At 60.4% G+C, this 56112-nt stretch carries 56 protein-coding genes and 2 rRNA genes (2 of these 58 only partly in view); 32 read left to right on the plus strand and 26 right to left on the minus strand.

Features of this window, described 5'->3' with window-relative positions:
• The 3 genes from LCH97_RS14565 to LCH97_RS14575 form a co-directional block, all read left to right on the plus strand.
• Positions 1-2186, plus strand: a 23S ribosomal RNA gene (locus LCH97_RS14565); it begins 705 nt to the left of the window's first position.
• A 105-nt stretch (positions 2187-2291) separates the two neighbouring features.
• Positions 2292-2404: ribosomal RNA gene (gene rrf / locus LCH97_RS14570) — 5S ribosomal RNA — on the plus strand.
• A gap of 270 nt (positions 2405-2674) precedes the next feature.
• Positions 2675-3001, plus strand: coding sequence for a hypothetical protein (locus tag LCH97_RS14575; RefSeq protein WP_227302318.1), 327 nt, complete (start codon positions 2675-2677; stop codon positions 2999-3001).
• Positions 3002-3007: 6 nt separating this feature from the next.
• Here the strand turns inward: LCH97_RS14575 and LCH97_RS14580 are convergent, their stop codons facing one another.
• Complete coding sequence (locus tag LCH97_RS14580; protein ID WP_227302319.1) at positions 3008-3622, minus strand: DUF4124 domain-containing protein; 615 nt, start codon at positions 3620-3622, stop codon at positions 3008-3010.
• A 2-nt stretch (positions 3623-3624) separates the two neighbouring features.
• Positions 3625-4269 (minus strand): orotate phosphoribosyltransferase, encoded by a 645-nt coding sequence (gene pyrE, locus LCH97_RS14585; RefSeq protein WP_227302320.1) that lies wholly within the window; start codon positions 4267-4269, stop codon positions 3625-3627.
• Between the two features lie 74 nt (positions 4270-4343).
• Between pyrE and LCH97_RS14590 the strand changes: the two genes are divergently transcribed.
• Both LCH97_RS14590 and LCH97_RS14595 read left to right on the plus strand, forming a co-directional pair.
• A complete protein-coding gene (locus LCH97_RS14590) occupies positions 4344-5117 on the plus strand; it encodes an exodeoxyribonuclease III (RefSeq protein WP_227302321.1) in 774 nt (257 codons plus the stop codon).
• Complete coding sequence (locus LCH97_RS14595) at positions 5117-5713, plus strand: alpha/beta hydrolase (RefSeq protein ID WP_227302322.1); 597 nt, start codon at positions 5117-5119, stop codon at positions 5711-5713. The genes LCH97_RS14590 and LCH97_RS14595 overlap by 1 nt, the downstream gene beginning before the upstream one ends.
• 71 nt (positions 5714-5784) lie before the next feature.
• Here LCH97_RS14595 and LCH97_RS14600 read toward each other — a convergent pair whose 3' ends face one another.
• From LCH97_RS14600 to hemF, 4 genes are all read right to left on the minus strand, one after another.
• Positions 5785-6624 carry a sulfurtransferase gene (locus LCH97_RS14600; RefSeq protein WP_227302323.1) on the minus strand — a complete coding sequence of 280 codons (840 nt, stop codon included), beginning with the start codon at positions 6622-6624 and terminating at the stop codon, positions 5785-5787.
• Positions 6625-6771: 147 nt separating this feature from the next.
• Positions 6772-7170 (minus strand): HIT family protein, encoded by a 399-nt coding sequence (locus LCH97_RS14605; protein ID WP_227302324.1) that lies wholly within the window; start codon positions 7168-7170, stop codon positions 6772-6774.
• 18 nt (positions 7171-7188) lie between these two features.
• Positions 7189-7779: a hypothetical protein gene (locus tag LCH97_RS14610; protein WP_227302325.1), complete on the minus strand. Its 591-nt coding sequence runs from the start codon at positions 7777-7779 to the stop codon at positions 7189-7191.
• Positions 7776-8684 (minus strand): oxygen-dependent coproporphyrinogen oxidase, encoded by a 909-nt coding sequence (gene hemF / locus LCH97_RS14615; protein ID WP_227302326.1) that lies wholly within the window; start codon positions 8682-8684, stop codon positions 7776-7778. Before hemF ends, LCH97_RS14610 begins: the two co-directional genes overlap by 4 nt.
• A gap of 356 nt (positions 8685-9040) precedes the next feature.
• Here hemF and LCH97_RS14620 point away from each other — a divergent pair, with 356 nt between their 5' ends.
• The 10 genes from LCH97_RS14620 to LCH97_RS14665 all read left to right on the plus strand — a co-directional run bounded on the left by LCH97_RS14620 (position 9041) and on the right by LCH97_RS14665 (position 19155).
• On the plus strand, positions 9041-10213 hold the full coding sequence (locus LCH97_RS14620) for a methyl-accepting chemotaxis protein (protein WP_227302327.1): 1173 nt from the start codon (positions 9041-9043) through the stop codon (positions 10211-10213).
• Positions 10214-10231: 18 nt separating this feature from the next.
• Positions 10232-10600 (plus strand): response regulator, encoded by a 369-nt coding sequence (locus tag LCH97_RS14625; protein WP_147688451.1) that lies wholly within the window; start codon positions 10232-10234, stop codon positions 10598-10600.
• Between the two features lie 51 nt (positions 10601-10651).
• Complete coding sequence (locus tag LCH97_RS14630; protein ID WP_227302328.1) at positions 10652-10948, plus strand: lipid asymmetry maintenance protein MlaB; 297 nt, start codon at positions 10652-10654, stop codon at positions 10946-10948.
• Positions 10938-13085, plus strand: coding sequence for a chemotaxis protein CheA (locus LCH97_RS14635; RefSeq protein WP_227302329.1), 2148 nt, complete (start codon positions 10938-10940; stop codon positions 13083-13085). Before LCH97_RS14630 ends, LCH97_RS14635 begins: the two co-directional genes overlap by 11 nt.
• Before the next feature lie 38 nt (positions 13086-13123).
• On the plus strand, positions 13124-14770 hold the full coding sequence (locus LCH97_RS14640; protein ID WP_227302330.1) for a methyl-accepting chemotaxis protein: 1647 nt from the start codon (positions 13124-13126) through the stop codon (positions 14768-14770).
• 14 nt (positions 14771-14784) lie between these two features.
• A complete protein-coding gene (locus LCH97_RS14645) occupies positions 14785-15342 on the plus strand; it encodes a chemotaxis protein CheW (RefSeq protein WP_227302331.1) in 558 nt (185 codons plus the stop codon).
• 84 nt (positions 15343-15426) lie between these two features.
• Entirely contained in the window at positions 15427-16227 is an 801-nt protein-coding gene (locus LCH97_RS14650; protein WP_026107901.1) for a protein-glutamate O-methyltransferase CheR, read from the plus strand.
• Entirely contained in the window at positions 16224-16763 is a 540-nt protein-coding gene (locus LCH97_RS14655) for a chemotaxis protein CheD (RefSeq protein WP_227302332.1), read from the plus strand. The genes LCH97_RS14650 and LCH97_RS14655 overlap by 4 nt, the downstream gene beginning before the upstream one ends.
• The gene (locus LCH97_RS14660) at positions 16760-17848 is read left to right on the plus strand and encodes a chemotaxis response regulator protein-glutamate methylesterase (RefSeq protein ID WP_227302333.1); all 1089 of its coding nucleotides are present in this window, start codon (positions 16760-16762) and stop codon (positions 17846-17848) included. Before LCH97_RS14655 ends, LCH97_RS14660 begins: the two co-directional genes overlap by 4 nt.
• Before the next feature lie 110 nt (positions 17849-17958).
• Complete coding sequence (locus tag LCH97_RS14665) at positions 17959-19155, plus strand: EAL domain-containing protein (RefSeq protein ID WP_227302334.1); 1197 nt, start codon at positions 17959-17961, stop codon at positions 19153-19155.
• Between the two features lie 165 nt (positions 19156-19320).
• On the opposite strand, the gene LCH97_RS14670 is transcribed toward LCH97_RS14665, so the two are convergent.
• The 7 genes from LCH97_RS14670 to LCH97_RS14700 all read right to left on the minus strand — a co-directional run bounded on the left by LCH97_RS14670 (position 19321) and on the right by LCH97_RS14700 (position 24900).
• The gene (locus LCH97_RS14670; protein ID WP_227302335.1) at positions 19321-19911 is read right to left on the minus strand and encodes a porin family protein; all 591 of its coding nucleotides are present in this window, start codon (positions 19909-19911) and stop codon (positions 19321-19323) included.
• 149 nt (positions 19912-20060) lie between these two features.
• Positions 20061-21389, minus strand: coding sequence for an ATP-binding protein (locus tag LCH97_RS14675; protein WP_227302336.1), 1329 nt, complete (start codon positions 21387-21389; stop codon positions 20061-20063).
• The gene (locus LCH97_RS14680) at positions 21386-22087 is read right to left on the minus strand and encodes a response regulator (RefSeq protein WP_227302337.1); all 702 of its coding nucleotides are present in this window, start codon (positions 22085-22087) and stop codon (positions 21386-21388) included. Before LCH97_RS14680 ends, LCH97_RS14675 begins: the two co-directional genes overlap by 4 nt.
• A gap of 84 nt (positions 22088-22171) precedes the next feature.
• Complete coding sequence (locus LCH97_RS14685; RefSeq protein WP_227302338.1) at positions 22172-22738, minus strand: outer membrane beta-barrel protein; 567 nt, start codon at positions 22736-22738, stop codon at positions 22172-22174.
• Positions 22739-22855: 117 nt separating this feature from the next.
• Positions 22856-23794, minus strand: coding sequence for a homoserine kinase (gene thrB / locus LCH97_RS14690; RefSeq protein ID WP_227302339.1), 939 nt, complete (start codon positions 23792-23794; stop codon positions 22856-22858).
• Between the two features lie 9 nt (positions 23795-23803).
• Positions 23804-24109, minus strand: coding sequence for a DUF2782 domain-containing protein (locus LCH97_RS14695; RefSeq protein WP_017508625.1), 306 nt, complete (start codon positions 24107-24109; stop codon positions 23804-23806).
• Positions 24110-24171: 62 nt separating this feature from the next.
• On the minus strand, positions 24172-24900 hold the full coding sequence (locus LCH97_RS14700) for a TIGR00730 family Rossman fold protein (RefSeq protein ID WP_227302340.1): 729 nt from the start codon (positions 24898-24900) through the stop codon (positions 24172-24174).
• A 19-nt stretch (positions 24901-24919) separates the two neighbouring features.
• Between LCH97_RS14700 and polA the strand changes: the two genes are divergently transcribed.
• The 3 genes from polA (at position 24920) to LCH97_RS14715 (ending at position 29612) form a co-directional block, all read left to right on the plus strand.
• Positions 24920-27724, plus strand: a complete 2805-nt coding sequence (polA, locus tag LCH97_RS14705; protein ID WP_227302341.1) for a DNA polymerase I — start codon at positions 24920-24922, stop codon at positions 27722-27724.
• Positions 27725-27882: 158 nt separating this feature from the next.
• Entirely contained in the window at positions 27883-28443 is a 561-nt protein-coding gene (locus LCH97_RS14710) for a GNAT family N-acetyltransferase (RefSeq protein ID WP_227302342.1), read from the plus strand.
• A 35-nt stretch (positions 28444-28478) separates the two neighbouring features.
• Positions 28479-29612, plus strand: a complete 1134-nt coding sequence (locus tag LCH97_RS14715; RefSeq protein WP_227302343.1) for a GGDEF domain-containing protein — start codon at positions 28479-28481, stop codon at positions 29610-29612.
• On the opposite strand, the gene LCH97_RS14720 is transcribed toward LCH97_RS14715, so the two are convergent.
• Positions 29609-31282 (minus strand): diguanylate cyclase, encoded by a 1674-nt coding sequence (locus LCH97_RS14720; protein WP_227302344.1) that lies wholly within the window; start codon positions 31280-31282, stop codon positions 29609-29611. The two genes, LCH97_RS14715 and LCH97_RS14720, sit on opposite strands and share 4 nt — an antisense overlap.
• A gap of 149 nt (positions 31283-31431) precedes the next feature.
• Between LCH97_RS14720 and cysG the strand changes: the two genes are divergently transcribed.
• From cysG to msbA, 10 genes are all read left to right on the plus strand, one after another.
• On the plus strand, positions 31432-32856 hold the full coding sequence (gene cysG / locus LCH97_RS14725; protein ID WP_255619232.1) for a siroheme synthase CysG: 1425 nt from the start codon (positions 31432-31434) through the stop codon (positions 32854-32856).
• Positions 32857-32934: 78 nt separating this feature from the next.
• Entirely contained in the window at positions 32935-33348 is a 414-nt protein-coding gene (locus tag LCH97_RS14730) for a PTS sugar transporter subunit IIA (protein WP_017508631.1), read from the plus strand.
• Positions 33329-33598, plus strand: coding sequence for an HPr family phosphocarrier protein (locus LCH97_RS14735; RefSeq protein WP_017508632.1), 270 nt, complete (start codon positions 33329-33331; stop codon positions 33596-33598). The genes LCH97_RS14730 and LCH97_RS14735 overlap by 20 nt, the downstream gene beginning before the upstream one ends.
• A gap of 34 nt (positions 33599-33632) precedes the next feature.
• Positions 33633-35372 (plus strand): phosphoenolpyruvate--protein phosphotransferase, encoded by a 1740-nt coding sequence (ptsP, locus tag LCH97_RS14740; protein ID WP_227302345.1) that lies wholly within the window; start codon positions 33633-33635, stop codon positions 35370-35372.
• Between the two features lie 18 nt (positions 35373-35390).
• Positions 35391-36473, plus strand: coding sequence for a putative lipopolysaccharide heptosyltransferase III (gene rfaQ / locus LCH97_RS14745; RefSeq protein WP_227302346.1), 1083 nt, complete (start codon positions 35391-35393; stop codon positions 36471-36473).
• Positions 36470-37615: a glycosyltransferase family 4 protein gene (locus LCH97_RS14750; protein ID WP_227302347.1), complete on the plus strand. Its 1146-nt coding sequence runs from the start codon at positions 36470-36472 to the stop codon at positions 37613-37615. Before rfaQ ends, LCH97_RS14750 begins: the two co-directional genes overlap by 4 nt.
• Positions 37612-38733, plus strand: coding sequence for a glycosyltransferase family 9 protein (locus LCH97_RS14755; protein WP_227302348.1), 1122 nt, complete (start codon positions 37612-37614; stop codon positions 38731-38733). The genes LCH97_RS14750 and LCH97_RS14755 overlap by 4 nt, the downstream gene beginning before the upstream one ends.
• Positions 38730-40034, plus strand: a complete 1305-nt coding sequence (locus LCH97_RS14760; RefSeq protein ID WP_227302349.1) for an O-antigen ligase — start codon at positions 38730-38732, stop codon at positions 40032-40034. The genes LCH97_RS14755 and LCH97_RS14760 overlap by 4 nt, the downstream gene beginning before the upstream one ends.
• A complete protein-coding gene (locus LCH97_RS14765; RefSeq protein WP_227302350.1) occupies positions 40027-41136 on the plus strand; it encodes a glycosyltransferase family 4 protein in 1110 nt (369 codons plus the stop codon). The genes LCH97_RS14760 and LCH97_RS14765 overlap by 8 nt, the downstream gene beginning before the upstream one ends.
• Positions 41133-42878 (plus strand): lipid A export permease/ATP-binding protein MsbA, encoded by a 1746-nt coding sequence (msbA, locus tag LCH97_RS14770; protein WP_227302351.1) that lies wholly within the window; start codon positions 41133-41135, stop codon positions 42876-42878. Before LCH97_RS14765 ends, msbA begins: the two co-directional genes overlap by 4 nt.
• Here the strand turns inward: msbA and LCH97_RS14775 are convergent.
• A complete protein-coding gene (locus LCH97_RS14775; protein ID WP_227302352.1) occupies positions 42868-43020 on the minus strand; it encodes a hypothetical protein in 153 nt (50 codons plus the stop codon). The genes msbA and LCH97_RS14775 overlap by 11 nt on opposite strands.
• Before the next feature lie 82 nt (positions 43021-43102).
• Here LCH97_RS14775 and LCH97_RS14780 point away from each other — a divergent pair, with 82 nt between their 5' ends.
• On the plus strand, positions 43103-43642 hold the full coding sequence (locus LCH97_RS14780) for a GspH/FimT family pseudopilin (RefSeq protein ID WP_227302353.1): 540 nt from the start codon (positions 43103-43105) through the stop codon (positions 43640-43642).
• Positions 43642-44058, plus strand: coding sequence for a type IV pilin protein (locus LCH97_RS14785; protein WP_227302354.1), 417 nt, complete (start codon positions 43642-43644; stop codon positions 44056-44058). The genes LCH97_RS14780 and LCH97_RS14785 overlap by 1 nt, the downstream gene beginning before the upstream one ends.
• 1 nt (position 44059) lies before the next feature.
• Here the strand turns inward: LCH97_RS14785 and LCH97_RS14790 are convergent, their stop codons facing one another.
• The 8 genes from LCH97_RS14790 to LCH97_RS14825 form a co-directional block, all read right to left on the minus strand.
• A complete protein-coding gene (locus LCH97_RS14790) occupies positions 44060-44440 on the minus strand; it encodes a FimV family protein (protein ID WP_227302355.1) in 381 nt (126 codons plus the stop codon).
• Between the two features lie 84 nt (positions 44441-44524).
• Positions 44525-45610: a 3-dehydroquinate synthase gene (gene aroB / locus LCH97_RS14795; protein WP_227302356.1), complete on the minus strand. Its 1086-nt coding sequence runs from the start codon at positions 45608-45610 to the stop codon at positions 44525-44527.
• Between the two features lie 6 nt (positions 45611-45616).
• The gene (aroK, locus tag LCH97_RS14800; protein ID WP_227305381.1) at positions 45617-46159 is read right to left on the minus strand and encodes a shikimate kinase AroK; all 543 of its coding nucleotides are present in this window, start codon (positions 46157-46159) and stop codon (positions 45617-45619) included.
• Positions 46160-46192: 33 nt separating this feature from the next.
• Positions 46193-48331 carry a type IV pilus secretin family protein gene (pilQ, locus tag LCH97_RS14805; protein WP_227302357.1) on the minus strand — a complete coding sequence of 713 codons (2139 nt, stop codon included), beginning with the start codon at positions 48329-48331 and terminating at the stop codon, positions 46193-46195.
• A complete protein-coding gene (locus tag LCH97_RS14810) occupies positions 48328-48843 on the minus strand; it encodes a pilus assembly protein PilP (protein ID WP_227302358.1) in 516 nt (171 codons plus the stop codon). Before LCH97_RS14810 ends, pilQ begins: the two co-directional genes overlap by 4 nt.
• 2 nt (positions 48844-48845) lie before the next feature.
• Positions 48846-49454, minus strand: a complete 609-nt coding sequence (locus LCH97_RS14815) for a type 4a pilus biogenesis protein PilO (RefSeq protein ID WP_227302359.1) — start codon at positions 49452-49454, stop codon at positions 48846-48848.
• On the minus strand, positions 49451-50020 hold the full coding sequence (locus tag LCH97_RS14820) for a PilN domain-containing protein (protein ID WP_227302360.1): 570 nt from the start codon (positions 50018-50020) through the stop codon (positions 49451-49453). The genes LCH97_RS14815 and LCH97_RS14820 overlap by 4 nt, the downstream gene beginning before the upstream one ends.
• Positions 50021-51061 (minus strand): pilus assembly protein PilM, encoded by a 1041-nt coding sequence (locus LCH97_RS14825; protein WP_017508649.1) that lies wholly within the window; start codon positions 51059-51061, stop codon positions 50021-50023.
• Positions 51062-51276: 215 nt separating this feature from the next.
• Between LCH97_RS14825 and LCH97_RS14830 the strand changes: the two genes are divergently transcribed.
• The gene (locus LCH97_RS14830) at positions 51277-53655 is read left to right on the plus strand and encodes a penicillin-binding protein 1A (protein WP_227302361.1); all 2379 of its coding nucleotides are present in this window, start codon (positions 51277-51279) and stop codon (positions 53653-53655) included.
• A gap of 162 nt (positions 53656-53817) precedes the next feature.
• Here LCH97_RS14830 and arsC read toward each other — a convergent pair whose 3' ends face one another.
• Positions 53818-54162, minus strand: coding sequence for an arsenate reductase (glutaredoxin) (gene arsC / locus LCH97_RS14835; protein WP_227302362.1), 345 nt, complete (start codon positions 54160-54162; stop codon positions 53818-53820).
• Between the two features lie 71 nt (positions 54163-54233).
• On the opposite strand from arsC, the gene LCH97_RS14840 reads away from it, so the two are divergent.
• Entirely contained in the window at positions 54234-55436 is a 1203-nt protein-coding gene (locus LCH97_RS14840; RefSeq protein WP_227302363.1) for a multidrug effflux MFS transporter, read from the plus strand.
• Here the strand turns inward: LCH97_RS14840 and ybaK are convergent, their stop codons facing one another.
• Positions 55437-55916 carry a Cys-tRNA(Pro) deacylase gene (gene ybaK, locus LCH97_RS14845; protein WP_227302364.1) on the minus strand — a complete coding sequence of 160 codons (480 nt, stop codon included), beginning with the start codon at positions 55914-55916 and terminating at the stop codon, positions 55437-55439.
• A 31-nt stretch (positions 55917-55947) separates the two neighbouring features.
• Positions 55948-56112, minus strand: the 3' portion of a protein-coding gene (locus LCH97_RS14850) for a sulfite oxidase heme-binding subunit YedZ (protein WP_227302365.1). Its footprint extends 462 nt past the window's final position; 165 of the gene's 627 nt are visible here — the last part of the coding sequence; its start codon lies beyond the right edge, outside the window; its stop codon occupies positions 55948-55950.

Below are 56112 nucleotides of genomic sequence, written 5' to 3' on the forward strand. Positions count from 1 at the left end.
CGGTAACACGCACTGGAGGTCCGAACCCACTAGTGTTGCAAAACTAGGGGATGAGCTGTGGATAGGGGTGAAAGGCTAAACAAACTCGGAGATAGCTGGTTCTCCCCGAAAACTATTTAGGTAGTGCCTCATGTATCACTTCCGGGGGTAAAGCACTGTTATGGCTAGGGGGTCATTGCGATTTACCAAACCATGGCAAACTCTGAATACCGGAAAGTGCAAGCATGGGAGACAGACGGTGGGTGCTAACGTCCATCGTCAAGAGGGAAACAACCCAGACCGCCAGCTAAGGTCCCAAATGATCAGTTAAGTGGTAAACGAGGTGGGAAGGCCTAGACAGCCAGGATGTTGGCTTAGAAGCAGCCATCATTTAAAGAAAGCGTAATAGCTCACTGGTCGAGTCGTCCTGCGCGGAAGATGTAACGGGGCTCAAACTGATAACCGAAGCTGCGGATGGGCACATTAATGTGTCCGTGGTAGGGGAGCGTTCTGTAGGTCTGTGAAGGTGGTGGTGTAAACCCTGCTGGAGATATCAGAAGTGCGAATGCTGACATGAGTAGCGATAAAGCGGGTGAAAAGCCCGCTCGCCGAAAGCCCAAGGTTTCCTACGCAACGTTCATCGGCGTAGGGTGAGTCGGCCCCTAAGGCGAGGCTGAAAAGCGTAGTCGATGGGAAACGGGTTAATATTCCCGTACTTTTATGCAGTGCGATGTGGGGACGGAGAAGGTTAGGTTAGCGGCCTGTTGGAATAGGTCGTTTAAGCCGGTAGGCTGGTGCGGTAGGCAAATCCGCTGCACCTTAAGGCCGAGAGGTGATGACGAGGATCTACGGATCTGAAGTAACTGATACCACGCTTCCAGGAAAAGCCACTAAGCTTCAGCTGCATAAGAACCGTACCGCAAACCGACACAGGTGGGCAGGATGAGAATTCTAAGGCGCTTGAGAGAACTCAGGAGAAGGAACTCGGCAAATTGACACCGTAACTTCGGGAGAAGGTGTGCCTCTGTTGGTGTAGGACTTCGCGTCCGAAGCTAGTAGAGGTCGCAGAGAATAGGTGGCTGCGACTGTTTAACAAAAACACAGCTCTGTGCCAACACGAAAGTGGACGTATACGGAGTGACGCCTGCCCGGTGCTGGAAGATTAAATGATGGGGTGCAAGCTCTTGATTGAAGTCCCAGTAAACGGCGGCCGTAACTATAACGGTCCTAAGGTAGCGAAATTCCTTGTCGGGTAAGTTCCGACCCGCACGAATGGCGTAACGATGGCCACACTGTCTCCTCCTGAGACTCAGCGAAGTTGAAATGTTTGTGAAGATGCAATCTACCCGCTGCTAGACGGAAAGACCCCGTGAACCTTTACTGTAGCTTTGCATTGGACTTTGAACAGACTTGTGTAGGATAGGTGGGAGGCTATGAAGCTGGAACGCTAGTTTCAGTGGAGCCGTCCTTGAAATACCACCCTGGTGTGTTTGAGGTTCTAACCTTGGTCCGTGATCCGGATCGGGGACAGTGCATGGTAGGCAGTTTGACTGGGGCGGTCTCCTCCCAAAGTGTAACGGAGGAGTTCGAAGGTTACCTAGGTACGGTCGGAAATCGTGCTGATAGTGCAATGGCAAAAGGTAGCTTAACTGCGAGACCGACAAGTCGAGCAGGTGCGAAAGCAGGACATAGTGATCCGGTGGTTCTGAATGGAAGGGCCATCGCTCAACGGATAAAAGGTACTCCGGGGATAACAGGCTGATTCCGCCCAAGAGTTCACATCGACGGCGGAGTTTGGCACCTCGATGTCGGCTCATCACATCCTGGGGCTGTAGCCGGTCCCAAGGGTATGGCTGTTCGCCATTTAAAGTGGTACGTGAGCTGGGTTCAAAACGTCGTGAGACAGTTTGGTCCCTATCTGCAGTGGGCGTTGGAAGTTTGACGGGGGCTGCTCCTAGTACGAGAGGACCGGAGTGGACGAACCTCTGGTGTACCGGTTGTGACGCCAGTCGCATCGCCGGGTAGCTAAGTTCGGAAGAGATAACCGCTGAAAGCATCTAAGCGGGAAACTTGCCTGAAGATGAGACTTCCCTGGAGGCTTGACCTCCCTGAAGAGTCGTTCGAGACCAGGACGTTGATAGGTCGGGTGTGGAAGCGCTGTGAGGCGTTAAGCTAACCGATACTAATTGCTCGTGAGGCTTGATCCTATCATTTGAGTTGCTTTGTTGATGATGAAGCGCTGGTTGATACAAGAAAATTCTACCGGCTGGAAGGTTTCCAGCCTGGCTTCTTCAAGTTTGTGACAGTTTATGTCTGGTGGCCATAGCGAGGTGGTCCCACGCCTTCCCATTCCGAACAGGACCGTGAAACGCCTCAGCGCCGATGATAGTGCAGATTCCTGTGTGAAAGTAGGACACCGCCAGACGCCCCATACAGACGCCCAGCTCACACGAGCTGGGCTTTGTGCTTTGGTGCGGCGAAAACACCGTACGCACCCCGCGGCCAACCTTGGCCGCAGCCTGCCCACACACCCAACAAAAAGCCCGCTTTCGCGGGCTTTATGCATTGATCTCGGCGTCGGCAGTGAGGTTTGTTCAAATCACATACTGAGCCATACCGCACTCCTTTGGCGTGAGGCTGGGCAGCCATGGGGCAGATACGTTAAGCTTGGTTTTTTATACAGTTGGGGGAAGTCATGAAACAGAAGGTGATGATTTTACTTTGCTGCCTGGCTAGCTTGCCTGTATGGGCGCAAACGGCCAATGTCGATGCCCTGTTGCTATCCGCACAGATGGCGTATCAGGACGCTGACAGCAAACAGGATCAGGCTCGCCGGCGTTTGCTGCAGGTGGAGGAGGAGTTGAAGCAGGCTCAAAAGCGCCTAGCGGATGCTCAGCAACTGCAGCAGCAAGCAGAAGCAGCGCAGCAGCAGGCTTTGGCCGATAAAGCCGCTGCGGATGCTCTGATGCAGCAGGCGACGCAGCGTTTACGGGATGCCTGGCAGCAGAAAGAAGGGCAGTAAGCGGTTTTAACGGGCCGGTACTGCTGGTGCCTTGTTCAACTCTTGAAAGCGCAGCATGTCTTGTGCAGCCTTGAGGCGCAGGCGCTCGATTTCGGCTCGACGCGACTGGATGAGTGCCAGTGTTTCATTCTGCAGGCGCTGTTTCTCTTCCAGCTGGCTGCTCAGGCCCTGGGAGATGCTTTTGCCGCTACTACGCAGTTTATTGGCTTCGTTGTTCAGGTCGGTGAGCTGGGCACTTGCCATGCGCAGCTGGCTTTCCAGCGTACGAAGGCCGGTCTGCAGCGCTTTTACCTGTTTGTCTCGCTCGGCAGCAATGTCTGCGCTAGAGCGGTAGCGCTCCTGCAGGGCGCGGTCGTAGCGGATTTGCTCGGCGCGCTGGGCTTGTTCCTGCTTTTGTCTGGCCAGCTCGGCTTCATGCGCGCGTTTGTCCGCTTCGCTTTCCCCTTTGCGCAGCAGAATGCCCTGCTTATTCAATTTGCTGACGCCACTTTTTTGCTCGGTAGGTGGCGGATAGTCGCTGTAGTGCACCACCCCGCGCTCGTCGGTCCACTTGTACAGACCTTCGGCCCCTGCTGCCGGCACAAGCAGGGTGATCAGCAGAGCGAGGTGGTGTGGGCGCATGATTAGTCGTTGACTCCGTATTGGGCGCGGTAGGCACGTACCGCTTCCAGATTGTCTGCCAGTTCCGGGCTATCTTCAAGGAAACCGAGCAAGTCTTTCAGGTTTGCGATGGCAATGACGGGCAAATTGTACTCGCGAGCCACTTCTTGCACTGCCGATAGCTCGCCTGTACCGCGTTCCATGCGATCCAGTGCGATGGCCACACCTGCAGGCTCTGCGCCGGCGGCACGAATCAGCTGAACCGATTCGCGTACCGACGTGCCGGCCGAAATCACGTCATCGATGATCAGTACCTTGCCCTGCAGCGGTGCACCGACCAGGGTGCCACCTTCGCCGTGGTCTTTGGCTTCCTTGCGATTATAGGCAAACGGTACGTTGCGGCCCTGCTCGGCCAGCGCCATGCTGGCGGCGGCGGCCAGGATGATACCTTTATAGGCCGGCCCGAAGATCATATCGAATGCTACGCCGCTCTCGCTGATAGACTTGGCGTAAAAGCGGGATAACTGCAGCGTGCTCTCGCCGTCGTTGAACAAGCCGGCGTTGAAGAAGTAAGGGGAAGTGCGGCCAGCCTTGGTGACGAAGGCGCCAAAGCGCAATACCTGCTTCTTAAGCGCAAAACGAATAAAATCCTGGCGGAAATCGCTCATCTGAATACCCCTTATATACTTTTAACACGTTGACGTGGCTGAAAAATCGCCGCAAGGATACCACGGGAGACACCATGCTTCGAATCGTTTCCGCCAACCTGAACGGCATCCGTTCGGCGGACAAGAAAGGTTTTTTTGACTGGCTGGCTGGCCACCAGGCTGATTTTGTCTGCTTGCAGGAGCTGAAGGCACAGGCGGGCGACCTGAGCCCGCGCATGCAGAACCCCGATGGTCTGACCGGCTATTTTCACTACGCCGAGAAAAAGGGCTACAGCGGTGTCGGCATTTATACCCGCTATACGCCAGACCGTGTGATTACCGGGCTGGGTGTGGACTGGATCGACGCCGAAGGCCGCTACCTGCAGCTGGATATCGGCAACCTGTCGGTGGTATCGCTGTACCTGCCATCCGGCTCCAGCAGCGACGAGCGCCAACAGGTGAAGTTTGATTTTCTCGACGTGTTCATGCCGCACATGGAAGCGCTGCGCGCCAGCGGCCGCGACGTGGTGATCTGTGGCGACTGGAATATTGCCCACAACGAAATCGACCTCAAGAACTGGAAGGGTAACCTGAAAAACTCCGGCTTCCTGCCAGAAGAGCGCGCCTGGATGACGCAGTTGCTGGGTAGCGGCTGGTGCGATGCGTGGCGTACGCTGTACCCCGACGCACCGGGCTATAGCTGGTGGAGCAACCGCGGCCAGGCTTACGCCAAGGATGTGGGCTGGCGTATCGATTACCACATCGTTAGCCCTGGCCTGATGGCACAGGCACGCAGCGCCAGTATTTACAAGGACGAGAAGTTCTCTGACCACGCCCCGCTGACTGTCGATTACGAGCGTAGCCTGTAATGTGGGACGACGACGATATCTTTCTGGTTACCGTGCCCGGCTGGGGTAACTCCGGCCCCAAACACTGGCAAAGCTACTGGGAAATGCTGTATCCGCTGGCGCGCCGCGTGGAGCAGGACAACTGGCTGTACCCCAGCCGCGATGCCTGGGTGCAGCGCCTGGCCGACACGGTAGACGGCTGTAGCGGCAAGGTGGTGTTGGCCGCGCACAGCCTGGGCTGCCATACAGCGGTGGAATGGCTAGGGCAGGCTAGCCTGCAGCAGCAGCGCAAGATAAAAGGCCTGTTGCTGGTGGCGCCACCGGCGTTGCCGATTACCGAGGCAAGGGCGCGCGCCAGCGGCGAGTTGCCGGACGATGCACCGCTACCGGCGTTTGATGGCTTTGCTGCACCGCGCGATATGCGCATTCCGGTGCCGGCGCGCATGGTAGCCAGCCGTGATGACCTGTTCTGCGATTACGCCAGCAGCGAGGCGATGGCAGCGCGCTGGGGCGTCCCGCTGCTGGACGCCGGCAACGCTGGCCATATGGGCAGCCATAGCGGCCTGGGCGACTGGAAGGCCGGGCAGAAGCTGATCCAGCAATTGATGCTGGGTTGATCGGCCTGGGGCAGTAAAACAAAAAGGTTGGCCGCATGCGGCCAACCTTTTTTCATGTGTGTGTGCGGGGCTTAGTCGCCAGTGGCTACCGGGCGGCCGTCGTCGCTGCACCATTCGCTCCAGCTGCCAGCGTACAGAGCGGCACCGTCCAGCCCGGCGTGCGCCATGGCCAGGCGGTTGTGGCAGGCGGTGACGCCGCTGCCGCAGTACAGCACCACCTCGCTGGCGGCGGTATCGCCCAGCACAGCTTGCCATTCCGTAGCCAGCACCTCGGCCGGCTTGAAGCGGCCATCCTGTAGGTTGAGCTGGAAGAAGCGGTTGCGCGCGCCGGGAATGTGGCCGCCTACCGGGTCTAGCGTTTCGTTCTGGCCGGCAAAGCGGTCGGGCGCGCGGGCGTCGATCAGCACGCGTTCGGCTTTGTCGAGGTTGGCCGCCACCATGTCCACATCGAACAGCTGCTCCAGTGCCGGGCGCATGACGAAGCGGGTGCTGTTTTTCTCGGGTGCGTCGGTGGTCACGGTGCCGCCGGCGGCTTGCCAGGCCTGAAAGCCACCGTCCAGTACCGCCACGGCTTCGTGACCCAGCCAGCGCAGCAGCCACCAGGCGCGCGCGGCGTACATGCCACCCGCGTCGTCGTAGGTCACCACCTGGGTGTTGGGGCCGATGCCCAGCGCGCCAAAGTTCACCGCCAGGCGCTGGCCGTCCGGCAGCGGGTGGCGGCCGTTATTGCCGTTTTTGGCACCGGACAGGTGATAGTCCAGGTGCAGGTAATGGGCGCCGGGCAGGTGGCCGGTTTCGTAGACGGTGGGGCCGTAGGACGGGTCGGCCAGCTGGAAGCGGCAGTCCAGCAGCACCAGGTCGGCGGTGTCGTGCTGCAGCAGGGCGTCTGCACTGATCAGGGTACGGTACATGGGGTTCTCCTTTGCACACGCTTGGGCACCTTGCGAAGCCAGCCGGTGGCCGGCTTCGCAAGGCGTCCTGGGCAGGCGGGCTGCCGTTGACGGTGGTCAAGCGTTGTTTGAAATATTAAACGTTGACCACCATAGCACGGCCGGGCTTCAGCCGGCCAGTGCGGCGCGCAGCGCGGCGGCCAACTGTGGCATGCCGTGCGCCACACCATCACGTTGAGCCTGGCCCCACAGCGGCTGCGGGAAGTGCTTGTCGTCGGCAAAGCGCGGGATCACGTGCCAGTGCAGGTGCGGCACCATATTGCCGAAGCTGGCCAGGTTGATCTTTTCCGGGTTCAGCAGGCTGCGCAATGCGGCCTCGGTGCGGTACACCCAGTCCATCACGTGGGCGCGGTCTGCCGGGGCCAGGTCGGTCATTTCCTTGACATGGCCGTGCCAGATCACGCGGCAGAACGCCGGGTAGTCGGCGTCGGCCACCAGGATCACGCGTAGCTTGTCGTCGCGGTACAGGATGTCGCCACCGTCCTGGTGGCACAGTTCGCAGTGCATGGGGTGTCCTTTGCGGGCTTAACGTTGGCCGCGCCCTTGCCAGTTTTCGTAGTCGAAGTCGGCCAGGTTGATCAGGCCGAAATCGCGTGGCGGGCGGGCATGTTTCGCGGTTTGTTTGTCGGGTTCACTGGTGTGGAAGCTGAGGCTATCGACCGCTACCAGCTGCCAGGTCTGGTCGCGGCGCGACCAGGCAAAGCGGAAGTCTTCGCGCCAGCGCCAGTTGCTGCCGCCGTAGTGCAGCAGCGTGAAGCCACCCGCCTGCGTTTGGAGGCCTTCAAACGGGTCGCCAAACACGCCGCCGCACTGGCGGCACATCACCGCGCGTTGGCTGCGCACGGCGGCTTTGAGCTTGCCGTCGGGCTGGCGCAGCCACACCTGCAGCAGCCTGGGGCCGTCGTCGTCTTGCTGGGCGCTGGCTTCGCTGACGGTGACCAGATCGACACGACCGTCGCGGTTGAGGTCGGCCGCCTCCCACGCCAGCAGGGCCTGGCCTGCCGGCAGCGTGGCGCTGACTTCGGCGGGCAGCGGCTTGGCGGCATGGCTGCTCAGCGCCGGTAGCAGCGTCAGCGCTGCCGCAAGCTGGCGCAAGGTTGGCCGCAGCACGTTCATACCCACTCGCGGTGCGGCAAAAAGTCGGTGTACAGCGCCGCTTCCGCGCTGCCGGCTTCCGGCTGGTAGCCGTATTCCCAGCGTACCAGTGGCGGCATGGACATCAGGATGGACTCGGTGCGGCCACCGGTTTGCAGGCCGAACAGCGTGCCGCGGTCCCATACCAGGTTGAACTCCACGTAGCGGCCGCGGCGGTATAGCTGGAACTGGCGCTCGCGCTCGCCCCACTCTGTATCTTTGCGGCGCGCCACGATGGGCAGGTAGGCGTCGGTAAAGCCGTTACCCACCGCCTGCATGAAGGCAAAGCTGGTGTCGAAGTCGGGCTGGTTCAGGTCGTCGAAGAACAGGCCGCCCACACCGCGCGCTTCGCTGCGGTGCTTCAGGTAGAAGTACTCGTCACACCATTTTTTGTATTTCGGGTAGGTGTCGGCACCAAACGGCGCGCACAGGTCGCGCGCCACTGTGTGCCAGTGCACCACGTCGTCCACATTGCCGTAGTAGGGCGTCAGGTCGAAACCGCCGCCAAACCACCATACCGGCGCCTCGCCGTCTTTTTCGGCAATGAAAAAGCGCACATTGGCGTGGCTGGTCGGTACGTAGGGGTTTTCCGGGTGGATCACCAGCGACACGCCCATTGCCTCGAAGCGGCGCCCCGCCAGCTCCGGGCGGTGGGCGGTGGCGCTGGCAGGCAGCGCATCGCCGGATACGTGCGAGAAATTCACGCCGGCTTGCTCGAACACGGCGCCGCCGGTCAGCACGCGGCTACGCCCACCGCCGCCAGCCGGACGCTGCCAGCTGTCCTCGATAAAGTTGGCCGCACCGTCGGCGGCGGCCAGGCCCTGGCAGATATGGTCTTGCAGACCCAAAAGAAACTGTTTTACCTGATTGGCGTGCGGGTGGCTCATGCGCGTAGTCCGGGTTCGAAAGTCATGCCGGATTGTAATGGCAAACCGCTGTGTAAACGACTGGGCTGCAAGGTGGGTGATAGCGGTTTTCAGATAGGTACCGGTGAATAAGTCGCCGTGCGCACCGCTGGCTGTGGGCTTGGTATCGCCGTATTGCCCGCCCGGCATGGCGGTATTTTTCGGCAAAAATATCACCCTGAAATTTTAATCGCCGGTAGTACTTGCCATTGGCGTGAGCGCATGGCCGTAGAGCAACGATTTGATACGGCCAGGGCAGGTGGCTTTTATGCGCGAATCTGCGTCATGTCCTGCTCAGTCTTACATTGAAACTATAAAAAATGGCAGCTATAGCACTAGTGAAACTCATAAAAGAAAAAGGTCATACCGTGCTGAGCCTGCAGAAAAATACACCGCACATTGCTTATCTGGTCGGGTCCGCCGCGCTGGGTCCGCTATTGGTCTGGGCTGCCGGCAGTGCCTGGTGGCTGGCGGCCGTACTGTTTGTTGTGCCGTTGCTGGCCATCTTTTGGTTGCCAGGCGCGCCCGCAGACAGTAGCGACGCCGAGCCGTCAGGGCTGCCGGAGCCTGCCCAGCCGCCGTACTGGCCAGAGGCCGGCCGGCTGGTGTCCCAAGTACTTCCGCTGTGGGCTGGCCAGGTACAGCTAGCCGCCAGCCAGGTAGAAGACGCCATTGGCAAGCTGGCGGCACGCTTTGCCAGCATGAACGACATCATCCGCCAGTCGCTGGGCGACAAAAATGCCGGTATCAGCGATGTCGCCAGGCTGGAGCAGGCCGAACAAAAGCTGCTGCAAACCCTGCGCGTACTGGATGAGTCGGTCACCAAGCGTAATCAACTGATCGAGCGCATTACCCAACTGCAGAGCCATACACAAAAGCTGCAAGACATGGCCGAGTCGGTGTCATTTATTGCCGGGCAGACCAACCTGCTGGCGCTGAACGCGGCGATTGAGGCGGCACGCGCTGGCGAAGCTGGCCGCGGCTTTGCCGTGGTGGCAGACGAAGTACGCAAGCTGTCCATGCAGTCCAACGATACCGGCAAGAGCATGGCCAGCGCCGTAGAGCAGATTGTGGGCGAGCTGGAGTCTGCGGCACAGCGCGCCCAGTTGCTGGGGCAGGAAGAAAAAGCCTTGATGGGTGAGGCCAGCAGCTCGGTGACCGACGTTATCCAGACCTACCAGCACGTTACCCGCGAGCTGAAAGACAGCCAGCAAAACCTGTCTGCCAGTGGCAGCCATGTGCGCGATGAAATCCAGGACGTACTGGTGAACCTGCAGTTCCAGGACCGCATCAGCCAGATACTTGGCCATGTGACGGCTGACATGCAGCGGCTGGAAAGCACGCTGGGCAGTGCCTTGGCAGTGCCGGATAGCCAGCTGCCACCGCCACCCGATACGCAAGGCTGGCTGGCCGAGCTGAAAAGAACCTACACCACACACGAGCAACACTCGCTGCACAGCGGCGGCAAGGCGCAAGGTGGCAGCGCCAGCGAAGAAGTGACCTTTTTCTGATAAACGGGGAGCAAGAACATGGCCAAGACCATATTGATCGTTGACGATTCTGCCAGCCTGCGCCAGGTGGTGAAAATTGCACTGATGGACGCCGGTTACGACGTAATCGAGGCGGGTAATGGCCAGGAAGGCCTGCAAAAGCTGGACGGCCGCAAGATTCACCTGATCGTGTCCGACGTGAACATGCCGGTGATGGACGGCATCACCTTTCTGAAAAACGTGAAGCAGCACGCATCGTACAAGTTCACCCCGGTGATCATGCTCACCACCGAAACCAGCGACGAAAAGAAAAAATCCGGCCAGGAGGCCGGTGCCAAAGCCTGGGTGGTCAAGCCCTTCCAGCCGCCCATCCTGCTGTCCGCCATTTCCAAGCTGATTCTGCCCTAGCCCCGGCTGCGCGCCACCAGGGATACCTAGCCACGCTGCCGGAGGAATGCCATGTCATCCACCATCACGCTGGACGAAGAATGCACCATTTACCAAGCGGCCCAGCTGCGCCAGCAGCTTGCCGATGCCCTGATTGCCAGCGACAGCCTGACGGTGGATTTGTCGGCAGTCGGTGAAATGGATAGCTCGGCAGCGCAGGTGTTGCTGTGGCTGAACAGCGAAGCCGCCAGGCTGCAAAAGACGCTCGCGCTGGTGCACCTGTCTGCCGCCGCGCGCGAGCTGCTCACCATGCTGGGGCTGCTGATCTACCTGCCAATCGTGGAAGAGGAGGCCGGCCATGAATCTTGATGCCGCCAAGCAAACGTTTCTGGAAGAAGCGCGCGAGCTGCTGGAAGACATGGAGCGCATCCTGCTGGATGTGGAGGCCACCGAAACCACCGACGAGCAGCTCAACGCCCTGTTTCGCGCCATGCACACCATCAAGGGCTCGGCCGGCCTGTTTGGCATGGACGAAATCGTGCACTTCACCCACGAAGCCGAAAACGTGGTGGACCTGCTGCGCGGTGGCCATCTGGCGCTAAGCGAAGACCTGTCCGGCCTGCTACTACGCTGTCACGACCACGTCAAAGCCATGCTGGCCGTGGTAGACGACAAAGCCATGCAGCAGGAGATGTTGCAGACCAGCCTGCTGGACGAGCTGCGCCAATATGCCCAGCCCGCTGCGTCTGAGGAGCTAGCCAGCAGCAGCCAGGCCAGCGCGCCCGAGCAGGGCGGCCTGCGCGACTGGGTGATGTCGCTGCGCTTTAACGAAGACGTGTTGCGCAATGGCATGGACCCGTCCGCCTTCTTTCGCTATCTGCGGTTGTTGGGCGAGTTTCTGGTAGTGCAGCCGGTACTGTGCCGCCTGCCGCACGCCGAGCGCTTTGACCCGGAAAGCTGCTACCTGCGCTTCGAGCTGCTGTTTTCCAGCGACGCCAGCCAGCAAATGCTGCTGGACGTATTCGAGTTCGTGCGTGAAGACAGCCAGATCCATATTTTCCCGGTGGGCGAGGCCGCGACGCACTGGCCGCAGCTGATCGCCGATGCCGACGAGGCCGAGCAAGCAGCCGTGCGCCAAGCCTGGCACGCGCTGGGGCTGGACCCCGAAGCGCCTGCCTGCGTGGCCGCCCAGCCTGAGCCCGCCGCCCCGGCAGCCCAAACCGTAGACAAAGCCAGCGAGAAGGCCGACAAACCGGCCACCAGCGCCGCCGAGGCCAAGCCGCCGCGCGCCAGCGAAAGCCGCTTCATCAAGGTAGAAGCCGCCAAGCTCGATAGCCTGATCAACCTGATCGGCGAGCTGGTTATCGCCGGCGCTGCGGCCAACCTGATGGCGCGGCGTTCGGCGCAAAGCGCGCTGGTGGAGTCCACCATCGCCATTGCCAACCTGATCGAGCAGATCCGCGCCGGTACGCTGAGCATGCGCATGGTGCAGATCGGCGAGATTTTCAGCCGCTTCCCGCGCGTGGTGCGCGACGTGTCCAAAGAGCTGGGCAAGAGCATACAGCTGAATGTGTCCGGAGCCGACACCGAGCTGGATAAATCCATGGTGGACAAGCTGGGTGACCCGCTGATGCATATCGTGCGTAACGCCATGGACCACGGTATCGAATCGTCCGAAGCCAGGTTGGCCGCAGGCAAGCCCGCCGAGGGCAATGTGTGGCTGAACGCCTACCACGAAAGCGGCAGCGTGGTGATCGAGGTGGCCGACGACGGCGCCGGGCTGCGTAAAGACAAGATTCTGGCCAAAGCCGTAGCCAATGGCCTGGTGCCCGCCGACAGCGTGATGCCGGACGGTGACATCTACAAACTGATCTTCGAGCCCGGCTTTTCCACCGCAGAGCAGGTCACCAATATCTCTGGCCGTGGTGTCGGCATGGACGTGGTACGGCGCAGCATCGAACAGCTGCGCGGCACCATCGATATCGACTCGGCCGTGGGCGAGGGCACTACCTTCCGCATTCGCCTGCCGCTGACGCTGGCCATTATCGATGGCTTCCTGGTGTCGGTGGGCAACGCCACCTTCGTGATACCGCTGGAAACCGTTATCGAGTGTATCGAGCTACCGGCCGACGCGCTGCAAGGCGACGCGCACAACTGCCTGAACCTGCGCGGCGAAGTGCTGCCGCTACTGGGGCTGAACCGCTTCCTGGAGCTGGGCCAGCCGCACGCCAAGCGCCAGAACGTGGTGGTAGTGCGCTACGGCGACAGCAAGGCCGGGCTGGTGGTGGACGAGCTCTTGGGCGAGTTCCAGACCGTGATCAAGCCGCTGGGTAACCTGTTCCGCCACCTGCGCGCCATTAGCGGGTCCACCATTCTGGGCTCGGGCGAGGTGGCACTGATTCTGGATGTACCGTCGTTGATTCATTTTGCAACAAGCCAGGAAGCAGAGCGTTTTGCCAGCCACGCCGAACACGCGCAGCAGCGTGGTGGCCACGGTAATCACTAAATCAACCATGGCAGCCGGTGGCTGCGGGGAGTGTAAAAATGAGCACAAAACAAATGTCTGTTGCCATGCGCCTGGGCTTGGGCTTTGGCGCGGTGATTTTCTTCATGCTGCTGGTGTTTGTCATTGCCATGCATGGCTTCAGGCAGATCAATGTGCAGCTAAGCGCTATTACCAAGGAAAACAGCCCTGAGCTGGTGCAGATCAATGCTATGAACGACGCGGTACAGGAAATGCGCGTGCAGTACCGTACCGTCATCATCATGAATGATGCTGCCGAGCTGACCAAAGCAGTGGAAATTTATAACAACAGCAAGACCAAATACCCTGAAGCCTACCGCAAGCTGCAAGACCTGTTTGCCGGCCAGGTCGAGCCGATGAGCGAAAAAGAGCGCGACCTGATGAACCAGATTGCGGCACAGGCGGCGCTAACCTTTCCGATTGTCGACCGCGTAGTGCAGCTGGGTGCGGCCAACCAGAACGAAGAGGCGGCCGCGATGATGCAGTCGCAAGCTAACCCGGCCATGGGCAAGTTGCGTAGCCTGATTTCAGATCTGTCGTCCTACGAGACCCAGCTGAGTGTCGATATGGCTAAAGAAGCCGACGACAAGTACAACGCTGCTTTCATGCAGATGCTGACCGTGTCCATCATCGCGCTGGTGATAGGGATCGTGGTGGCCATCCTGATTATCCGTAACATTGGCCGTTCGCTGGGTGGCGAGCCGCACTACGTGGCAGATGCCATGCGCGAAGTAGCCAACGGCAACCTGATGGTGAATGTCACCGTGAAGCCGGGTGACACCACCAGCCTGGCGGCGTCCATTGCCACCACCATCGACAAGCTGCGCGGCATCATGGCCGAGGTGCGCAGCAACGCCGACAACCTGTCGTCTGCCTCGCAGCAGGTGAGCGCCACCGCCCAGTCGCTGGCACAAGGGGCCAGCGAGTCGGCCGCCAGCGTAGAGGAAACCTCGGCGTCGGTAGAAGAAATGTCCTCGTCCATCAACCAGACCAGCGATAACGCCAAGCTCACCGAAAGCATTGCCACCAAGGCCGCGCGCGAGGCAGCCGAGGGCGGCGACGCGGTGAAACAGACCGTGGTGGCCATGCGCCAGATTGCCGACAAGATCAGCATCGTGGACGACATTGCCTACCAGACCAACCTGCTGGCGCTGAACGCCGCCATCGAAGCGGCCCGCGCAGGCGAACACGGCAAGGGCTTTGCCGTGGTGGCGGCCGAGGTGCGCAAGCTGGCCGAACGCAGCCAGGTAGCAGCGCAGGAAATCGGCGAAGTGGCCAGCGGCAGCGTGTCCATGGCCGAGCGCGCCGGCCAGCTGCTGGAAGAAATCGTGCGCTCCAGCTCCAAAACCGCTGACCTGGTGCAGGAAATTTCTGCTGCATCGATGGAGCAGGCTACCGGCGTAGGCCAGATCAATGCCTCGGTACAGCAGATTAACGCGGCCACGCAGCAAAGCGCCTCGTCCAGCGAAGAGCTGGCGTCCACCGCCGAGGAAATGAGCGGCCAGGCAGAAAACCTGCAAGACCTGATTTCGTTCTTCCGCATTGAAACGTCGGGCCTGGGCCGTCGCCGTAATACGCCGCGTGGCACCGCCAGCAGCCAGCCTGCGGCCAACCTGCACGGCAGTGTGGGTGGCGAGGCGGACGAAAACGATTTCGTGCGCTTCTAAGCGGGGAGACCACCATGGGTGCACTCACCATACGCCGGGGGCGGGAAGCCGCCCTGGTAGAGGAGGTCCACGAGGACGTCCTGCAATACCTGACTTTTCAGCTAAGCGGCGAGACCTACGCTATCGGTATCTTGTCCATCAAGGAGATTCTGGAATACACCACGCTGACCCAGGTGCCGCTGATGCCGGCGTTTATCCGCGGCGTGATGAACCTGCGCGGCGCCGTGGTGCCGGTGATCGACCTGGCGGTGCGCTTTGGCCGCAATGAAACCGGTGTATCGCGCCGCACCTGCGTGGTGATTATCGAGGTCGCCAACGAGGAGATGCAGCAGTACATCGGCATTCTGGTGGACGCGGTACACGAGGTACTGGCGATTCGCGCTGCCGATATCGAGCCGCCGCCGCAGTTTGGCAGCCGTATCCGCGTGGACTTCATCTCTGGCATGGCCAGGGTGGACAACCGTTTTGTGGTGCTGCTGGACGTGGAAAAAGTATTGTCGGTAGAAGAAATGGCCACCTTGTCTGCCATGAATGGTGGCGAGGTAGCCGACCTGCGCGAAGCCGAAGTATAAAAGCGCCCGCCCCAGGCGGTAGCCGGGGCGGGCCACACAGCGCACTGGCTACCGGCCCTGCCGGTAGGCCGCAAGGAGGGGAGCATGCAGTTATCTGATGCGACATTTTCACGTTTTGCCGTGTGGATGAAAGCCCAGACCGGGGTGCATTTCCCCATTGGCAAAAAAACCCTGGTGCACCAGCGCCTTACCCGCAGGTTGGCCGCACGCAATGTGGCCACCTTCGAGGCGTATTTCCGCATGCTGCAGGACCCGGCCGAGCTTACCGAGCGCGAGGCGGCCATCGACCTGCTGACCACGCATGAAACCTTCTTTTTTCGCGAACCCAAGCATTTTCACTGGCTGGAAGCGCAGCTGCGCCAGCACCCGGTAGCTGGCACGCTGCGCATCTGGAGCGCGGCGTCGTCCAGCGGCGAGGAGGTGTGGAGCATTGCCATGCTGCTGGCCGATATCCGCGGCATGGATGGCGACTGGACGCTGATGGGCAGCGATATCAGCCAGGGCGTGCTGGCGCGCGCGGAAAAGGGGCACTACGCGCTGCAGCGCTGCGAAGGCATGCCGCCGGACTACCTGCGCCGCTTCTGCCTGAAAGGGGTGCGCCAGCACGCCGGTACCTTCATGGTGTGCAAGGAGCTGCGCCGCAAGGTGAATTTCCAGCTGATCAACCTGGATAAAGACCTGCCCACCATCGGGCCCTACCACGTGATTTTCCTGCGCAATGTGCTGATCTACTTTGACGCGGCCACCAAGCTGCAAGTGGTACAGCGCGTGCTTGGCCGCTTGTCGGTAGGCGGTTTTTTACTGGTGAGCCATTCCGAAAGCCTGCACGGGCTGCCTTTGCCCATCCAGCTGGTGGCACCGGGTATTTACCGGAAGCTGTCATGAGCGAATCCCACATGCGTAACGAAGTGTTCCTGAAACCCGGCGAATGGTATTTCGGCGGCGAGGAAGCACTGATCAAGACACTGCTGGGGTCGTGTGTGTCCATCACCCTGTGGCACCCGCGGCTGAAGCTGGGCGGCATGTGCCACTACCTGCTGTCGCAACGCAAGAATGGTGAAATCAGCGACACCTTCAGCGGCCGCTACGCCGACGAGGCCATGCTGCTGCTGGTACGCGAAGCGCTGCGCAGCGGGCGGCCGCTGCGCGAGTTCCAGGTCAAGCTGATCGGCGGCGCGTCGGTGCTATCGGGTAGCGAGCGCGACGGCCAGGTGACCGACGTCCCCGGGGAGAACATCGTGATGGCCAGGCTATTGGCTACCCAGCTGGGCCTGAACGTGCAGGCAGAAGATTTTGGCGGTAGCGGCGCGCGGCTGGTGTTGTTTGACGTGGCCTGCGGCGATGTGTGGGTGCGGCAGAGCAGTGAGCGTGATGCGCCGGTGAGCCATCGCGCCAGCCATAGAAAAAGGGCTTCAACATGACAATCAAGGTAATGCTGGTAGATGACTCCGCCGTGGTGCGCCAGGTATTGACCGCAGTCTTTACCCAGGCTTCCGGCATCGAGGTAGCGGACGTGGCGCACGACCCTATTATGGCCATGGAAAAAATGAAGGCGCGCTGGCCGGATGTGATCGTGCTGGACGTGGAAATGCCGCGCATGGACGGTATCACCTTTCTCAAACAGCTGATGAGCACGCGGCCAACCCCGGTGGTGATTTGCTCGTCGCTGACGCAAAAAGGCTCGGACATGGCCATGAACGCGCTGGCGGCTGGCGCGGTAGAGGTCATTGCCAAGCCTACCGGCGGGGTAAAAGCGTTTCTGGAGGCCAACGGTAACGCGCTGGTGCAGGCGGTAAAAGCCGCTGCCTCTGCGCGCATGGGCAATGTGCGGGTGGCGCCAGCCCCCACTGCACCATCCGGCGGCAAGCCACTGTTAGCCACGCCCAGCAAGCTGTCTGCCGATGCCGTGCTGGACGCGCCTACCGGGCGCGAGATGTTCAGCACCACCGAGCGTATTGTGGTGATTGGCACCTCCACCGGCGGCACGCAGGCGCTGGAGCACATTCTTACCCGCCTGCCGCGCGGCTGCCCGGGCATCGCCATCGTGCAGCACATGCCGGAGCGCTTTACCTCGTCGTTTGCCGAGCGGCTGAACCGGCTGTCGGTGATCGAGGTAAAAGAAGCGGCCAACGGTGACCGCATCATTCCCGGCCGTGCGCTGATTGCGCCGGGCGGCAAACACATGATGATCAAGCGCAGCGGGGCGTTTTACCACGTGGATATTGTGGATGGCCCGCCGGTAAGCCGGCACAAGCCGTCGGTGGACGTGCTGTTCCGCTCGGCCGCCAAGTTTGCCGGGCGCAATGCGCTGGGCGTGATCATGACCGGCATGGGCGACGACGGTGCCAAGGGGCTGAAAGAGCTGCACGATACCGGCGCGCATACCATTGCCCAGGACGAGCAAAGCTGTGTGGTATTCGGCATGCCCAAAGAAGCCATCAAGCTGGGCGCGGCGCGCGATGTGCTGTCGCTGGATGCACTACCGGGGGCCATTAGTAAACACTAACCCTTTCTATATCCTTGAATTTTAATAAGCGGTGTTTAATATTCAGGTATAGATATGGCGCTTGAGGCCAGGCGCCACCGTGTATGACTCCATTAGCAGGATGGCGGCCCATGCCCAAGTTTACATTGCAAGATGTTCTGATCGTGGATGACAGCCCGTCGCAGCTTTTGCTGCTGGCGGAGCTGTGCCGCAAGATGCGTATCAGCGAAGTGCGTACTGCCCGTAACGGCGAAGAAGCGCTGCAAGCCATGCGCGAGCGTCTGCCTTCTTTGCTGGTGCTCGATCTGGAAATGCCCAAGGTCGATGGCGTGCAGGTTCTGCAGCGCATGGCGCGCGAAGGCCTGGTCACGCCTGTGGTGGTGGCCTCGGCCAAAGACCCGATGCTGATCGCCACGGTAGAGCTGATGGGCCGCGAGCTGGGCCTCCCGGTGCTGGGTGCCTTGCAAAAGCCCATTAGTCTGGCCGAGCTGGGCGACCTGGTAAGCCGTGCTTACCAACACGGTGCCAGCAGCGGGCAGAGCCAGCCTTTGTGTGCCGATAGCGATATCCGCCTGGCGCTGGACCACGGCGAGATCGTGCCTTATTACCAGCCCAAGGTGACCTTGCATGGTCAGCTATTGAAAGGTGCCGAGCTACTGGCACGTTGGCCGCAAGGTGACGATGTGGTGATGCCGTCGCGCTTTATCCCGGTAATCGAGCATTGCGGCTGGAGCACCGAGCTGACGTTGCTGATGCTGCAGCAGGGCCTGGCGCAGTGGCAGCAGTGGGCGCGGCGCGGCTTGCGCCTGCCCATGTCCATCAACCTGTCGGCGCTGTCCATGGATAGTGGCGAGCTGGTCGGGCGCATCGAACAGCAGGTGGCGCAGAGCAAGGTGCCGCCGCGCTATATCATTTTCGAGATTACCGAGACCGCTGTTGCCGATAACCTGGCCGAGGCCATGGGCGTGGCCGCGCGCCTGCGGCTGGCGGGCTTTGGCTTGTCGATAGACGACTTCGGTACCGGCTTTGCCACCATGCAGCAACTGGTGCGTTTTCCGTTTACCGAGCTGAAAATCGACCAGTCACTGGTGCAGTCCATCAGTCATAAATCGCATCTGGAAAACGTGGTGCATAGCGTGATCGAGCTGGCCAAACGCATGAACCTGACCACGGTAGCCGAAGGGATTGAAACCGAGGGCGACCAGCTATGCCTGAATAATCGCGGCTGCGTGCTGGGGCAGGGCTATTTGTACGCCAAGCCACTGCCGCCGACCCAGTTCGAGTCCTGGATACGCCAGCGCCGCCAGCACGAGGGCGCACCGGCCTGAAGTTGGCCGCAAAAAAATGCCCGTCCAGGGGACGGGCCAAGCAACGCACTAGCACTCACTAAGGAGATGCCCACCGCGAGGCGGGCGGGGAATACACACGAGGAGAAACGGGGTAAAACGGGTCATGCAGGCGGCCTGTTGCCTTGAGTCAGGCCGCCGTCGGGCTTAGAAGCGGTAAGTCATGCCCACTTTCAGCGCGCCTACCGGTGCGGTGTCAGTGATCTCTTTATGCTTGATGTTGCCGATGCCGTCGTATTCGGCACGCAGGCTCACTTGTTTGTTCAGCTTGTAGTTGGCACCCAGCCCCAGGCCCACGCCGAAGGTGCTGTCCTTGCTGCCCTGCAGCGCGGCGGTGCTGCTGGTGAATTTGCTGCGGATGTGGTTGGCCGATACCTTGCCGTACACTTCGAACTGGTCGTTTACAGGGATAATGCCAAGTGCAGCGACACGAAAGGCGTCGTAGTCCAGTTTGCCTGCGCCTTTGAGCTCGGTGCCATCACCGTGATTCAGGTAGCTGCCTTCTACGGCGAAGTTGTCGTTTACGCGCTGGCCGAAACCTACTTCAAACATGCCGGAAGTGGCATCGTCATTCTTTACTTTCTTGTCGCTCACGCCGGCTTTGGCGGCGGAGCCGTCTTTCAGGGTCCACTGGTTGGCGGACACGCCCAGGTTGCCGAATACATAGGTGCCGGTATCGGCTGCGAATGCGGTGGTGCCGGCAGCGGCGAAGAGGGTGGCAATAATCAGCTTTTTCATGTGAGGCTCCTGTTGGGTCATCTGTGAACTCGATGGGGCTATTGTGCCCAGCAGGGGGTCTTAACACTATGTCGCTTGCGTGCGGGGAATGTGCGGCCAACATGCCGTTGTGTGACGCTGTGTGACAGGGCCGCAGGCGTAGCGCGGCCCTAGCTGGCCGCAGGGTGCTGCGGCAGGGTAATGGCCATGCGGGCGCCGCCCAGGCTGGCCACGTCGGCATGGGCATGGCCGCCGTGGTGCAGGGCGATCAGCCGGACAAACGACAGGCCCAGACCATGCCCGCCGGTGGCGCGGTCGCGCGAGCGGTCCAGGCGCTGGAAGGGCTCGAAAATGCGCTCGCGCTCGGCAGCCGGGATGCCGGGGCCGTCGTCGTCCACGGCAATATGCAGCTGCCCGTCTGCCAGGCTGACCGTCATGTGGACCTGGTTGCTGGCGTATTTGAACGCGTTCAGCAGCAGGTTGCGTGTGGCCACGTACATCAGCTTGCGGTCGAAGGTGGCACTGCCTGGCGCGCAGCTCAGGCCCAGCTGCAGCTGGCCGGGGCGTAGTGGCTGCATCAGGTCGACAAGGTCATCAAACCATTCGTTCAGGTCCACGGTTTCGTACTGCAGCGCCACTTCGCCACGGTCCAGCCGCGCGTAGCTGAGGCTGATGTTCAGCAGCTCATCCAGCTCGGTGAGGTCGCGTTCCATGCCTTCGCGGTATTGCTGGCGTTCGTCATCGTCTTCTGCCTCGTCCAGCATGGACAGGCCAAAGCGCAGGCGTGCTACCGGGGTGCGCAGCTCGTGCGCTACGGCGTGCGCCAGCGCCTGGCGGGTTTCCACCTGGCGCTCCAGCGCGGTGGCCATATCGTTGATGACGCTGCCCAAGGGGGCAAACAAGGGGCTTTTCAGCGTGGCGGCGCGGGCGGACAGGTCGCCCTCGGCCAGCTGGTTGGCGGTACTGCGCAGGGCGATGAGCGACTGCCAGTGCGGGCGCAGGTTCAGGTAGATCAACACGCCCATGGGGACGCCAAAGAAGCCGAACCACAGCAGGAACAAGCCCCATTCGGTTTGCAGGAAGTTATGCGGCTCGGCCTCCTGGTTGAGCGGGCCCAGTTGCAGAATCTGGCGTGTGCCGGGCAAGGGGGCGTATAGCAGCTCGTTACCGTAATCCAGCCAGCTTTGGCCGCTTGCTAGCCTGGCACGCGCGTCGTCGCCCAGGCCGGCGGGTATGGCTGGCAGCAGTTTGATGGGGTAGGCGAACAGCTCGTTGACGGTAGCCAGCTCGGCCGGCCGGCGTGCAGGGGGCTGTGCCAGCAACTGGCGCTGGATCATGCGCACGGTGCCATCCATTTGCTGCTCTATGCGGTCGCGGTCGGCGCCGGAGGTCAGGAAGATCAGCAGGGTGACAAAACCCAGCAGCAGGATGAACTGTACCACCATGGTTTGCACGAAATAACGGGCAAACAATGCGGCCAACGTTGCCGGCGGTTTCACTCCCAATCGCTCCGCGAGAACAGGTAGCCTTTGCCGCGTACGGTCTTGATGCGCGTTGGCGTATCGGGGTTATCGCCCAGTTTTTTGCGCAGGCGCGAGATGCGGGCGTCGATGGAGCGGTCCAGCCCGTCAAAGCCGATGCCGCGCAGCGCATTCATGATGTCGTCGCGCGACAGGATTTCCCCCGCGTGGCTGGCCAGCAGCCACAGCAGGTCGAATTCGGCAGTGGTGAGCTCCAGCGTGTCGCTGCCCAGTGCGGCTTCGCGGGTCGCCTGGCTGATGCTGAACTGGCCAAACACGATGCGGCCATCTTCGCTGGCCTGGCTGCTTTCGCCTTCGCTACGGCGTAGCAGGGCGCGGATGCGCGCTAGCAGCCGCCGAGGCTCTACCGGCTTGGTAAGGTAGTCGTCGGCGCCGAGTTCCAGGCCCAGGATTTCGTCGATTTCCTCGTCGCGCGCCGTCATCATCAGGATGCGGCCATGGTAGCGCGGGCGGATATCGCGGCAGACTTCGAAGCCGTCTTTGCCTGGCAGCATCACGTCCAGTATCACCAGGTCAGGGTTTTCTGCCAGGATCTGTTCGGCCGCGGTATCGCCCCGGCCATGATGCAGTACCTCGTAACCGTGCTTGCTCAGATAGACGCGTACCAGGTCTGCCAGGCGTTGGTCATCTTCTACTAGTAACAGGCGTGGGGGCATACGGGGTCTCGTCTCGGTGGGTAGTGGGGCGCGATAAATGCAAAACAGCCCGCCAGGCGGGCTGTTGTGTCGGGCATGCCGCTATCAGTAATGATAGGTGATGCCACCGCTCAGGCGGGTGCCGGAGTGGGTATCTTCCTGGCCGCCGGTGCTGGATTTTACCTTGCCGGTCTTGGCGACTTCTACAAAAGCACGCAGATCGGGCTGAATCTGGGATTCTACGCCAATGCCGATCACCGGTACGGTTTTGCGCGCCTTGAAGCTGTTGGCGCCGGTAGTTTTGCTTTCTACGCGTGCCAAACCAGCACGGCCGTACAGGCCCAGTTTTTCATTAAGCGGCAGGTGGCCGATGGCGCTGACACCTACGCTGGACAGCTCGGATTCCACTTTGCTGCCGTTGCTGAGGGTACGCTCGCTTTTACCGTAGTTCTGGTAGTCCAGTTCCCAGGACAGGTTGTCGTGGCTGTAGAAGCCGGCGCGCAGGCCGTAGCCGTTGCCGTTGTTGTCGGTCTTGGTAGTGGTGTAGCCAGGCATTGTGACGCTGTGACGGCTCAGGGACAGGTTGCCGCCAATGTACTCGTCTTTGCTGCTGTCCACTGCGTAGGCAGCCAGCGGAGCCAGCAGGGCCAGCAGTAGCAAGTTCTTTTTCATGTTGATGCTCCATGCGTTGGGGGGTAGTGCTGCATGTTAGTAGCAAGCTGTTCCAGTCGCAATATGACTTGGGTATGCTTTTCTGCAGCTAGTTATTTCGATAGATATTCTCTGAAATTACAGCCAGAAGTGCGTGCGTTGGCGGTGCGCGGCCAACAGCTGCTGGAACACGCCCGGGTCTTTGGTAAACGTCAGCTCGCCACTGGCCGGCTGGTGGAAGTCCAGCAGGCGCGATACCCAGAAGCGTAGCGCCCCCGCGCGCAGCATCACCGGCCAGGCATCGGCTTCGCTGGCGCTAAGCGGGCGCACGGCCTGATAGCCGGCCAGCAAGGCGCTGGCCAGGGTATCGTCGATGCTGCCATCGGGCAGGCGGGCCCAGTCGTTTACGGCAATGGCGATGTCGTACAACAGGATGTCGTTGCAGGCGTAATAGAAGTCGATAAAGCCGGCAATGCGGTCGCCATCCATCAGCACGTTGTCTTTGAACAGGTCGGCGTGGATCACGCCGCGCGGCAGAAAGTCAAAGCGGTGGCCGGCCTGAAAGGTGATCTCGTCGCGCAGCATGGCCGCATCGGCTGGCGGCATGGCGTGGTATAGCGTGCTGGCGGTGTGTGCCCACCAGGCCGGGCCGCGCGGGTTATCCATGCGCAGCGGGAAGGTGGCGCCAGCCATGTGCATTTGAGCCAGCATTTCACCGACTGCGTGGCACTGTGCCGCATTGGGCGCACTGACGTCGCTGCCGTGCAGGCAGCTCACCAGGCAGGCGGGCTTGCCGGCCAGCAGCGAGGCAAACTGGTCGTTGTGGTCGGCAATCGGCGCCGGGCAGGCGACGCCGTGGCGCGACAGGTGGCTTTTGAGCTGGAGAAAGTAGGGCAGCTCTTCCAGCTGCAGTACCTCGAACAGCGTCAGCACATAACGGCCGTGCGTGGTGGTGACAAAGTAATTGGTATTGGTGATGCCGGCGGCGATGCCTTTGAGTTCTACCAGCTCGCCCAGCGCGTAGCGCTGCAGCCAGGCCTGCATGTCGTCGCTGGAAACCGAGGTGTACACGGACATGGCAGCCTCCTAGAACGTCATCAGTACCCAGCGCGGGGTAACCTGCTGCTGGGAGGGGGAAACGCGCTGCATCACGCCTTTGCCGTCTTCATCCATCATGAAGTAGGCCGGTGCACCCTGCGGGGTGACTTTCACCATATAGACTTTGCCGTTCATCCGGTATTCTTCCACGGTGTCCGGGCCGTTCTGGTAAACGCGGACTTCCGGCTGCGGGCCGCTGAGCGTGGCGGGCGGTGGCGGGACGGTGGCGGGGGGCGTGTCGGCGTAAGCCGCGAGCGAGGCTGCCATAAGGGTAGCCAGCAAAAGGCGCTGCATGAGGGTTTCCTTGGTCCTGGGCTTGGTGGCGGGGGGCTATTGCCCCCTCTGTCCGGCCAATTCTACAGGTTTAGCAGCTGTTCGCGCTCCTCCGGCAGCGTTTCGAAGCCGCGGGTTTCATAAAAACGGAAAATGGTTTCTACAATTTCCTGCGGGTCGTCGATCAGCTGCAGCAGGTCGAGGTCGGCCGGGTTGATCATGCCTTCGCCGGCCAGGCGCTCGCGCACCCAGTCCAGCAGCCCGCCCCAGAAGGCGCTGCCGCACAGGATGATGGGCATCTTGCGGCTCTTGCCGGTCTGGATCAGCGTCAGCGCCTCGAACATTTCGTCCAGCGTGCCAAAGCCGCCAGGCATCACCACATAGGCCAGCGCATGTTTGACGAACATGACTTTGCGGCTGAAGAAGTGGTCGAATTTCAGGCTGAGGTCCTGGTATTCGTTGGGGCGCTGTTCGTGCGGTAGTACGATGTTCAGGCCCACCGACGGGCTCTTGCCGTAGAAGGCGCCCTTGTTGGCCGCTTCCATGATGCCGGGGCCGCCGCCGGAGATCACCGAGAAGCCGGCATCGGAAAGCAGGCGGGCGATGTCTTCGGTGAGCTTATAATACGGGTGGTCACGCGGGGTTCGTGCGCTGCCAAAGATGCTCACTGCGGGTGTAATGGTTTGCAGCTCTTCGGCGGATTCGACGAATTCCGACAAAATCTTCATCACGTGCCACGCTTCGCGCGCCCGGAAGCGTTGCATCATCGCGTAACGGTCGCTTGTTTGCGGTAATTTATCGTGCAAGCCCATACCTTAGCCCTTTTTGATTATGAAAACCCTGTTATTGATCGATGGCTCTTCTTATTTGTATCGCGCCTTTCACGCGATGCCCGACTTGCGTTCGCCGCAGGGGGAGCCCACCGGTGCCATCTACGGCATGGTGAACATGCTGGCCCGTTTGGAAAAGGAAGTCCAATTCGATTATAGCGCCTGCATATTCGACGCCAAGGGCAAGACTTTCCGCGACGCGCTGTACCCCGAATACAAAGCCAACCGCCCGTCTATGCCGGCGGAGCTGGCCGCGCAGATCGAGACCGTGCACGAGGTGGTGCGCGCCAGCGGCTGGCCGCTGTTGATGGTGGAAGGCGTGGAGGCGGACGATGTGATCGGCACGCTGGCCCGCCAGGCCGAGGCGGCCGGCTTGAAGGTGATCATCTCCACCGGCGACAAGGACATGGCGCAGCTGGTGACGCCCGCCGTCAGCCTGGTGAACACCATGACCAACGAAAATCTGGACGAAGCCGGTGTAAAAGAAAAATTCGGCGTGCCGCCGAACCTGATCATCGACTACCTGACGCTGATTGGCGACAAGGTGGACAACGTACCGGGCGTGGATAAATGCGGCCCGAAAACAGCAGTGAAATGGCTGGAGCAGTACGGCTCGCTGGCCGCGGTGATGGACAATGCGGCCAACGTGGGCGGCAAGGTGGGCGAAAACCTGCGCGCGGTGCTGGATTGGCTGCCGCGCGGGCGCGAGCTGATCACCATCAAGTGCGACGTGGAGCTGTACCACGAGCTGCCGCAGGGCATGGACAGCCTGCGCCACGGCAGCAAGCAGTACGCGCAGCTGGCAGTACTGTTTGCCCAATGCGGCTTCCGCACCTTCCTGCGCGAAGTGAACGACAAGCTGGGTGGGGTGGTGGCGGCCAACCCGGCGCCGGCGCAAGCGCCGCTACACGTCAGCGGCAGCCTGTTTGGCGACGACCTGGACACCGTGTCTGCGCTGGCCGCCGGCATCGAACCGCAACTGGCGCCGCCGCCGGCGGTGGAACGCCGCTACGAGACCATTCTCACGCAAGCCCAGCTGGACGCCTGGCTGCACAAGCTGGCCACGGCCGGGGTGGTGTCGGTGGATACCGAAACCACCAGCCTGGACCCAATGCAGGCGCGCATTGTCGGCCTCAGCTTTGCGGTACAGGCCGGCGAGGCCGCGTATTTGCCGCTGGCGCATTGCGGCCCGGACGCGCCCGAACAGCTGGATTTCGACGCAGTGCTGGCACAACTGAAGCCGTGGCTGGAAGACGCCAGCCGGCCCAAGCTGGGGCAGAACCTGAAGTACGACCGCCACGTGCTGGCCAACCACGGCATCACGCTGCGCGGTGTGGTGGACGACACGCTGCTGGGGTCTTATGTGATCGAAAGCCACGAACGCCACGGCATGGACGACCTGGCGCGCCGCCACCTGGGCGAAACCACCGTCACCTACGAGGAAATCTGCGGCAAGGGCGCCAAGCAGATCGGCTTTGCCGAAGTGGCGGTGGACGTTGCGGCCAACTACGCCGCAGAAGACGCCGACATTACCTTGCGCCTGGCGCAGCACTTTGCACCGCAGCTCGATGGTGCGCTGGGTAGCGTATACCGCGATATGGAGCTGCCGGTGGCCGAGGTGCTGTTTGCCATGGAGCGCACCGGCGTGCTGATCGACCGCGACAAGTTGGCCGCACAAAGCCACCAGCTGGGTAGTGAGATGCTGCAGCTGGAGCAGCAGGCTTATGCGCTGGCCGGCCAGCCGTTCAACCTGAATTCGCCCAAGCAGCTGCAGGAAATCCTGTTCGGCAAGCTGGGTATCCCCACCAAGGGTGTGCGCAAAACGCCGTCGGGCGGTTTCTCTACCGACGAGGAAGTGCTGGAAAAACTGGCGCTGGACCACCCGCTGCCCAAGCTGATCCTGCAGTACCGCGGCCTGGCCAAGCTCAAGTCCACTTACACCGACAAGCTGCCGACCCTGATTAATCCACAGACCGGCCGCGTGCACACCACTTATTCACAGGCGGTGGCCATTACCGGCCGCCTGGCCAGTAGCGAGCCCAATCTGCAGAACATCCCGGTGCGTACCGCCGAAGGCCGCCGCGTGCGCGAGGCCTTCATCGCCGAGCCGGGGTTCGTGATTGTCAGCGCCGACTACTCGCAGATCGAGCTGCGCATCATGGCGCACCTGTCTGCCGACGAAGGCATGCTGGCGGCTTTTGCCAGCGGCGAGGACATCCACAAGGCCACCGCCGCCGAGGTATTCGGCACCCCGTTGGCGGAGGTCAACACCGAGCAACGCCGCGCCGCCAAGGCCATCAACTTCGGCCTGATCTACGGCATGGGCAAATACGGCCTGGCCTCGCAGCTGGGCATCACCAACGACGCGGCGCAGGTCTACATCGACAGCTATTTCCGCAAGTACCCTGGTGTGGCCGACTACATGCAGCGCACCCGCGAGCAGGCCGCCGAGCAGGGCTACGTGGAAACCGTGTTCGGCCGCCGCCTGTACCTGCCGGACATCCGCGCCGGCAACCAGGCGCGTCGTGCCGGTGCCGAGCGCGCCGCCATCAACGCGCCGATGCAGGGCACGGCCGCCGACCTGATCAAGCTGGCGATGATCGCGGTACAGGGCTGGCTGTTGCGGGACGGCCTGCGTAGCCGCCTGATCATGCAGGTACACGATGAACTGGTGCTGGAGGTGGCGCACGACGAGCTGGACCTGGTGCGTACCCGCCTGCCGCAGCTGATGGCCGACGTGGCGGCGCTGAAGGTGCCGCTGCTGGCCGAAGTGGGCGTGGGCGATAGCTGGGAAGCAGCGCACTAAGCTACCCATAGGCACAAGGTTGGCCGCATGCCAGCGAGCAAGGCCGCCCGCCGGGCGGCCTTGCTACCGATATACCGCACCCTGGTCTGCCCGGCAGCCAGGGTGTTTTTTCGTCGTCGTCGCCTCGCGCGCGGCGGCACCATACCGAAGGATACGCCATGTCCGAGATACAACTACGCCCGCCCACGCTGGATGACGTGGACGAACTGCTGGCGTTCGAGCTGGCCAACCGCGCCTTTTTCGAGCGCTGGATCAACGCCCGTGCGCCGGCGTTCTACCAGCCGGACGCGGTGGCGGACAGCATCCTCGCGCTGCAGCAGGCTGCGCTGGCGGATCGCGCTTACGGCTACCTCATCCTGCACGATGGCACCTTGGTTGGCCGCATTAATCTGACGTCGGTGGAGCGGCCGTACTTTAACCGCGCCACGCTGGGCTACCGCTTGGCCGAGCAGGCTTGCGGACGCGGCTGGGCATCGGCCGCCGTGGCCCGGCTGCAGCAGCTGGCTTTCGGGCCGCTGGGCTTGTGGCGGCTGGAGGCGCACGTGGGGCAGCACAATCCGGCGTCGCGCGCGGTGCTGCTGCGCAATGGTTTTGCGCTGTACGGCCAGAGCGAGCAGTCGTTCTGCCTGCACGGGCAGTGGCACGGCATGTGGCACCTGGCTTGTCAGGCAGCGGGCGAGCCCAGGTTGGCCGCAACCCCGGCAGGGGCTGCGCTATAACGCAGTAGGCATTCTTCCTGACGCGTGCACCAGACATGATCGATATTCATACCTTGCCGGTTGCCCTTACCATTGTGCTGGTGGGGTGGAGCAGCTGGCGCTTTGCCGCCAGCCAGGCCGAGCTGCAGCAGGAACGCCGTATCTGGCTGCAAGGCTGCCTGTGCATTGCGGGCGGCCTTGTATTGGAGGCGCAGCCCTTGCTGCACTGGCGCTGGCTGGACGCGGTGAGTATGGCCGGCTTGCTGGGGGGGTATCAGCAATTTGCCCTGGTGCTGTCACGTTTGCAGCAGCAGCGGTCACACTACCTGCCCGGGGTATTGCTGCTGTTGTTGACCACGCTGATGAATACCCCGTGGCAGCCGGTTAGCGTTGCCGAAAGCTGGAATACGGTAGCGCTGGCCTTGGTATACGCCCGCTTGTCCTGGCTGCATTGGCAGATCGAACGGGCTATCCGGCAGGGCTACCCCATTCTCACGACGCTGTACGGTTTGGGCATGCTGGCGTTTTTGGCCCGCCTGTCACTGCATGTATTGGGCTTGCAGGACCCGGCCTTGCTCGATCTGGTGGAGCCGCTGTTGTACTTGCTGGCCTCGACCGCCACCATCTACGGCAGTTTTGGCTTTCTGATGGTGATTTTGCGGCGTCGGACGCAGCGCCTGGTGCGGGAAACCTTGCAAGATGGCCTGACTGGTGTCTTGAACCGGCGTGGGCTGGACGAAGCCTTGTTGCAGCTGCAGCAGGGCATGCCGCTCTACCCTTGTGTGGCGATAGCCATGCTGGATGTGGACCACTTCAAGCAGGTGAACGACCGCTACGGCCACGCTGCAGGCGACGAGGTGCTGCGCCAGCTGGCCCGGTTCTTTCGCCAGTCGCTACGGGCGCAGGACGTGTTTGCCCGCTACGGCGGCGAAGAGTTCTGCGTACTGATGCCCGGTGCCGCGCTGGCCGACGCCCAGCGCAAACTGGACCAGCTGAGGGCCGCATTTGCCACGCAGGCATTACTGGCCGAGGCCCCCGATCTGCGCTGTACCTTTTCGGCCGGGCTGGTGTGCTGGGACGAGGTAGAAGTGAATCCGGAAAAATTGCTGCACCAGGCCGACGACCTGCTTTATGCCGCCAAACGTGCCGGGCGCAATTGCATTATGGTGGCAGACCCTCGCGGCGATTAGGCATGGCTGGCGATATGCACACGGTTACGCCCCGCGTTTTTGGCTTCGTATAGTGCCTTGTCGGCCTGGCGCATCATGTCGCCCAAGGCCTGGCCTGGCTGCCGGCAAGTCAGGCCGATGCTGACGGTGAGGGCAATGCTTTGGCCGTGGCTCAATACCGGGGTTTGTGCCACCAGTCGGCAGATACGCTGGGCGGTGGCCATGGCGTCTTCCGTGCTGGTGTCGGTAAGTAGCGCGGCAAACTCTTCGCCGCCCATGCGGCAGACCAGGTCTTGTGCCCGCAGGCTGTCCTGCAAAATGCGGGCAAACGAGCGCAGCGCCTCATCGCCAGCGGCGTGGCCATAGCGGTCGTTAACTTGCTTGAAGTGATCCAGGTCAAACATCAGCATGCACAGCGGTTTGGCGGGCAGCGGGTGGCGGTCGCAGGCATCTTCGGCCAGGGTCATGAAATGGCGGCGATTGAATAACCCGGTCAGTGCGTCTTGTGTGGCCAGCTGGAACAGTTGGCTGGCGCGGCGCTCCTGCTGGATGGCGATGGCCATCAGGTGCGAGGTGCGCAGGGTAATGTACTCGCTGTGGGCGTCGGGGGCGCAGGGCTGGGCAAAGTAGATGGCAAAGGTACCCAGCACGCGGCCATCGTGCGATTTGATGGGGTAGGACCAGCAGGTGCGCAGCTTGTGCAGGCTGGCTAGCGCCGCGAAATCGACCCAGAACGGGTGTTGCTGGATGTCGGTGACGATCACGGCTTCGCCGGTAAAGGCGGCAGTGCCGCAGGAGCCTACGCTGGCGCCAATGGTCACGCCGTCAATTTGCGCCTTGTATTCGTCCGGCAGGCTGGGGCCAGCCGCTACCCGCAGGTGTATGCCTTCATCGTCCAGCAGCATGATGGAGCACATCGAGCCTTCGATCTGCGATTCGATCATATGGCAGGTCCACACCATGACTTCTTTCATGGGGCGATCGTTGGCAATCATTTCCAGCAGGCGGTTTTCGTCAGCCTGCCATAGCCGCATGGCGTGCTCTTCACTGATATCACGGTCAATGCACAGTAGCGATTGCACCTGGCCATGTTCGTCGGTTTCGGGGAACAGCCGCGATTCAAACACGTAGTGCTTGTCGTGGTGGTTCAGCTGGTTTTCAAAAGTTACCGGTTTGCCGCTGGCCAGTACCTGGCTACTGGCATGGCGGAATGCATCGCACACGTGCGCGGGCAGGCCGCGCTCTTCTATGCCCAGGCCAACGTGCAAGGCGGGGGGGATGGGCGAGTAACGGGCGAGGGCACTATTGGCGTACAGGCAAACCAGCTGCGGGTCATAGCGGCTGATGATGTCCGGCGAGTTTTCAATCAGGTTGCGGAAGGTTTGCCGGTCTTCGCGGATGCTCAGCATCGTGCCATCCGGCAAGGGGGTCAGCAGCCAGTCCAGCAACTGGCCGGCATAGAGTTGCTGGCTGGCATGGGCTTGCCCTGTCTGTAGCGCCTGCTCCAGCTCCTCCGGCAGCAAGCTGGCGGGAAGGGGTTGGCCGTATTGCAGCGGGGCGCAGTGCAGTAGCTGGTAAAAGCGTGCGGTAGCAAAACGGACCCGTTGCTTTTCATCCAGTAGCAGGTAGCCACCCGGCAGGGCGCTGAGGGCTTTTTCCAGTGTGGCAGTGGCCGGCACATTGTTCTCCATGGCTGGGCGCGCACGGCGAAAGCGTGCTTACTCTGGATTGTAGCGATAAAAGGAAAACTGTCATGAATTGCGTATCGCGCTATTTTCTTTTCAGTTTGCGGCCAGCTGCATCTGTCGCATAGCGGTCGCCAAGCGTCACGCTGCGCGTTATGCTCGAGCGCATTCTGGCAGGAGGCTATGTGGAGTATTTTCCGATTTTCATGCGCTTGCAGGGCGAGCCCTGCTTGCTGGTTGGCGGGGGCGAAGTCGGCCTGCGCAAAGCCCGGCTTTTGCTATCGGCCGGCGCCCGGCTGACGGTGGTGTCCCCCGAGCTGGCGCCGGAGCTGGCACAGATGGCGGCTAGCGGTGAGCTGGTACATATTGCGGCCAACTTTGAGCCGGCGCACATCGGCGATTATAAACTGGTGGTGGCCGCGACGGACGTGCGCGCTGTCAACCGTGTGGTGTCTGATACGGCACAGGCCCGCAATATCCCGGTAAACGTGGTGGACGACCCTGAGCTATCCAGCTACATCACCCCGGCGATTGTGGACCGTTCCCCGCTGGTGATTGCCATTTCTACCGGCGGCGGTGTGCCGGTGCTGGCGCGCCTGGTGCGCGCACGGCTGGAAAGCCTGATTCCGGCCGGCTTTGGCCGCCTGGCCCGCTTTGCTGCCGGTTTTCGCGATCAGGTGAAAGCCCGCTTTGGCAATGTGGAAGAGCGCCGCGCTTTCTGGGAGGCCGTGCTGGAGGGCCCGCTGGCCGAACAGGTGATGAATGGCGACGAGGCGGCGGCTCGGGACGATATGCAGCGCAGGTTGGCCGCAGCAGACACGGCACCTGCCGGCGCGGTTTACCTGGTGGGCGCCGGCCCCGGCAACCCCGATTTGCTGACTTTCCGCGCCTTGCGCCTGATGCAGCAGGCCGATGTGGTGTTGTACGACAACCTGGTCGCCCCCGAGCTGCTGGAGCTGGTACGCCGTGACGCGGAGCGTGTGTTTGTTGGCAAGCAGCGCGCCAACCACACCTTGCCGCAAGAAGATATCAACGCCTTGTTGGTACGGCTGGCGCAGGAAGGCAAGCGTGTGTTGCGCCTCAAAGGTGGAGACCCGTTTACCTTTGGCCGCGGCGGTGAAGAAATTGCCCTGCTGGCGGCCAACCACATACCGTTTGAAGTGGTACCGGGGATTACCTCGGCCAGTGGGGCGGCGGCGTATGCCGGTATTCCGCTGACACACCGTGATCATGCCCAGTCGGTGACGTTTGTCACAGGTCATAAAAAAGACGGTAGCATTTTGTTAGACTGGCCAGCGTTAACGCGTAGTGGGCAAACCGTGGTGGTATACATGGGCTTGGCCATGGCCGAGGAACTTTGCCAGGCATTCATTAGTCATGGAAAAGCCTGCGATACACCCGCCGCCGTAGTGGAGCAAGCCACGACACCCCGGCAAAGAACCGTGCTGGGGACGCTGGAAACCTTGCCTGCCTTGATTCGTGCGAATAGTATCAGCTCACCTGCATTGATCATCGTGGGTGAGGTGGTGTCGCTGGCACCGCAGCTGGGCTGGTATCGCAGCTCGGTAGAAGGTGCCTGAGGGCACGGCCTCCAGGGGCTGCCTGTACGGTAGTGTTTGACGCGTTGGCAATAGCCGGCATACGCCGGGGTGAAGAATATGGTTGGTGTACTACTAATTTCGCATGGCAATCTGGGTTTGAGCCTGGCTGACTGTGCCCACCACGTGCTGGGCCGGGTGCCGGACAATCTGGCGATCATGGGCGTGGAAAAACACGACGACCCCGAGGCCAAGCGCCTCGAAGCCGAAGGCCTGATTGCACAGCTGGAACAAGGGGACGGCGTGGTAGTGCTGACCGATATGGTCGGTGGTACGCCCGCCAACATTACTGGCCGCCTGGTGCAAGCTGGACGGGTAGAAGCCGTAGCAGGGGTGAACCTGCCCATGCTGGTGCGCGCGCTGAGCTATAGCAGCCAGCCACTGGAAATCGTGGTCAGCAAGGCCATTACCGGGGGCCTGGAAGGGGTCTTCTATATGCTTCCGGAGGGAAAACATGCAAAAACAGCAAATTGAAATCATCAATAAATTGGGCCTGCACGCACGTGCTTCCAGTAAATTTACCCAGATATCCAGCCGCTTCAAGGCCGAAGTCTGGATCGCACGCAACGGTCGCCGCGTTAACGGCAAAAGCATCATGGGTGTGATGATGCTGGCCGCGGCAAAAGGCGCCACGGTCGAGCTGGAAACCAATGGGGAAGACGAAGAGCAGGCCATGGCGGCGTTGGTCGAACTGATCAACAACCGCTTCGACGAGGCGGAATAAACGCCCGCGATAATAAACAGGCAGGGGAGCAAGCATGAGTATCGTGTTGCACGGCGTACCGATCGGTGGCGGCGTTGCCATCGGCAGGGCACATTTGCTGTCGCAAAGCATGGACGACGTGGTGCATCTGGTGCTGGAAGACAGCGAGATTGCCGCGGAGCAGCAGCGTTTCGATAGCGCCGTGCGCGATACCCGCAAGCAGCTGGAGCTGCTGTGGGGCAGCATCCCCGAAAATGCCCCGGCCGAGCTGGGGGCATTTTTGTCTCTGCACATCATGTTGCTGTCCGATGTGACCATCTCGCGCGACCCGCGCGACCTGATCGACAGCCAGCGCTGCAACGCCGAATGGGCGCTGAAACTGCAGTGCGACACCCTGGTGGAGCAGTTTGACGCCATCGAGGAAGACTACCTGCGCGAGCGCAAGCACGACGTACTGCAGGTGGTGGAACGTATCTTCAAGAACCTTGCCGGCCACAGCACCGACTTGCAGTTTGTCGAGGATATGGACGAAGACGCCATCCTGGTGGCGCACGACCTGTCGCCGGCCGATATGGTGTATTTCAAGGATTCCAGCGTCGCCGCGTTTGTGACCGATGTGGGTGGCGCAACCAGCCACACCGCCATTCTGGGCCGCAGCCTGGACCTGCCGTCGGTTATCGCGCTGCACCACGCGCGCGAACTGATCCGCGAAGACGAGCTGATCGTGGTGGATGGCCAGCAAGGCGTGCTGATCATCAACCCCGAAGAAACGGTGCTGGCCGAATACCGCCGCCGCCAGCGTAACTGGATTGAGGCGCGACGCAAGCTGTCCAGCATCCGTAAGACCGATGCGCTAACGCAGGATGGTACGCCCATCGAGCTGTTGGCCAATATCGAGCTGCCGCAGGATGCGGCCAACGTGCTGGAATCCGGCGCGGTAGGCGTGGGGCTGTTCCGTAGCGAATTCCTGTTTCTGGGGCGCGACAGCTTGCCGTCGGAAGACGAGCAGTTTGCGGCCTACCGTGAGGTGGCCGAGGCCACGAATGGCGCCCCGGTTACGGTGCGTACCATGGATCTGGGCGCAGACAAAAACCCGCGCTGGCTCAACCACGGCGCTGCCGAAAACCCGGCGCTGGGCCTGACCGGTGTGCGGCTGTGCCTGGCCGAGCCGCTGATGTTCCGTGCCCAGCTGCGTGCGCTGCTGCGCGCTACCGTGTACGGCAAAATCCGCATTCTGTTCCCCATGATCAACGGCCTGGGTGAGCTGAAGCAGGCGCTGGCGCAGCTGGAGTACGCCAAAAAAGAGCTGCGCGAAGAGAACATCCCTTTCGCCGACAAGGTGGAAGTCGGGGCGATGATCGAAATCCCCTCTGCTGCGCTGGTAGTGGGCAGCTTTGTCAAATACGTGGACTTCCTGTCCATCGGCACCAACGACCTGATCCAGTACACGCTGGCGGTAGACCGCAATGATGACTCGGTAAGCCATCTGTACGACCCGGTTCACCCGGCGGTACTGAAGCTGATTTCCCATACCATCAAGACGGCCACCAAAGCCGGCGTGCAGGTATCGGTATGCGGCGAGATGGCGGGTGACGAGCGCCTGACCCGTTTGCTGCTGGGCATGGGGCTGCGCCGCTTCTCCATGCACCCGGCCAACCTGCTGGCGGTGAAGCAGAATGTACTCAATAGCCACCTTGATACGTTGGCTCCACAGGTTGCGCGTATCCTGCGCAGTGAAGACCCTGATAGAATCGCCGACTTATTGATACAACTGAATGCCGGGCCGGACGCCTGATCCGGCTTTTTTCTTTTCATGCTCATAGACGCCATCGATCTGACGGCCGTGCGCCGCGTATTGCTGATCAAGCTGCGCCACCACGGCGACGTGCTATTGTCCTCGCCGGTTTTGACGGCGCTGAAAACGCACGCCCCTCACGCCGAGATAGACGCGCTGGTGTACCACGACACGCGCGAGATGCTGTCCGGCCACCCGGCGTTGTCGCAGCTGCATACCATAGACCGGCAGTGGAAAAAGCTGGGCCCGCTGGGCCAGCTGCGTGCCGAATGGCAGCTGCTGTCGGCGCTGAAGTCGCGTCAGTACGATCTGGTCATCACGCTGACCGAGCATAATCGCGGTGCCTGGCTGGTGCGCTTGCTCAAGCCGCGCTGGTCGGTGGGCCCGCAGGGGCCGTATGGCCGTTTCTTCAAGAAAACCTTTACCCACCGCTATCTGCAGGTGCCGGGTAACCGCCGCCACACGGTAGAGGTGCATCTGGATGCCTTGCGCCGTATCGGTATTTACCCCGCGCCGGATGCCCGTGTCCTGACGCTACTACCGGGTGCCGAGGCGGAGGCCAGCCTGGCGGCCAAGTTGGCCGCAGCGGGCTTGGTGCCTGGCGGCTATGTGCTGGTACACCCCACCTCGCGCTGGTTATTCAAGAGCTGGCCGGCTGAAAAAATGGCCGAGCTGATCAACCAGCTCACGGCGCGCGGCGAGCAGATTTTGCTGACCGCGGCCCCTAGCCCGGACGAAATGGCCATGCTGGCGGACATTAGTGCACGGTTGCAGCGGCCGGTGGCCAGCCTGGCGGGCCAACTCAGCCTGAAAGAGCTGGCGGCGGCCATTGCCGCGGCGCGTTTGTATATCGGTGTGGATTCGGTGCCCATGCATATTGCCGCCGCGGTGCAAACACCTTGTGTGGCCTTGTTTGGCCCGTCCGGCGATATCGAATGGGGCCCGTGGCAGGTACCGCACCGTGTGGTGGCAGCCAACATGGCCTGCCGTCCCTGTGGTAACGCCGGTTGCGGTGGCAGCTGGCGCAGCGAATGCCTGGAAAAAATCAGCGTACAACAGGTGTTGGCCGCGGTAGACAGCTTGCAAGAGGCGCTGGCATGAAGCGCATTGCCATCATCCGCCAGAAATTCAACCCTGCAGGTGGTGCCGAGCGCGTCGTCAGCGCCATTTTGCGCCAGCTGCAAGGCCATGCGGCGCTGCATACCCTGCTGATCAACCGCAAGTGGGAAGCCGTGCCGGGCATCGAGGCGCATAGCGTCAACCCGTTCTATCTGGGCAGCGTGTGGCGCGACTGGGGCTTTGCCAGTGCGGCACGCCATTTGTGGCAGGCGCTGGATGCGGCCCTGGTGCTCTCGCACGAGCGCATTCCTGGCTGCCATGTGTACCGCGCGGACGACGGCGTGCATGCGGCCTGGCTGGACGTGCGCCGCCAGCGTGGTGGTATTGCCGCCCGCGTGGCCATGGCGCTGAACCCGTACCACCATTACATGCTGGCCATGGAACAGCGCATGTACCGCGACCCGGCGTTTCGCGGCGTGGTGTGTATCTCCGAGATGGTCAAACGCGACGTGATGCAGTACACCGGCTTGCCGGCCGAGCGTTGCCACGTGGTTTACAACGGCATCGATAGCGCGTTCTTCAACCCGCAGGATGCCCGTGCCCAGCGTGCTAGCTTGCGCCAGCAGTATGGTTTAAGCGCGGACGCACCGGTATTGCTGTACGTTGGCTCCGGTTTCGAGCGCAAAGGGCTGGCACAGGCGTTGCACGCCATCGTGCCGCACCCGGCGGTGCAGCTGGTGGTAGTGGGCAGCGACAAGAAAAGCCGGCACTACCAGGCTTTGGCCAGCCAGCTGGGCGTGGCCGGGCGCGTGCACTTCGCCGGTGCGCAACGCGATGTGCGCAGTTACTACGGCATGGCTGATGGCTTCATCCTGCCGTCCATTTATGAGCCATTTGGCCTGGTGGTGGCCGAGGCGATGGCTTGCGGCCTGACGGTACTCACCAGTACGCGTTGTGGCGGAGGCGAGCTGCTGCAGCCGGGGCAAACCGGCTGGTTGGCTGCACCGGATGACAGGGCCGCGTGGCAGCACAATGTGGGGCAATGGTTGGCCGCACGCGCCAGTTGGCCGCAGCGGGGCGAGCAAGCGCGCCAAGCTGTATTGCCCTATACCGAGCAGCGCATGGTCGGGCAGATGCTGACCCTGTTCGCCGCCTTGCTGCCTGACGCGGAGGGGCTGGCATGAAAGGGCGCTTCCCCGGCCGGGTGCTGATTTTTGCGACCTTGTTGTTCCGTTTGCCGTGGCAGTGGCTACGTCGCAAACCACCGTTGCAGAGCGTGCAGCGCATTCTGGTGCTGCACCAGTTTTTGCTGGGCGATGCCCTGATGGCCACCAGCCTGCTGGCCAAGCTGCGCGAGCGTTTCCCCGCCGCCGACATCGTGCTGGCCTGCCCGCCCTTGCAGGCCGGGCTGTACGATAGCCAGCCCTATGGCATCCGTGCCATGCCGTGGCACCCGCGCGATTTTTCCAGCATCCGCCGCCTGTTTGCCCTGCCGCGTGTCGACATGGTGTATTTGATGGGCGAAAACCGTCTGAGCTACCTGGCGCGTGCCATCGGTGCACGCTGGATTGTCGGCTTTGACGGCGAGGTACCGCATTACAAGAACTGGCTGGTAGACGAGCGCATCCCCTATGCCGATGCGCCGGAGGCGTGGACGGATACCGCCGCCAGGCTGGTAGAGGGCCCCGCACCCCAGCCATTCGACCTGGCATACTGGCCGCTGGGTGAGCAGCGTGTTCCTGCCCTGCCTGCACGATACGTGGTGCTGCATGTGGGCGCCAGCTCCCCCACACGCTACTGGCCGAGCGAATACTGGCAAAGCCTGGCGGCATCATTGCGCGAGCGAGGCTTGGCTGTGGTCTGGTCCGGCGGGCCAGGCGAGCATCACCTGATCGAGCGGGTTACCCCGCTGCCCCAGGATGTTGTTATCTCGGGCTCATTAACCCTGCCGCAGCTACGCGCTGTGTTGGCCGCAGCCCAGGCGTGCGTGTGCCCGGATACCGGTATTGCCCACCTGGCCAAAACCGCGGGTGTGCCGCTGGTCATGCTATTTGGCCCTGGCAGCGAAGAGCTGTTCGGCGCCAGCCATTTCTTTAGCCGGTATACCTGTCTGGGGGCGGGCCCGGCGCTGTTTCCCTGCCGCTTTCAGCGTAGCGTGCACCACCGCCCGGTGGATTGGGCTCTACGCTGCTTCCGGCCTGCGGGTGGGCAGCCGGGCGGCTGCAAGCAGGTGCAATGCATGGCGGCGGTACGGCCGGAGGCGGTGTTGCAATCCATTCTGACTGCAGGAAATTTCACATGAAGTCGCTTGCTCTGTGGCGTCAGCCGGGTTTCTGGGCGGTTCTGCTGGCCATTCTCTTTCTGGCTGTATCCAATATCTCCCACACGATTGCACTGCGTTACGTACTGCTGGCCGTTTTTCTGGTGTGGACTGTTGTCGAGAGACAGGTACTCTTGCGTACGCTCTCCAGTTGGCCTGTACCTACCTTGCTGTTAGGGAGCTTTTTACTGTATGCCCTGCTACACAGCGTGGTGTTATCCGGCTGGATGAGCATATCGCTGGCGGAATGGCGGAGCCAGTTGCTAATGGGCGGCCTGTGGTTTATCGCCGGTACGGTACTGTTTAGTCGCCAGCGCCCTTTGTCCATCCTGGATTGTGTGGTGACTGCCGGGCTTTTGCTGGTAGCCGCAGAAGTACTCATGGCCGTGCGTTACTACTACCAGCATGGTGTATGGCCGTATATGGAAGTTTTCACTACCGCGACCAAGCTGGAGTTCACGTTTTTTGTGAACTTTGCCATGGCATTTGTTGCCGTACTGGCCGGATTTGGCAAGGGCAGGACCCGCTTTCCGCTATGGAGCTTGCTTGCCATTGGTGCTTTGATGTTTTTTGCCAGTTTTCACGCTGGGGCACGCAATGGCCTGATCGGTTTGAGCTATCTGGTCTTATCGTTTACCTTGATCTATGTGCTGACGCATCGTCAGCACTTGTCTCGTACCCGGCTATTGGTTTTACTGTTGCTGGTGGGTGTCGGGATGGCCGGTTTCGTCTCCAAAGCGGTGCAGAAAGATGCCCGTAACCAGATATTTTTGCAATCTGCGACCATCGCCTGGCAAGACAGAGATGGCTTGGGGTGGCTGCGTATGGGGCCTTACCCCAAGCTAGACGATGGTCGGGAAGTGGATGTTTCTGCCTATGAGCGCGTAGCGTGGATACGCGCTGGTCTGGATCTGGTGGCGGAAAGACCGATGGGCTACGGCTATGACCGCAGGGCGTTTACCCAGGCACTTTTTGCCGTGGGTAAGCCCAACCAGATTGGCCATAGCCACAGCGGTTTTATCGATCTGGGTGTCGGGCTCGGAGTGCCGGGTGTCCTGTTATGGTTATCTTTCTGTCTGAGTCTGATTGTGATCGGTTTCAAAGCTTTTGTTCTGCGTCGTGACGTGGCCGGCCTGGCGTTGATGCTGGTGACCTGTGGCTTTCTCGGGCGCATGGTGCTGGAGAGCGTCAGCAAGGATCATATGCTGCACATCTTCCTGTTTACGGTAGCGGCACTACTGGCATGGATGCATCAGAACCCAGCGGATAAGTCACATGTCTAGTTACGTGCTTTTCACCGAATCCTCCCCCAATGTCGGCGGGCAGGAACTGCAGCTGATGCAGCAAATGCGCCAGCTGGCGCAGCTCGGGTATCTGCCGGTACTGGCTTGCAGGCCTGGCACCCGCGTGGCAGCGGTGGCGCAAGAGCAGGGCTTGCAAGTGCTGCCTGTGCGTTTCCGTAACAGTGTGCATCTGCCATCTATTGCCATTCTGCGCCGCTGGATCGCCACCTACCGCCCAGGGCTGGCTGTTTGCCATAGCGGGCACGATAGCAATAACCTGGCCATCGCCGCGCGCCTGGTACGGCACCGGCCTTTCCTGTTGCGATCGCGGACCTATCAGCCGGGCAAAGCCTCGGCATGGTCGTATAACCAGCTGGTAGATGCCACCATGCTGCCTAGCCAGTACCTGCGTGATGCACTGCTACAGAACCCGGCGATACACGCCGACCGTTTGCACGTGGTGTACCCCGGTATCGACTTTGAGCGTATCGACAGCGATGCCCACGCCGCGTTGCCTGCGCCAGTACAGCATTGGCTGGACGAACACCCCGGCCCGCTGATGGTGCAGGCTGCCATGCTGCGTGGCGAGAAAGGGCACCAGACGATCTTGCAAGCCATGGCCTTGTTGGTGGCACGTTGGCCGCAACTGCGCTATGTGATCGCGGGTGAAGGCCCGGAACTTGCCCGTTTACAATCTGAAATCACCCGTCTTGGGCTGACGCAGCACGTGTTGCTGGCCGGTATGGTGCAGCCTGTTGCCGCCTTGCTGGCCAGGGCGGACCTGGTGCTGATGCCATCCAGCTACGAGCCCCTGGGCATGTCGCAGATTGAAGCCCTGGGTCTGGGTATCCCGGTGCTGGCCAGCCGTACCGGCGGGATACCGGAAACCATTACCGACGGGCAAACCGGCTACTTGCTGCCACCGGGTGATGTACCAGCCTGGGCCAAGGCCATAGCCGAAGCCTTGCAACAGCCTGAGCAGATGCAGCATCTGGCACAGGCGGGTTGTCAGGACGTGCGTCACCGCTTTTCACCTCATACCAATACCGCCCGCCTGCTGGCGCTGGCCGGGTTGGCCGCTACTGCTGCGAAAGTGCCATGAACGATTCATTCAAACACAGCTGGCAGGTGTATCGCCGGCTGCTTGCCTATATCCAGCGTTACTGGAAAGTCCTGATCCTGTCGCTGATTTCCATGACCATCGCGGCCTTGACCGAGGCAGCGTTCGCGCGCCTGCTCAAGCCGCTGATCGATGGCGGTTTTGTCAGCAAAGATCCGGATACCATCCGCTGGGTGCCGCTGGCCATCATCGGCGTATTCATGCTGCGTGGTTTGACCAGCTTTATCAACGAATACACCGCCAGCTGGCTGACAGGCCGCCTGGTGCAGACGCTGCGCGAAGAGATGTTTGCCAAACTCTTGCGCTTGCCGGTGAGTTTTTACGACGAGAGCCAGTCCGGGCGGCTGATTTCGCGTATTGCCAACGACGTGAACCAGGTAACGGAAGCCGGCTTTAACGTGATTACCGTGGCGGTAAAGGACGGTGTCACCACGCTGGGCTTGCTGGCGCTGCTGCTGTATACCGACTGGCAGCTCACGCTGATCTGCTTTGTGGTAATGCCCGCCGTAACCGCCTGCATGCATTTTGTCGGCAAACGTTTGCGTGGCTTGGCGCGCGAAAACCAGCTGCGCATGGCGCAGATGACGCAAGTGGTAAGTGAAAGCATCGATTGCCAGAAAGTGGTCAAGATTTACGGTGGCGAAAGCTATGAGATTGGCCGTTTTCACGAGGCGGCCGATGCGCTGCGCCGTAACCAGGTCAAGCAGAGCGCGGCAAGCTCGGCCAATACCGGCGTGACCCAGCTGATGATTGCCTGTGCCTTGGCGGCTATTTTGTACTTTGCCGCTTTGCGCGCGCAGCATGGTGATTTCAGTGCGGGGGATTTCATGTCTTTCCTCACCGCCATGATGTTGCTGTTTGCCCCGATCAAGCGCATCACCGGTATCTCGCAGGCGCTGCAGCGTGGCTTGGCCGCAGCCGAAACCATTTTCCAGTTCCTGGATGAGCCGGAAGAGAAAAATGCCGGCGCGGCCATGTTGCACAAGACGCGTGGCGAGCTGGAGATGGTGAACCTGTCGTTCAGCTACCCGGGTGTGGAGAAGCGCGCCTTGCAAGGGATCAGTCTGGCGATCCGGGCTGGCGAAACCGTTGCATTGGTGGGCTCATCCGGCTCGGGTAAAACCACACTGGCTAGCCTGGTGCCGCGTTTTTACGAACCCGATAGTGGCCAGCTGCTACTGGATGGCAAGCCGCTATCTGACTACGCGCTGCCAGCGCTGCGCCAGCAGATTGCCCTGGTGAGCCAGGACGTCGTGCTGTTCAATGATACGGTTGCGGCCAACATTGCTTACGGTGCCTTGAATCAGGTGAGTCGCGAGCAACTTGTCGAGGCGGCCCGCGCGGCCAATGCGCTGGACTTTATCGAGGCGCTACCGCAGGGATTTGATACCGAGATAGGCGAGAACGGCACCCGCCTGTCGGGTGGGCAGCGTCAGCGCTTGGCCATTGCCAGAGCCTTGTTGAAAAACGCACCCTTGCTGATTCTGGACGAGGCGACGTCGGCACTGGACACCGAGTCCGAACGTCTGGTGCAGGCTGCATTGGATAACCTGATGAAAAACCGCACCACGCTGGTGATTGCACACCGCCTGTCTACGGTTGAGCAGGCTGACCGTATCGTGGTGATGCATCAGGGCGAGATCGTCGAGTCGGGGACGCATCAGTCGCTACTGGCGGCGGAAGGGTTTTATGCCAGGCTGCATAGCATGCAATTTACCGAGTAGCTTGATCGGTGATGAAGTAAACCGCAGCCTGGTGCTGCGGTTTTTTATTGCGCATGATTATTGAATTTGCCATGTGGCTTGAATCATTTTCATCAATAGAAACAACCGCATGGCCTGATGTGAAAAATGCATTGACATGCATAAAAGCACTTTTCTAAGCTGCCTCATTCCATTCATTCGGCATTGCAGCTGTGTTGGCGCAGCCGGTTGGACGCGGAGGTGCTATGTCCAGGACACAAAACGGAATAGGCTTGCTGGAACTATTGCTGGTCATAGCGCTGCTGCTTTTGCTATGGACTTGGTCTGCTGCGCCGTATGCCCGTTTCCAGGAGCAGCAGGCACTGGATACTCAGCTATCGCGTATTGCCTCCGGCTTGATGCGGGTGCGCAGCGAGGCTATTACCCGCAATACGTCGGTGCATATCTGTGTCGCCAACCTGAAAGCTAACCTGGATGTGCAGGGCTGTCAGGCGGTGGCGAAAACCGCCAATGGTTACCCGCTGGCCGAGGGCGTGCTGTTTTTTGCCGATAAGGCTGGTGGCGTGGCCGGTGCGTACGATAGCAAGGAAGCGCTGGATGTCCTGACTTTGCCTCCGGGTATACAGGTAGAGCTCTCCAGCAGCGTGGATCGTTACCGTATACGGCCTAGTGGCGTGCTTTCAATTCCCGCTGGGGTCAGCTATACCGCACGCGGCAAGGGTAGTGGCTTATGTCGGCGTTTGCAGGTGGGGGCAACAGGTTTTCGCCAAGTGAGTGACTGCTGATGTCTAGCCGTGGTTTTACTCTGCTGGAACTGATGATGGCGTTGGCCATTGCCACCATTCTGACCATGTTGGCCGCATGGCTGTATCGGGACGAACAAGTACGCGCTGACCGGGCGGCCGTGGCGGCACTGCTGCAGCATGATGCTGTCTTTCTGGAGGCATACTATAGCCGGCAGGGCGGTTACAAAGAAACCGCGTCTCGCTGGCCAGATTTGCCGTATACGCAGTATCCGGTGCAGGGCGCTGCGCGTTATACAATCGGCTTTGCTGCTACGGCACGGAATACCGATAACGGTTACTTTGTCTTGCGCGCTACGGCAACAGATGTGCAGCTAGGCTATGTGGAGCTGACACAGACCGGCATCATGAAGTACTGCGTACCCGAAGGCAGCAAGGAGCGCTGCCGCTTGGCCTAACTCAGGCCTGGTACATAAACAGTGGTTCATAAGGCGCCAGAGCCTGCCCTTCTGCACAGATCGTGTGCCACGACCCTTGGCCAGCCAACTGCGGTGCCAGTTCACGTGCCAGCTTGCAATAAGCCGGGATATCACGCAGGTAGGCCAGCGTCTGCAGCAGCAGCATCTTGGCTTCCAGGTTATCCGGCTCATAGCGCAGCGTATGGCTTAGCACCTGCAGGGCTTCGCGGCGTTTGCCGTAAGCAAGAAAGACTTCGGCTTCGCCAATCGGGTCAATCAGTCTTTCGCGTGGCGACACATAGCGCAAAGGGGTATGGCTAAGCAGACCCATTTCCTGGCTGGTCTGCACTTTATCGGCAAGTTTTTTGACAAGGCCTAGCATAGCAATCTCCTGAGCGATTGCGGCTATTGTCCGGCCTTTGTCCGATGCTGCCTATTCGTAGAAATTCGTAGTATTTATACGCAGCTACTTGGCGATGAAGCGGCTATGCAGTGTGGCGTGAAGTACCGTCTCCGGTAGCGTTGCGACAATGGCATGACCCAATTCGCGCATCAGCACGAAGCGGATGGCACCATCGCTCACTTTTTTGTCATGACTCATATGCTCCAGCCAGGCGCTATAGCCCAGGTTCGGGCTGATGGTAGGCAAGCCCGCCGCGAGCAGCAAGGCTTCGATGCGGCCAACTTCGCTGTCGTTCAGATAGCCCAGTTGGCGGGAGGCTTCCGCCGCCAGCATCATGCCGGCGGCTACTGCTTCACCGTGTAGCCAGGTGCCAAACCCCAAGCCGGCTTCGATAGCATGGCCAAAGGTATGACCCAGGTTCAGCAAGGCACGTACGCCGCTTTCGCGCTCGTCCTGGCTCACGATATCTGCCTTCATGGCACAGCAGCGGCGTACCGCCTCGGCCAGTACGGTTTTATCCTTGGCGCGTAGCGCAGCCATGTGTTCTTCCAGCCAGCCGATAAAGCTGGCATCGCCCAGCAAGCTGTACTTGATCACTTCGGCCAAACCAGCAGACAGCTCACGCTCCGGCAGGGTATCCAGCAACATCATGTCGGCGATAACAGCTTTTGGCTGATAAAACGCGCCAATCATGTTCTTGCCCTGCGGGTGGTTGATGGCCGTTTTGCCACCAACTGACGAGTCCACTTGCGAGAGCAGGGTAGTGGGTACCTGGATGAATGGCACGCCACGCTGGTAGCAAGCGGCAGCAAACCCCACCATATCGCCAATCACGCCACCGCCCAGGGCAATCAGCGTAGTGCTACGCTCGCATTTGTTGCTCAGCAAGGCATCAAAAATCAGGTTCAGGATTTCCCAGGTTTTGAAGTCTTCGCCGTCGGGCAGGGTAACCGTGAGGATACTGACACCATGCTGTTCCAACGCTGTTTTCAGCGGCTCCAGATAGAGGGGGGCGACGGTGGTATTACTGATGATCACCGCCTTTTTCTGCTTCAGGTAGGGCAGTAGCAGTTCGGCATTACCCAGGATGTGCTGGCCGATATAAATGGGGTAGCTAGTGTCTGGCAGAGAAAGGTTGAGCGTGATCATGGCTTTTTAGCGGGTTTTACTTTGAAGGGTGAGCAGCCGTTGTTCCAGCCGGTGGATGAGCACGTTCACGTTCTGGTGCGAGGTGTCTATCACGATGTCGGCGATTTCACGGTAGAGGGGGTCGCGTATGGCAAACAGCTCTTCAAGCTTGCTGCGAGGGTCCGCGGTTTGTAGCAGAGGGCGGCTCTTGTCATGCTGGGTGCGGGCCAGGATGTCATCTATCTGGGCGCGTAGATAAATCACGGTGCCATGCTTGCGCAATGCCTGGCGATTTTCCGGTGCCAGAATGGCACCACCGCCGGTCGCCAGCACGATGCCCTGCTGCTGGCACAGCTCGGCGATGGTATCGCGTTCGCGTTCGCGGAATTTCGGCTCGCCTTCGATATCAAAAATCGTGGTAATGCGCACGCCGGTACGACGCTCGATTTCATGGTCCGAGTCGTAGAAGGTTTTACCCGTGTGCCTTGCCAGTGTGCGGCCAACCGTGGTTTTGCCCGAGCCCATCAGGCCCACCAGAAAAAAATTGCCTGCCAGTTCCATGGCAGGCATTGTATCGGATGACTTCATAACGTGTCTGCTAGCTTAGCGGCTGATGAACTCATTCTCCACGATACGGGGCGTGATGAAAACCAGCAGTTCGCGGCGGTTGTTGGTATTGGAGCTGTTGCGGAACAGTGCCCCTACTACAGGCAGATCACCCAGAATGGGCACGCGGTTTTCTACGGTGTTTTGTTCCTGGATATAAATGCCACCAATCACTACGGTACCGCCATTTTCTACACGTACTTCGGTGTCGACGGTCTTGTTGTCGATGGCAGGGTTTTCACCTACTTTCAGCTTGGTGTTGGGCGTGTCTTTGGTGATATTCAGCTTCAGCACAATATCGTCTTCAGGTGTGACCTGTGGCGTGACAGACAAGCTCAGGTTGGCCTTCTTGAAGGTGGTGGACGATTTGCCATTGTCGTCTACAGTCTGGTAAGGAATCTCCGTCCCTTCCGTGATAGTGGCCTTCGTGCGGTCTGCTGTGAGAATGCGCGGGCTGGATACCACCTTGCCGCGGTCTTCTGCCTGCATGGCCGACAGTTCCAAGCCGATGATCGAGCTGGCGTTCCTGAAAATGGCGGCAATAGACGCGCCAGACAGCGACGATGGCAGGCTAACGTTCGGGTTGAAGGTCACATCACCACCAGGAATGCCGCCAAGGGGGATATTGGTGCCATTAGCTAGCGAACCGACAGAGGTATCGCCCCCGGCCCGGGTGTACTGTAGCCGTACGCCCAGGTCGCGCTGGAAGTTGTCTTTGGCCTCGACAATACGTGCCTCGATAAGCACTTGGCGTAGTGGCATATCCAGCGTCTGGATGACCTTGCGGATTTCCTCGATGACGGAAATGCGTTCGCGGATGATGATCTTGTTGGAGCGCGGGTCAACCAGAATGGCGGCCTTGGTGCTATTGCTGGTGCTGCTGCTACCCTGTGCCGAGGTGCTGCTTTCACTGTAGAAACCGGCCAGGTCTTTTAGCGCCTCGCGGATTTCCTCTGCGGCGCGGTATTTGATCTGGAAGGTTTCGGTAATGATGGGCTCATTCGTCGTACGCTGCTTTTGCGATTCGGCAGCCTGGCGTTCTATTGCCAGCAACTCTTCACGCGGGGCGATACGTACTACGTTACCAACCTGGCGCTTTTCCAGGTTTTTCTGTGCCAGGATCAGGTCCAGCGCTTGGTCCCATGGCACATCTTTCAAGCGCAGCGTCAGGGTACCGTTGACCGAGTCACTGGTGATGATGTTCATGCCGGTAAATTCGGCGATGACTTGCAGCAGCGAGCGGACTTCCACATTCTGGAAGTTCAGCGACAGTTTTTCCCCTTTGTAGTTGGCCTTGCCCTGCGCCAGTAGCGCGGCTTCTACTTCTTCTGCGGAGCTCTTGCGGATTTCTACTACCAGGCGCTTCTCGGTCTGGTAGGACGAGTAGGCCCAGTCGCCTTCGGATTGCACGGCAATACGGCTGCCACTGCCCTGGTTTGTCGCATCGATACGCCGTGCTGGGGTAGCAAAGTCAGTAACATCCAGGCGGCGTTCCAGATGGCGGGGTACTTTCACCCCTGCCAGGTCGATGATGACGGATTTACCTTCCCGCTTGATATCAACAGGCGTATTGGCACTGTTCAGGTCGATCAGAATGCGTGCTTCGCCGTTGTCACCGCGTTTGAAGTCAACATTCTGTACTACGCCATTGGGTGCAATGGCGTGTGGTGCAGCGGCTACGACAGGGGGCAGGATCTCGGTCGGGGTTTCGGTGCGACTAACGGCGGCACTTTGCGTATTGGCGTTACTGGGGCCATTCAGGGTGATGAGTAGCTTGTTGTCCTGTACTGCGCTGGTGTAAGCGGTAGATTTGCTCAGGTTTAGTACCAGGCGTGCTTTGCCCTGGCCTTCTACCAGCGTGGCTGTGTTGAGCAGGCTGGCGGCAAACGGTAGCTGGTTTTTGCCTGTGAGATTGCGCGTGTCGGGAAAGTCAAAGGCGACACGTGGCGGATTCGAAATGGCAAAACTATTGGGTGCGGTCGGCAGGGCGGTATTGAATGTCAGCGACAGAACCTGCTGGTCCTGGCTGTTTTTGATCAGCTCGATAGCCGTAATGCCATTGGCCGCCCATACGGCCTGAGTGAGGCCAGCAAGCAACATGGTACAAGCGAGATGCGTCAGGGTCATTGTTTTCATGGTGTTTTTCCTTGTTCCTGAAGCAGGTAGAGGCTGTTGTCCTGTTTTACCCACTCGCCGTTCACATCCTCGACTGTTTCTTCCAGTTTGATTTCGGTTTCTGCCACGGAGCGCACGATACCGTAGTTGGGGCCGATAAAGCTGCCTACGCGGATACGGTAGATACCCCCTTCCGGGGTCTGGATCAGTCCTAGCCGTTCCGATTTCAGCAGCATGGTGCCGACCAGTTTGAGCTTGTCCAGCTCGTAATTCTCCAGTATCTCGCGCGGTCTGCCGGTATCCGGCAGGTTGCCGGCTGTATTCTTTCTCGCGACTTGCAGGCGGTTGGTTTCAAATGGAGAAACCAGGTCCTGCCCACGGTACTGGTAAGGCTTGTATGGCTCGATCTGCGGGAGCGGCTCCACCTGGCCGTGCAGGCCAGTACCAGCCTGCTGCATCCATTGCTCCAGATCGTCTTGTTCGGTAAAGCTGCAGCCTGCCAGCAGGAACAGCAGCGGAATAAGTCGCGTCATGATCATTTCGGTGCAGAGAGTTTCTCTTCTGCCTCCAGCGCGCGATAGGTTTTAGCGGTGGCCATCATGACCAGACGGCTGGATTTGGCATCGCCCACCGGGGTGAGCGAGATGTCACTGATGGTGACAATGCGTGAAAGCTGCGACACATCGGTAACAAATGCGGCCAACTCGTTATACGTACCGGTCAGGCGTATCTGGATGGGCAGCTCGGCCATCTGGTCGGTTTTGACTTCGCCTGCGGGGCGGAACAGTTCGAACTGTAGCCCGCGACCAATGCCCGCCTGGTTGATTTCGGTCAGCAACGAGTCCATTTCAGACTTGGTAGGTAGCTGTTTCAGTAAGGTACCAAACGAGACTTCAATCTGTTTCAGCTGGTTTTCCAGTGCTACCAGATTACTGGCCTGGCGTTTCTTGTCGACAAAAGTCTGACGTAGCTGTTCTTCCTGCAGCCGCGCCTGTTCGATTTCATCCTGAACAGACGAGAACACCGCTAGGTAAGCGGCGCCCATAACCAGCAAGACCAGCAAGCACAGCGCAGCGAGCTGCCCGGGAAGCGGCCAGTTGGGCATGTCCTTGAAGTCAAGGTTGCGCACTTCATCTAGGGTCATTGTGGTGCTCCGGTGCTAGGCGTGTGCTGGGCTTTTAGTGCAACACTCAAGCTAAACTGGTTGGCGCGTATTTTGTCCACGTTGGCCGCACTGACCTCGATCAGTACCGGGTCGGCAAAGGTGCTGGACTCAGCCAGGTTACGCATGAAGGCCGATACGCGAGCGCTGGACAGAGCGTAACCACTGAGTGCAATGCTGCTGCCTGTCTGGCGGAAGTCTTTCAGGTACACGCCTTCCGGTACGAGACGGATCAGCTCGTCAAAGATATATACCGCCTGGGTTCGGTCGAACTGCAGCTTTTCTACCAGTTGCTTACGCGATAGCAAAACGGCTTTCTTCTGACGTAGCGACTCGATATTGCTGAGCTTGCTGTTGATCTTGTTGATTTCTGTTTCCAGGCGCTGGTTGCGAGCCAGCTGGCTAGCCTTTTGCTCTTCCAGTGCCATATGGCACAGGTAAGTCAGACCCAATGCCAGCAAAATACTGCCCAGCAGCAGGGTCTGGAAGCGTTTACGGTGAGCCGCTTTTTTCTGTTCGCGGTGCGGTAGCAGGTTAATGCGGATCATCTAGTCAAATCTCCGCAGGGCCAAACCGCATGACACCAGAAGCGATGGCGCATCCAGCAGCAGCTCTTTGAGCTGTATGCCCGGAGCCTGTGTCATGGTAGTAAACGGGTTGGCAATCATGGTGCTGATCTGTGTACGGTTCAGGATGGCATCATCCAGGCCGGACAGCATGCTGCAGCCACCCGCCAGCAGAATGTAGTCCACGCGCAGATATTGCGACACGCTTACCGTGGTGTAGAAAAACTGCAAGGCGCGCTGGATTTCTTGCGCTAGCGAATCCACAAAGGGGTAAAGCAGCTCGGCTTCGTAGCCGTCTGGCAGTGACATGCTGCGCTTGCCGGCTTCTGCCTCTTCGTAGGTATAGCCATAGCGGCGCTGGATATCCCGCGTGAGCTGTACGCCGCCAAAGACCTGTTCGCGATAGTAAAGCTGCTGGCCGTTACGGATCACCGAGCAGTGAATCTTGCTGGCGCCAATATCGAACAGTGCAAAGGTCTGGTTCATGCCCTGATCGGGCAGCTGCTGCTGAATCTGCTCGAAGGCAGTCATCATGGCAAAAGCGTCGATATCGACGATTTCTACTTTCAGGCCGGCCATCTCGGCTACCGCTACGCGCTCTTCCACCTTCTCTTTGCGGGAGGCGCAAATCATGACGTCCAAGTCGTCAGCACTATTGCTGGATGGGCCTAGCACCTGGTAATCCAGGTTCACTTCATCCAGGGGGAAGGGGATGTACTGGTTGGCTTCATTTTCAACCTGCATCTCCAGGTCGTCCCCCAACGCACTGGCCGGTACCAGGATTTTCTTGTAGATGGCCATGGACGTAGGCAGGGCAATGGCCGCACGGCGTGTCGGCGAGCCTAGGCGATGCCAGGCACGACGAATGGCATCGGCTACCTCGTCCATATTGTTGATGTTGCCGTCGGTAATCAGGTCTTTGGCGAGCGGTTCCACCACATAGCGCTCCAGCTGCGGGGTGCGTCCGCTGCGGCTGAGTTCGACCATTTTGATGGAGGTGGAGCTGATGTCCAGACCAAGCATGGATTGACGTGATGAGGGGAGCCAACTGCTAAATAGCTGTTGAAGGCGGTTTCTATCGAAACGACTTTTTTCTCCAGGCATCATTATCTGGTGCCGCCGTAACGGGCGGGCCACCAACCTCCTTGTTGCAGTGCACACCGGGGTGTACGTTTGCTATTCGTCTTAAGGCGCCGCCTTGCGGTTATAATGCGCCATCACTTTTATAGGCTAGAACAATGATGCTCCAGCGCTTTTTTACCGTTACCGCAGGCCTGCTTGCCGGCTTGGCCGTTATTGTAGCGGGCCTGATGCTGATTGCCGTGGTGATTACCTATCCACGCTTGCCCAGCCTGGATGTGTTGACCGACTACCGCCCCAAGATGCCCCTGCGTGTCTATTCTGCCGATAATGTCCTGATTGGCGAGTTTGGTGAGGAACGGCGTTCATTTACTCGCATTCAGGATGTGCCGCAGCATATGAAGCAGGCACTGTTGGCCGCAGAAGACGAACGCTTTTACCAGCATGGTGGCATTGATTACTTGGGCGTATTGCGTGCTGCAGTCGGCAATATAGTATCCGGTCGCGCGCACTCTGGTGCAAGCACCATTACTATGCAGGTGGCAAAAAATTTCTTCTTGTCCAGTGAGCGCACTTTCACACGAAAATTCAATGAGGCGCTGCTGGCATTCAAGATTGAGCATACTTTATCGAAAGACCAAATCTTAGAGCTGTATATCAATCAAATCTATCTTGGGCAGCGTGCTTACGGCTTTTCAGCGGCCGCGCAAGCCTATTATGGCAAGCCTTTGGCCAATCTGAGCGTCGCCGAAATGGCGATGCTCGCGGGTCTGCCCAAAGCGCCTTCCAGCTACAACCCTGTTGTTAATCCGGAACGCGCGCGCTTGCGCCAGCTGTACGTGCTGCGCCGCATGCACGAGCTGCGCTTTATCAATAGCGACGAATACGAGCAGGCCAAAGCCGAGCCCATGGTCTTGGCCAAGCCTACTCTGGAAGCCAGCCTGCCTGCGCAATACATGGCCGAGATGGTGCGCCAGGCCATGTATGGCCGCTATAAAGACGCTGCGTATACCGAGGGCTATCGTGTTTACACCACGCTGGACAGCAAGCATCAGCAGTGGGCTTTCGATTCGCTGCGAGCCGGCCTGATCGACTACGATCGCCGCCAGGCTTACCGCGGCCCGGAAGCGTTTACCGACCTGTCTGCCATTGCGCCGGAAGAGCTGGAAGAGGCGCTGGATGAGTCGCTGGCTGCCATCCGCGATAGCGGCAATATGCAGCCGGCCATTGTGTTGGCCGCGAGCCCGTCGCGCGTACGCGTGTACCTGCGCGGCGGCAAAAAAGTAGACATCACTGGTAGTGGTCTGAGCTTTGCCCGCTCTGCACTTTCCGAGCGTGTTACCCCGGCGCAGCGTCTGCGGCCCGGCGCGCATGTGCGGGTGGTACAGGATGCCAAGGGTGGCTGGCAGATTACCCAGATGCCCGAGGTAGAAGGCGGCTTTGTCTCCATGGACCCGCGCACTGGCGCCATCCGTTCGCTGGTGGGGGGCTTCGACTTTAACCGCAGCCCGTTCAACCACGTGACCCAGGCCATCCGCCAACCGGGCTCCACCTTTAAACCGTTTGTGTACTCCGCTGCGCTGGATCGGGGCTTTACGCCGTCCACCATGATCAACGATGCGCCGATCACGGTAGACCCGCAGACCATAGGTGGCCAAAGCTGGGATCCGAAAAACGATGATGGCCGCTATGCGGGCATGATTACCATGCGCCGCGCGCTGGCCTTGTCCAAAAACCTGGTGTCTATCCGTATCCTGATGTCTATCGGTACCGATTTTGGCCAGCAGTACGTGCAGCGTTTCGGTTTTGATGGCAAGAATATCCCGGCCTATCTCACCATGGCGCTGGGGGCAGGTACGGCTACGCCCATGCAGATTGCCGAAGGCTACTCGGTGTTTGCCAACGGTGGCTTCCGTACCCGGGCCTACTTTATCGACCGTATCGAAGACGCCGGTGGCCGCGTGCTGGCGCGTACCCTGCCCGCCATTGCCGGGCAAAATGCCCCGCAGGCCATCGACCCGCGCAATGCTTTCATCATCAGCAATATGATGCGCGACGTCGTGCGCTACGGTACGGCCAACCGTGCCATGGCGCTGGGGCGCAATGATATCGCTGGCAAGACCGGTACGACTAACGACTTCCGAGACGCCTGGTTTGCCGGTTTCAACCCCAATCTGGTGGCGGTGACCTGGGTTGGCTTCGACCAGCCGCGTAGCCTGGGCCGTTACGGCTACGGTGGCACCGCTGCGCTGCCGATCTGGGTGAATTACATGAGTAATGCGCTGAAAGGTGTGCCGGATGTGGAGCTGCCGCCGCCGGCCGGCGTGGTGGTGAAACCGGGTGCCGGTCTGCGCGGCAACGACGAGTATTACCTGGAAGAATTCCAGCGCACCAACCCTGAGCTGCGTATCAATAACCGTGGCTCGGTGCCGGGTTCCGGCCGTAGTGACGACGGTGATGCCTCTGCCGCTGGCGCTGATGAGCCGGCGGCGCCAGTACAGGATGCGGTAGAGAACGTGAAAGACCAGCTGTTCTAAAAGGCGGTAAACACACTGATCTTCTACATAGAACAATCCCCGGCTTGCCGGGGATTGTTCTATCTTGCTGAAATGAAATGACTTTTTTGATCTTTTGGTCAGCGGGGTGCCGCAGGCCAGCCTTGGGCAACTGGCCTGCGGCAGGCAGCCGGGCCCTTTGCTCTATAATAGTGCCAGCAGGTTTTCTGGCGGCCGCCCGATAGCGGCCTTGCTGCTACTCACTGCCAGCGGGCGCTCGATCAGCTTGGGGTGGGCCAGCATGGCCTGGATCAGGTGCTTGTCTTCCAGTGTCACGTCGTCCAGATGCAGGGCGGTGTACTCCTCTTCCTTTTTGCGCATCATGCTGCGCGGGTCTCCCCCCAGTATGGCGATGATGGCGGCCAGCTCGTCGGCGGATGGTGGCGTTTTCAGATACTCGATCACCTCTAGCTGGGCGCCATGCTGCTGAAGCAGCTGCAGCCCCTCTCGGGATTTCGAGCAACGCGGGTTGTGGTAGTAACGAATCATGATGCTTTCCATATGCTGCGAGAGTGTCACTTTTATATCGCAGTTTTCCTGGCAAGAAAGTGTTTTTTTACATGTCTGATTCATCTAACCGCCGTTTCGGCGTGCTGGCCCTGCTGTTGGCCGCATTGGCGTCGATGGGGCCATTTTCTATTGATACCTTTTTGCCGGCCATACACGAGATGGGGGCTGCGCTAGGGGCATCGCCCATTGAAATGCAGCAAACCCTGTCGATCTACCTGTTTTGCTATGCGGTAATGATGCTGTGGCACGGTGCCATTTCCGATTCGGTAGGCCGCCGTGCAGTGATTCTGGTTTCCACCCTGGTATTTGCTGTGGCGTCGGTAGGCTGCGCACTGGCGCCCAACCTGGGGACACTGCTGTTGTTCCGTGGCATGCAGGGCCTGTGTGGCGGCGCCGGGCTGGTAGTCGGGCGGGCGATCATTCGCGATACCTTCCACGGCCATGATGCGCAGCGCATGATGTCGCAGGTCACCATGCTGTTTTCCTTGTCGCCGGCTATCGCGCCGTTGATCGGCGGCATGTTGTTCGGGGCCCTGGGCTGGCGTTCCATCTTTGTGTTTCTGGCCCTGCTGGGGGTGGTGATCTTTGCGGTGTGCTGGCGTGCGATGCCAGAAACGCACCCGGTGGCGGCGCGTACGCCATTTGCGTGGCGACAGCTGCTGGCCAATTATCTGGAGGTTGGCCGCAAGCGCGAATTCCAGCTGCTGGCGCTGGCGGTGTCGTGCAACTTTGCCGGCTTTTTCGTGTACATCCCGTCGGCACCGGTGTTCGTCATGCAGCACCTGGGCTTGGGGCATAACGATTTTCTGTGGATGTTCGGCCCTATCGTGTCGGGCATCATGTTCGGCGCGTTTCTGTCCGGCAAGCTGGCCGGGCGGCGCGACACCCGCACCATCGTCAATATCGGCTATACGCTGATGTTTGCCGCCACGGCGGCCAACTTGCTGCAGGCTTTCCTGATGACGCCGTCGGTGCCGTGGGCAGTATTGCCATTGGCGCTGTACACCACGGGCATGTCGATGTCGGCGCCGTCGATGACACTGACGCTGATGGACCAGTTTCCGCACTTGCGCGGTACGGTGTCGTCGGTGCAGGGCTTTGTGCAGACCATGTTTTCCACGCTGCTGGCCGGGGTGATTTCACCGCTGGTATGGGGCAGCGTGCAGAGCCTGGCGCTGACCATGCTGGTGTTTCTGGTGGCGGGCTTTGTGCTGCGCAGCGCCTACCGCCGCCGTATCCAGCGGCCGGTGTAATCAGCAGGCTTTTACCAGCACCGGCTGCAACACACGTTGTAGTTCGGCCGGTGCCATACCCACCAGAAAGCCGCGTTTGCCACCATTGATGTAGATGCGCTCCAGCCCGGCAATGCCGGCTTCCATATACACCGGTAGCTTGCTCTTGGTGCCAAACGGGCTGGTGCCGCCTACCTGGTAGCCGCTGTGCTTGTCGGCGGTTTTCGGGTCACACGGCGTGATCTTCTTGGTGCCGATCTGTTTGGCCAGCATGCCGGTAGCCACCTCGCGGTCGCCGTGCATCAGCACCACCAGCGGCTTGCGCTGCTCGTCTTCCATGATCAGGGTCTTGATCACGCAATGCTCGTCTACGCCCAGCTCGCGCGCCGACACACGGGTGCCGCCTTTTTCTTCGTATTTGTACAGATGCTCGGTATAGGCCACCTGGTGTTCGCGCAGCATGCGCACCGCCTGGGTGACCGGGGCTTTTTCCTTGGACATGGCTATCGATAGGGCAGGGTAAGACAGGGCGCTATTGTACCCGCGGCCCCATGGTTGGCCGCAAGCGCCACCACAGCCGCAGCCCCAGCAGCAGCCCCAGTACCGCCGCGTACAGTAGCGGCTCAGTGAGGTCGCGCTTTACCAGCCACAGGTAGTGAACCACTGCCAGCACCGCCAGCGGGTAGACCAGCCGGTG

Source organism: Vogesella sp. XCS3 (assembly GCF_020616155.1).
GTDB lineage: Bacteria > Pseudomonadota > Gammaproteobacteria > Burkholderiales > Chromobacteriaceae > Vogesella.

Coding starts and splice junctions, on each gene's coding strand:
- LCH97_RS14575 (WP_227302318.1), top strand. CDS start 2,675: ATGAAACAGAAGGTGATGATTTTACTTTGCTGCCTGGCTAGCTTGCCT.
- LCH97_RS14580 (WP_227302319.1), bottom strand. CDS start 3,622: ATGCGCCCACACCACCTCGCTCTGCTGATCACCCTGCTTGTGCCGGCA.
- pyrE (WP_227302320.1), bottom strand. CDS start 4,269: ATGAGCGATTTCCGCCAGGATTTTATTCGTTTTGCGCTTAAGAAGCAG.
- LCH97_RS14590 (WP_227302321.1), top strand. CDS start 4,344: ATGCTTCGAATCGTTTCCGCCAACCTGAACGGCATCCGTTCGGCGGAC.
- LCH97_RS14595 (WP_227302322.1), top strand. CDS start 5,117: ATGTGGGACGACGACGATATCTTTCTGGTTACCGTGCCCGGCTGGGGT.
- LCH97_RS14600 (WP_227302323.1), bottom strand. CDS start 6,624: ATGTACCGTACCCTGATCAGTGCAGACGCCCTGCTGCAGCACGACACC.
- LCH97_RS14605 (WP_227302324.1), bottom strand. CDS start 7,170: ATGCACTGCGAACTGTGCCACCAGGACGGTGGCGACATCCTGTACCGC.
- LCH97_RS14610 (WP_227302325.1), bottom strand. CDS start 7,779: ATGAACGTGCTGCGGCCAACCTTGCGCCAGCTTGCGGCAGCGCTGACG.
- hemF (WP_227302326.1), bottom strand. CDS start 8,684: ATGAGCCACCCGCACGCCAATCAGGTAAAACAGTTTCTTTTGGGTCTG.
- LCH97_RS14625 (WP_147688451.1), top strand. CDS start 10,232: ATGGCCAAGACCATATTGATCGTTGACGATTCTGCCAGCCTGCGCCAG.
- LCH97_RS14630 (WP_227302328.1), top strand. CDS start 10,652: ATGTCATCCACCATCACGCTGGACGAAGAATGCACCATTTACCAAGCG.
- LCH97_RS14635 (WP_227302329.1), top strand. CDS start 10,938: ATGAATCTTGATGCCGCCAAGCAAACGTTTCTGGAAGAAGCGCGCGAG.
- LCH97_RS14640 (WP_227302330.1), top strand. CDS start 13,124: ATGAGCACAAAACAAATGTCTGTTGCCATGCGCCTGGGCTTGGGCTTT.
- LCH97_RS14645 (WP_227302331.1), top strand. CDS start 14,785: ATGGGTGCACTCACCATACGCCGGGGGCGGGAAGCCGCCCTGGTAGAG.
- LCH97_RS14650 (WP_026107901.1), top strand. CDS start 15,427: ATGCAGTTATCTGATGCGACATTTTCACGTTTTGCCGTGTGGATGAAA.
- LCH97_RS14655 (WP_227302332.1), top strand. CDS start 16,224: ATGAGCGAATCCCACATGCGTAACGAAGTGTTCCTGAAACCCGGCGAA.
- LCH97_RS14660 (WP_227302333.1), top strand. CDS start 16,760: ATGACAATCAAGGTAATGCTGGTAGATGACTCCGCCGTGGTGCGCCAG.
- LCH97_RS14665 (WP_227302334.1), top strand. CDS start 17,959: ATGCCCAAGTTTACATTGCAAGATGTTCTGATCGTGGATGACAGCCCG.
- LCH97_RS14670 (WP_227302335.1), bottom strand. CDS start 19,911: ATGAAAAAGCTGATTATTGCCACCCTCTTCGCCGCTGCCGGCACCACC.
- LCH97_RS14680 (WP_227302337.1), bottom strand. CDS start 22,087: ATGCCCCCACGCCTGTTACTAGTAGAAGATGACCAACGCCTGGCAGAC.
- LCH97_RS14685 (WP_227302338.1), bottom strand. CDS start 22,738: ATGAAAAAGAACTTGCTACTGCTGGCCCTGCTGGCTCCGCTGGCTGCC.
- thrB (WP_227302339.1), bottom strand. CDS start 23,794: ATGTCCGTGTACACCTCGGTTTCCAGCGACGACATGCAGGCCTGGCTG.
- LCH97_RS14695 (WP_017508625.1), bottom strand. CDS start 24,109: ATGCAGCGCCTTTTGCTGGCTACCCTTATGGCAGCCTCGCTCGCGGCT.
- LCH97_RS14700 (WP_227302340.1), bottom strand. CDS start 24,900: ATGGGCTTGCACGATAAATTACCGCAAACAAGCGACCGTTACGCGATG.
- polA (WP_227302341.1), top strand. CDS start 24,920: ATGAAAACCCTGTTATTGATCGATGGCTCTTCTTATTTGTATCGCGCC.
- LCH97_RS14710 (WP_227302342.1), top strand. CDS start 27,883: ATGTCCGAGATACAACTACGCCCGCCCACGCTGGATGACGTGGACGAA.
- LCH97_RS14715 (WP_227302343.1), top strand. CDS start 28,479: ATGATCGATATTCATACCTTGCCGGTTGCCCTTACCATTGTGCTGGTG.
- LCH97_RS14720 (WP_227302344.1), bottom strand. CDS start 31,282: ATGGAGAACAATGTGCCGGCCACTGCCACACTGGAAAAAGCCCTCAGC.
- cysG (WP_255619232.1), top strand. CDS start 31,432: ATGCTCGAGCGCATTCTGGCAGGAGGCTATGTGGAGTATTTTCCGATT.
- LCH97_RS14730 (WP_017508631.1), top strand. CDS start 32,935: ATGGTTGGTGTACTACTAATTTCGCATGGCAATCTGGGTTTGAGCCTG.
- LCH97_RS14735 (WP_017508632.1), top strand. CDS start 33,329: ATGCAAAAACAGCAAATTGAAATCATCAATAAATTGGGCCTGCACGCA.
- ptsP (WP_227302345.1), top strand. CDS start 33,633: ATGAGTATCGTGTTGCACGGCGTACCGATCGGTGGCGGCGTTGCCATC.
- rfaQ (WP_227302346.1), top strand. CDS start 35,391: ATGCTCATAGACGCCATCGATCTGACGGCCGTGCGCCGCGTATTGCTG.
- LCH97_RS14750 (WP_227302347.1), top strand. CDS start 36,470: ATGAAGCGCATTGCCATCATCCGCCAGAAATTCAACCCTGCAGGTGGT.
- LCH97_RS14755 (WP_227302348.1), top strand. CDS start 37,612: ATGAAAGGGCGCTTCCCCGGCCGGGTGCTGATTTTTGCGACCTTGTTG.
- LCH97_RS14760 (WP_227302349.1), top strand. CDS start 38,730: ATGAAGTCGCTTGCTCTGTGGCGTCAGCCGGGTTTCTGGGCGGTTCTG.
- LCH97_RS14765 (WP_227302350.1), top strand. CDS start 40,027: ATGTCTAGTTACGTGCTTTTCACCGAATCCTCCCCCAATGTCGGCGGG.
- msbA (WP_227302351.1), top strand. CDS start 41,133: ATGAACGATTCATTCAAACACAGCTGGCAGGTGTATCGCCGGCTGCTT.
- LCH97_RS14775 (WP_227302352.1), bottom strand. CDS start 43,020: ATGCATGTCAATGCATTTTTCACATCAGGCCATGCGGTTGTTTCTATT.
- LCH97_RS14780 (WP_227302353.1), top strand. CDS start 43,103: ATGTCCAGGACACAAAACGGAATAGGCTTGCTGGAACTATTGCTGGTC.
- LCH97_RS14785 (WP_227302354.1), top strand. CDS start 43,642: ATGTCTAGCCGTGGTTTTACTCTGCTGGAACTGATGATGGCGTTGGCC.
- LCH97_RS14790 (WP_227302355.1), bottom strand. CDS start 44,440: ATGCTAGGCCTTGTCAAAAAACTTGCCGATAAAGTGCAGACCAGCCAG.
- aroB (WP_227302356.1), bottom strand. CDS start 45,610: ATGATCACGCTCAACCTTTCTCTGCCAGACACTAGCTACCCCATTTAT.
- aroK (WP_227305381.1), bottom strand. CDS start 46,159: ATGCCTGCCATGGAACTGGCAGGCAATTTTTTTCTGGTGGGCCTGATG.
- pilQ (WP_227302357.1), bottom strand. CDS start 48,331: ATGAAAACAATGACCCTGACGCATCTCGCTTGTACCATGTTGCTTGCT.
- LCH97_RS14810 (WP_227302358.1), bottom strand. CDS start 48,843: ATGACGCGACTTATTCCGCTGCTGTTCCTGCTGGCAGGCTGCAGCTTT.
- LCH97_RS14815 (WP_227302359.1), bottom strand. CDS start 49,454: ATGACCCTAGATGAAGTGCGCAACCTTGACTTCAAGGACATGCCCAAC.
- LCH97_RS14820 (WP_227302360.1), bottom strand. CDS start 50,020: ATGATCCGCATTAACCTGCTACCGCACCGCGAACAGAAAAAAGCGGCT.
- LCH97_RS14825 (WP_017508649.1), bottom strand. CDS start 51,061: ATGCTTGGTCTGGACATCAGCTCCACCTCCATCAAAATGGTCGAACTC.
- LCH97_RS14830 (WP_227302361.1), top strand. CDS start 51,277: ATGATGCTCCAGCGCTTTTTTACCGTTACCGCAGGCCTGCTTGCCGGC.
- arsC (WP_227302362.1), bottom strand. CDS start 54,162: ATGATTCGTTACTACCACAACCCGCGTTGCTCGAAATCCCGAGAGGGG.
- LCH97_RS14840 (WP_227302363.1), top strand. CDS start 54,234: ATGTCTGATTCATCTAACCGCCGTTTCGGCGTGCTGGCCCTGCTGTTG.
- ybaK (WP_227302364.1), bottom strand. CDS start 55,916: ATGTCCAAGGAAAAAGCCCCGGTCACCCAGGCGGTGCGCATGCTGCGC.